At 63.6% G+C, this 56,781-nt stretch carries 53 protein-coding genes and 1 tRNA gene (2 of these 54 cut by a window edge); 26 read left to right on the forward strand and 28 right to left on the reverse strand.

Annotation, left to right across the window (positions count from 1 at the left end; genetic code table 11):
• From phnE (BLR13_RS08765) to phnC, 4 genes are all read right to left on the reverse strand, one after another.
• Positions 1–718: the 5' portion of a phosphonate ABC transporter, permease protein PhnE gene (gene phnE, locus BLR13_RS08765; RefSeq protein ID WP_074825429.1), read on the reverse strand. Its footprint begins 131 nt before the window's first position; 718 of the gene's 849 nt are visible here — the first part of the coding sequence; the start codon lies at positions 716–718; the stop codon falls past the left edge of the window.
• Entirely contained in the window at positions 715–1,599 is an 885-nt protein-coding gene (phnE, locus tag BLR13_RS08770; protein WP_074825427.1) for a phosphonate ABC transporter, permease protein PhnE, read from the reverse strand. The genes phnE (BLR13_RS08765) and phnE (BLR13_RS08770) overlap by 4 nt, the downstream gene beginning before the upstream one ends.
• A gap of 83 nt (positions 1,600–1,682) precedes the next feature.
• On the reverse strand, positions 1,683–2,615 hold the full coding sequence (gene phnD / locus BLR13_RS08775; RefSeq protein ID WP_074825425.1) for a phosphonate ABC transporter substrate-binding protein: 933 nt from the start codon (positions 2,613–2,615) through the stop codon (positions 1,683–1,685).
• Positions 2,616–2,689: 74 nt separating this feature from the next.
• Positions 2,690–3,505 (reverse strand): phosphonate ABC transporter ATP-binding protein, encoded by an 816-nt coding sequence (gene phnC, locus BLR13_RS08780; RefSeq protein WP_074825423.1) that lies wholly within the window; start codon positions 3,503–3,505, stop codon positions 2,690–2,692.
• Between the two features lie 240 nt (positions 3,506–3,745).
• Between phnC and BLR13_RS08785 the strand changes: the two genes are divergently transcribed.
• From BLR13_RS08785 to BLR13_RS08795, 3 genes are read left to right on the forward strand one after another with little or no spacing between them, the layout of a single operon-like run.
• On the forward strand, positions 3,746–4,414 hold the full coding sequence (locus tag BLR13_RS08785; RefSeq protein ID WP_074825421.1) for a DapH/DapD/GlmU-related protein: 669 nt from the start codon (positions 3,746–3,748) through the stop codon (positions 4,412–4,414).
• Entirely contained in the window at positions 4,411–5,601 is a 1,191-nt protein-coding gene (locus tag BLR13_RS08790) for an alpha-D-ribose 1-methylphosphonate 5-triphosphate diphosphatase (protein WP_074825419.1), read from the forward strand. The genes BLR13_RS08785 and BLR13_RS08790 overlap by 4 nt, the downstream gene beginning before the upstream one ends.
• 20 nt (positions 5,602–5,621) lie before the next feature.
• A complete protein-coding gene (locus BLR13_RS08795) occupies positions 5,622–6,317 on the forward strand; it encodes a DUF1045 domain-containing protein (RefSeq protein WP_074831745.1) in 696 nt (231 codons plus the stop codon).
• Between the two features lie 13 nt (positions 6,318–6,330).
• Here BLR13_RS08795 and BLR13_RS08800 read toward each other — a convergent pair whose 3' ends face one another.
• Genes BLR13_RS08800 through BLR13_RS08810 form a run of 3 tightly spaced genes read right to left on the reverse strand, consistent with a single transcriptional unit; the run spans position 6,331 to position 9,252 of the window.
• Positions 6,331–6,714 carry a cupin domain-containing protein gene (locus BLR13_RS08800; RefSeq protein WP_074825416.1) on the reverse strand — a complete coding sequence of 128 codons (384 nt, stop codon included), beginning with the start codon at positions 6,712–6,714 and terminating at the stop codon, positions 6,331–6,333.
• A 12-nt stretch (positions 6,715–6,726) separates the two neighbouring features.
• Positions 6,727–7,431: an SDR family oxidoreductase gene (locus tag BLR13_RS08805; protein WP_074825414.1), complete on the reverse strand. Its 705-nt coding sequence runs from the start codon at positions 7,429–7,431 to the stop codon at positions 6,727–6,729.
• A gap of 21 nt (positions 7,432–7,452) precedes the next feature.
• Positions 7,453–9,252: a thiamine pyrophosphate-binding protein gene (locus BLR13_RS08810; protein WP_074825412.1), complete on the reverse strand. Its 1,800-nt coding sequence runs from the start codon at positions 9,250–9,252 to the stop codon at positions 7,453–7,455.
• Positions 9,253–9,456: 204 nt separating this feature from the next.
• Between BLR13_RS08810 and BLR13_RS08815 the strand changes: the two genes are divergently transcribed.
• The 5 genes from BLR13_RS08815 to BLR13_RS08835 all read left to right on the forward strand — a co-directional run bounded on the left by BLR13_RS08815 (position 9,457) and on the right by BLR13_RS08835 (position 17,412).
• Positions 9,457–10,350 (forward strand): IclR family transcriptional regulator, encoded by an 894-nt coding sequence (locus BLR13_RS08815; protein WP_079586494.1) that lies wholly within the window; start codon positions 9,457–9,459, stop codon positions 10,348–10,350.
• Between the two features lie 183 nt (positions 10,351–10,533).
• Positions 10,534–11,772 carry an ABC transporter substrate-binding protein gene (locus tag BLR13_RS08820; protein WP_074825408.1) on the forward strand — a complete coding sequence of 413 codons (1,239 nt, stop codon included), beginning with the start codon at positions 10,534–10,536 and terminating at the stop codon, positions 11,770–11,772.
• Positions 11,773–11,861: 89 nt separating this feature from the next.
• A complete protein-coding gene (locus tag BLR13_RS08825) occupies positions 11,862–12,737 on the forward strand; it encodes a branched-chain amino acid ABC transporter permease (protein ID WP_074825405.1) in 876 nt (291 codons plus the stop codon).
• The gene (locus tag BLR13_RS08830; protein WP_074825402.1) at positions 12,734–15,274 is read left to right on the forward strand and encodes a branched-chain amino acid ABC transporter ATP-binding protein/permease; all 2,541 of its coding nucleotides are present in this window, start codon (positions 12,734–12,736) and stop codon (positions 15,272–15,274) included. Before BLR13_RS08825 ends, BLR13_RS08830 begins: the two co-directional genes overlap by 4 nt.
• 119 nt (positions 15,275–15,393) lie before the next feature.
• Entirely contained in the window at positions 15,394–17,412 is a 2,019-nt protein-coding gene (locus BLR13_RS08835) for a tripartite tricarboxylate transporter substrate-binding protein (protein WP_171944982.1), read from the forward strand.
• Positions 17,413–17,523: 111 nt separating this feature from the next.
• Here the strand turns inward: BLR13_RS08835 and hemC are convergent, their stop codons facing one another.
• The gene (hemC, locus tag BLR13_RS08840) at positions 17,524–18,513 is read right to left on the reverse strand and encodes a hydroxymethylbilane synthase (RefSeq protein WP_074825397.1); all 990 of its coding nucleotides are present in this window, start codon (positions 18,511–18,513) and stop codon (positions 17,524–17,526) included.
• A gap of 119 nt (positions 18,514–18,632) precedes the next feature.
• Positions 18,633–18,709 (reverse strand) — tRNA-Pro (locus tag BLR13_RS08845).
• Between the two features lie 69 nt (positions 18,710–18,778).
• Here BLR13_RS08845 and BLR13_RS08850 point away from each other — a divergent pair.
• Genes BLR13_RS08850 through BLR13_RS08860 form a run of 3 tightly spaced genes read left to right on the forward strand, consistent with a single transcriptional unit; the run spans position 18,779 to position 21,678 of the window.
• Complete coding sequence (locus BLR13_RS08850) at positions 18,779–19,771, forward strand: L-threonylcarbamoyladenylate synthase (RefSeq protein WP_074825395.1); 993 nt, start codon at positions 18,779–18,781, stop codon at positions 19,769–19,771.
• A 33-nt stretch (positions 19,772–19,804) separates the two neighbouring features.
• Positions 19,805–21,232, forward strand: a complete 1,428-nt coding sequence (locus tag BLR13_RS08855) for an FAD-binding oxidoreductase (RefSeq protein WP_074831744.1) — start codon at positions 19,805–19,807, stop codon at positions 21,230–21,232.
• Positions 21,229–21,678, forward strand: a complete 450-nt coding sequence (locus tag BLR13_RS08860; RefSeq protein WP_074825393.1) for a GNAT family acetyltransferase — start codon at positions 21,229–21,231, stop codon at positions 21,676–21,678. The genes BLR13_RS08855 and BLR13_RS08860 overlap by 4 nt, the downstream gene beginning before the upstream one ends.
• A 1-nt stretch (position 21,679) precedes the next feature.
• On the opposite strand, the gene BLR13_RS08865 is transcribed toward BLR13_RS08860, so the two are convergent.
• Positions 21,680–22,240, reverse strand: a complete 561-nt coding sequence (locus tag BLR13_RS08865; protein ID WP_074825390.1) for a TetR/AcrR family transcriptional regulator — start codon at positions 22,238–22,240, stop codon at positions 21,680–21,682.
• 154 nt (positions 22,241–22,394) lie between these two features.
• Between BLR13_RS08865 and BLR13_RS08870 the strand changes: the two genes are divergently transcribed.
• Positions 22,395–22,820: a Tautomerase enzyme gene (locus BLR13_RS08870; RefSeq protein WP_074831742.1), complete on the forward strand. Its 426-nt coding sequence runs from the start codon at positions 22,395–22,397 to the stop codon at positions 22,818–22,820.
• Between the two features lie 80 nt (positions 22,821–22,900).
• On the opposite strand, the gene BLR13_RS08875 is transcribed toward BLR13_RS08870, so the two are convergent.
• Positions 22,901–23,665: an SOS response-associated peptidase gene (locus tag BLR13_RS08875; RefSeq protein ID WP_074831740.1), complete on the reverse strand. Its 765-nt coding sequence runs from the start codon at positions 23,663–23,665 to the stop codon at positions 22,901–22,903.
• 62 nt (positions 23,666–23,727) lie between these two features.
• On the opposite strand from BLR13_RS08875, the gene BLR13_RS08880 reads away from it, so the two are divergent.
• The 5 genes from BLR13_RS08880 (at position 23,728) to BLR13_RS08900 (ending at position 28,022) form a co-directional block, all read left to right on the forward strand.
• Complete coding sequence (locus BLR13_RS08880) at positions 23,728–24,240, forward strand: hypothetical protein (RefSeq protein ID WP_074825389.1); 513 nt, start codon at positions 23,728–23,730, stop codon at positions 24,238–24,240.
• 129 nt (positions 24,241–24,369) lie between these two features.
• On the forward strand, positions 24,370–24,789 hold the full coding sequence (locus tag BLR13_RS08885) for an NUDIX hydrolase (protein WP_074825386.1): 420 nt from the start codon (positions 24,370–24,372) through the stop codon (positions 24,787–24,789).
• A 193-nt stretch (positions 24,790–24,982) separates the two neighbouring features.
• Positions 24,983–25,360 (forward strand): TIGR02301 family protein, encoded by a 378-nt coding sequence (locus BLR13_RS08890; protein ID WP_074825385.1) that lies wholly within the window; start codon positions 24,983–24,985, stop codon positions 25,358–25,360.
• 675 nt (positions 25,361–26,035) lie between these two features.
• Positions 26,036–26,998 (forward strand): IS110 family transposase, encoded by a 963-nt coding sequence (locus BLR13_RS08895; protein ID WP_091976312.1) that lies wholly within the window; start codon positions 26,036–26,038, stop codon positions 26,996–26,998.
• 322 nt (positions 26,999–27,320) lie between these two features.
• The gene (locus BLR13_RS08900) at positions 27,321–28,022 is read left to right on the forward strand and encodes an HAD family hydrolase (RefSeq protein ID WP_074825383.1); all 702 of its coding nucleotides are present in this window, start codon (positions 27,321–27,323) and stop codon (positions 28,020–28,022) included.
• Here the strand turns inward: BLR13_RS08900 and BLR13_RS08905 are convergent.
• The gene (locus tag BLR13_RS08905; protein ID WP_074825381.1) at positions 27,964–28,911 is read right to left on the reverse strand and encodes an IS110 family transposase; all 948 of its coding nucleotides are present in this window, start codon (positions 28,909–28,911) and stop codon (positions 27,964–27,966) included. The two genes, BLR13_RS08900 and BLR13_RS08905, sit on opposite strands and share 59 nt — an antisense overlap.
• Positions 28,912–29,352: 441 nt before the next feature.
• Here BLR13_RS08905 and BLR13_RS08910 point away from each other — a divergent pair, with 441 nt between their 5' ends.
• Complete coding sequence (locus BLR13_RS08910) at positions 29,353–29,619, forward strand: hypothetical protein (protein WP_074825379.1); 267 nt, start codon at positions 29,353–29,355, stop codon at positions 29,617–29,619.
• Positions 29,620–30,011: 392 nt separating this feature from the next.
• Here BLR13_RS08910 and BLR13_RS08915 read toward each other — a convergent pair whose 3' ends face one another.
• Positions 30,012–31,793: a caspase family protein gene (locus BLR13_RS08915; protein WP_074831739.1), complete on the reverse strand. Its 1,782-nt coding sequence runs from the start codon at positions 31,791–31,793 to the stop codon at positions 30,012–30,014.
• A gap of 498 nt (positions 31,794–32,291) precedes the next feature.
• On the opposite strand from BLR13_RS08915, the gene BLR13_RS08920 reads away from it, so the two are divergent.
• The 5 genes from BLR13_RS08920 (at position 32,292) to BLR13_RS08940 (ending at position 38,052) form a co-directional block, all read left to right on the forward strand.
• Entirely contained in the window at positions 32,292–33,173 is an 882-nt protein-coding gene (locus tag BLR13_RS08920; RefSeq protein WP_074825377.1) for a YgfZ/GcvT domain-containing protein, read from the forward strand.
• Between the two features lie 24 nt (positions 33,174–33,197).
• The gene (locus tag BLR13_RS08925) at positions 33,198–33,824 is read left to right on the forward strand and encodes a DNA-3-methyladenine glycosylase I (protein ID WP_074825375.1); all 627 of its coding nucleotides are present in this window, start codon (positions 33,198–33,200) and stop codon (positions 33,822–33,824) included.
• Positions 33,821–34,435 (forward strand): YfbR-like 5'-deoxynucleotidase, encoded by a 615-nt coding sequence (locus BLR13_RS08930; RefSeq protein WP_074825373.1) that lies wholly within the window; start codon positions 33,821–33,823, stop codon positions 34,433–34,435. Before BLR13_RS08925 ends, BLR13_RS08930 begins: the two co-directional genes overlap by 4 nt.
• A gap of 129 nt (positions 34,436–34,564) precedes the next feature.
• The gene (locus BLR13_RS08935) at positions 34,565–35,071 is read left to right on the forward strand and encodes a tyrosine phosphatase family protein (protein ID WP_074825371.1); all 507 of its coding nucleotides are present in this window, start codon (positions 34,565–34,567) and stop codon (positions 35,069–35,071) included.
• A gap of 287 nt (positions 35,072–35,358) precedes the next feature.
• Positions 35,359–38,052 (forward strand): DUF2339 domain-containing protein, encoded by a 2,694-nt coding sequence (locus BLR13_RS08940; protein ID WP_074825370.1) that lies wholly within the window; start codon positions 35,359–35,361, stop codon positions 38,050–38,052.
• Positions 38,053–38,057: 5 nt separating this feature from the next.
• Here the strand turns inward: BLR13_RS08940 and BLR13_RS08945 are convergent, their stop codons facing one another.
• The 7 genes from BLR13_RS08945 to BLR13_RS08975 form a co-directional block, all read right to left on the reverse strand.
• Positions 38,058–38,291, reverse strand: a complete 234-nt coding sequence (locus BLR13_RS08945; protein ID WP_074825367.1) for a DUF6894 family protein — start codon at positions 38,289–38,291, stop codon at positions 38,058–38,060.
• 157 nt (positions 38,292–38,448) lie between these two features.
• Positions 38,449–39,057: a hypothetical protein gene (locus BLR13_RS08950; RefSeq protein ID WP_074825366.1), complete on the reverse strand. Its 609-nt coding sequence runs from the start codon at positions 39,055–39,057 to the stop codon at positions 38,449–38,451.
• A gap of 117 nt (positions 39,058–39,174) precedes the next feature.
• Positions 39,175–40,161 (reverse strand): acrylyl-CoA reductase (NADPH), encoded by a 987-nt coding sequence (gene acuI, locus BLR13_RS08955; RefSeq protein WP_074825364.1) that lies wholly within the window; start codon positions 40,159–40,161, stop codon positions 39,175–39,177.
• 42 nt (positions 40,162–40,203) lie between these two features.
• Positions 40,204–41,445 carry an MFS transporter gene (locus tag BLR13_RS08960; protein WP_074825362.1) on the reverse strand — a complete coding sequence of 414 codons (1,242 nt, stop codon included), beginning with the start codon at positions 41,443–41,445 and terminating at the stop codon, positions 40,204–40,206.
• 282 nt (positions 41,446–41,727) lie between these two features.
• On the reverse strand, positions 41,728–43,188 hold the full coding sequence (locus BLR13_RS08965; protein WP_074825360.1) for a cell wall hydrolase: 1,461 nt from the start codon (positions 43,186–43,188) through the stop codon (positions 41,728–41,730).
• A gap of 523 nt (positions 43,189–43,711) precedes the next feature.
• Positions 43,712–46,582 (reverse strand): pyruvate, phosphate dikinase, encoded by a 2,871-nt coding sequence (ppdK, locus tag BLR13_RS08970; RefSeq protein ID WP_074825358.1) that lies wholly within the window; start codon positions 46,580–46,582, stop codon positions 43,712–43,714.
• 91 nt (positions 46,583–46,673) lie between these two features.
• Complete coding sequence (locus BLR13_RS08975; RefSeq protein WP_074825356.1) at positions 46,674–46,829, reverse strand: DUF3096 domain-containing protein; 156 nt, start codon at positions 46,827–46,829, stop codon at positions 46,674–46,676.
• A 244-nt stretch (positions 46,830–47,073) separates the two neighbouring features.
• Between BLR13_RS08975 and BLR13_RS08980 the strand changes: the two genes are divergently transcribed.
• Complete coding sequence (locus tag BLR13_RS08980) at positions 47,074–47,433, forward strand: DUF1236 domain-containing protein (RefSeq protein WP_074831737.1); 360 nt, start codon at positions 47,074–47,076, stop codon at positions 47,431–47,433.
• 236 nt (positions 47,434–47,669) lie between these two features.
• On the opposite strand, the gene BLR13_RS08985 is transcribed toward BLR13_RS08980, so the two are convergent.
• From BLR13_RS08985 to BLR13_RS09015, 7 genes are all read right to left on the reverse strand, one after another.
• The gene (locus tag BLR13_RS08985; RefSeq protein WP_074825354.1) at positions 47,670–48,272 is read right to left on the reverse strand and encodes a class I SAM-dependent methyltransferase; all 603 of its coding nucleotides are present in this window, start codon (positions 48,270–48,272) and stop codon (positions 47,670–47,672) included.
• A 3-nt stretch (positions 48,273–48,275) separates the two neighbouring features.
• Positions 48,276–50,504: a glycine--tRNA ligase subunit beta gene (glyS, locus tag BLR13_RS08990; protein WP_074825352.1), complete on the reverse strand. Its 2,229-nt coding sequence runs from the start codon at positions 50,502–50,504 to the stop codon at positions 48,276–48,278.
• A complete protein-coding gene (locus tag BLR13_RS08995) occupies positions 50,504–51,436 on the reverse strand; it encodes a glycine--tRNA ligase subunit alpha (RefSeq protein WP_074825350.1) in 933 nt (310 codons plus the stop codon). Before BLR13_RS08995 ends, glyS begins: the two co-directional genes overlap by 1 nt.
• A gap of 190 nt (positions 51,437–51,626) precedes the next feature.
• The gene (locus BLR13_RS09000; RefSeq protein ID WP_074831736.1) at positions 51,627–51,818 is read right to left on the reverse strand and encodes a hypothetical protein; all 192 of its coding nucleotides are present in this window, start codon (positions 51,816–51,818) and stop codon (positions 51,627–51,629) included.
• Between the two features lie 109 nt (positions 51,819–51,927).
• Entirely contained in the window at positions 51,928–52,836 is a 909-nt protein-coding gene (locus BLR13_RS09005) for a S49 family peptidase (protein ID WP_074825348.1), read from the reverse strand.
• 277 nt (positions 52,837–53,113) lie between these two features.
• Positions 53,114–53,872, reverse strand: a complete 759-nt coding sequence (locus BLR13_RS09010; RefSeq protein ID WP_433994275.1) for a tRNA1(Val) (adenine(37)-N6)-methyltransferase — start codon at positions 53,870–53,872, stop codon at positions 53,114–53,116.
• A gap of 102 nt (positions 53,873–53,974) precedes the next feature.
• Positions 53,975–54,202 carry a DUF2007 domain-containing protein gene (locus tag BLR13_RS09015; protein WP_074825346.1) on the reverse strand — a complete coding sequence of 76 codons (228 nt, stop codon included), beginning with the start codon at positions 54,200–54,202 and terminating at the stop codon, positions 53,975–53,977.
• A gap of 133 nt (positions 54,203–54,335) precedes the next feature.
• On the opposite strand from BLR13_RS09015, the gene BLR13_RS09020 reads away from it, so the two are divergent.
• Positions 54,336–55,343, forward strand: a complete 1,008-nt coding sequence (locus tag BLR13_RS09020; RefSeq protein WP_074831733.1) for a polyprenyl synthetase family protein — start codon at positions 54,336–54,338, stop codon at positions 55,341–55,343.
• 123 nt (positions 55,344–55,466) lie between these two features.
• Positions 55,467–56,096, forward strand: a complete 630-nt coding sequence (locus BLR13_RS09025; protein ID WP_074825344.1) for a LysE family translocator — start codon at positions 55,467–55,469, stop codon at positions 56,094–56,096.
• Position 56,097: 1 nt separating this feature from the next.
• Here BLR13_RS09025 and BLR13_RS09030 read toward each other — a convergent pair whose 3' ends face one another.
• Positions 56,098–56,781, reverse strand: partial view of a 4-(cytidine 5'-diphospho)-2-C-methyl-D-erythritol kinase gene (locus tag BLR13_RS09030; protein ID WP_074825342.1) — the 3' portion only. It continues 204 nt past the right edge of the window; only the last 684 of its 888 coding nucleotides appear in the window; the start codon falls outside the window, past its right edge — the gene reads right to left on this strand; the stop codon is at positions 56,098–56,100.

The raw sequence follows: 56,781 nt of genomic DNA on the forward strand, positions 1-56,781 counted from the left end.
CGGCCAGTTGCAGGCCGATGCCGCCGGCGCCGACGATGCCGATGATGGTGGCCGAGCGGGTGTTCGACTCGATGAAATACAGCACCTGCCCCGCGATCACGGGCAGCACCTGCGGCATCAGGCCGAAGCGTATCTCGTGCAGCGCGTTGCCGCCGGAGGCCCTGATGCCCTCGACCTGCTTTTTGTCCGCAGCCTCGATGGCTTCCGAGAACAATTTTCCGAACGCGCCGAAATCCGACACCGCAATCGCCAGCACGCCGGCGAACGGACCGAGACCGACGACGTTGATCCAGACCAGCGCCCAGATCAGCGTGTCGACGCCGCGGATCGAATCCAGAAACCGGCGTACCGGAAAGCGGATGAAACTGGAGGGAACGATGTTGCGCGCCGCCAGCAGGCTGACCGGCAATGCCATGATGGCGGCGAGCGTGGTTCCGAGCAGCGCGATCGACAGGGTTTCGCCCAACGCGGAAAGATAGAGCGGCAGCGACGATCCGGGATCGGGCGGGATCATCATCAGCGTGATCCAGCCGAGCTGATGCATTCCGTTGAACAGTTTCGACGGCGAGAAATCCAGATCGACCAGACCGAAAACGAAAATGGCGAAGGCGCCAACGATCATCGCCGGCATGGCAAGGCGCGCCGACGCCGGTCGTTCGAAAATGTCGGGATATTTCGCCCGCAACTGTTCCCGGTCCGGCTTCGGCAACTGGCTCATGACCTGATGTCCTTGCCGAACAGCCGGCCGCGCATCCACCCGGTGCCGATGTCGATGATGAAGACCGTGGCGATGATGGTCACCAGGATCGCGCTGACGTCGGAATAGTAAAATTTCCGGATCGCGACCACCAGTTCCTGCCCGATGCCGCCGGCGCCGACGAAACCCATCACCGATGCCTCGCGGACGTTGATCTCGAAGCGCAGCAGCGCATAGCTGGCGTAGCCCGCCGACACCTGCGGTAGCACGGCAAAGCGCATGCAGGACAGCCAGCTCGCGCCGGTCGAGCGCACGCCTTCGACCGGTTTCATGTCGGCGTTTTCGACGATCTCGGAGAACAGCTTCCCAAGCGCACCGGTCGAGTGGATCGCAATCGCCAGCACGCCGGCCATCGGGCCGAGGCCGAAGGCGATGACGAAGATCAATGCGAACACGATGCCGGGAACGGTGCGGGCGAATTCCAAGAGACGCCGCACGGTAAAGCGCAGCCACGGACCCGGCGAGGTGTTTTGCGCGGCGAAGAAGTTCAGCGCAAACGCCAGCACCGCACCCATCAGGGTGCCTACATAGCTGATCAGGATGGTTTCGCCGAGCAGCCAGAGCCATTTGCGCCAGCCCCAGAACCACTCACCGACGTTGGTCCAGACCCGGGTGCCGTCTTCCAGCGTGAAGATGCGGTCGAAATAGCTGAGAAAGTTTCCGAAGAACTTGAAGAACGTGCGCAGATTGACTTCGGCGCCGATGGCCGCGACGATCAGCGCTGCGAAAAATACCGCCGCCGCCAACGTCACCCGCAGCCGCTTGCGCGACACCGCCGCGCGATAGGCGTCGTTGAGGGCGGCCAGTTGTGGCTCTGGAAGAATGGATACGGCGGAGGTCATCGAGGTTAGCTATTCCGGTTGGAAATCAGGACGGAAAAAGGCCGGGTCGCTATGACCCGGCCTGTACTCGCTCCGCCAATCGATCAGGACGCCTTCTTGCGAAGGTTGTCCACGAACTTGATCAACTCGATGGTCTTGTCGTAGTCGGCGTTGCCAATCGGCGCCCACGGCAGGTTCTTGCCATCGGAGAGCTTTTTGAATGCTTCCTTGTCCTTCTCGGGGGCATCAAGGAACGCCTTCTTGATCGCGGCCTTCATATCGTCGGGCAAATCGCTGAGATAGGCGTAGGGCGAGTTGATGATGAGGTCGGACTTCACGATGACGCGGAAGTCTTCCTTCTTCAACGGCGTGCCGTCGCTCGACTTCACCATGTTCTTGGCGAGCATGCGCGTCAGGTTCGAATCGTCCTCCGCATTCCACCAGTTGGCGGCGACGTCCACGGTACCCTGCGCCAGAGCCAGCACGGCATTCTCATGGCTGCCGGTGAAGATCACCTTGGAGAAGTAGGTATCGGGGTCGACACCCAATTGGTTCATCTTGAAGCGCGGCATGTTGTTGCCGGAGGTGGAGTTCGGGTCGACCAGACCGAGATTCTTTCCCTTCAGGTCTTCCAGCTTCTGGTATGGGCTCTTCGCCAGCACATAGAACACCGAATAATAGCCCTTGGAACCGTCGGCGTTGACGTCGATCACGAAGGCGTCGGTCTTTACACCGGTGACGCGGGCGCGCGCGAACGACGCCGGACCGTAGTAACCGATCTGGATGTTGCCGGCGCGCTGTCCCTCGATCACCGCGGCGTAGTCATTGGCGACTCGCAGGTTGACCTTGATGCCGAGCTCTTTCGACAGATAGTTCACGAACGGCGTGAACCGCTCGGTAACGCCCGAACCGTTCTCCGCCGGAATCACCGCGAAGGTGATTTCCGGATATTTCGTCTTCCAATCCTCGGCGGATGCGCCGGAAGCGGAGAACGCCAGCGCGGCGGCGCCGGCCAGAACGATGCGACGATTGATCATGATATGCCCTCTTGTTGTGGATACGCCTATCGGCCGGTGCAGGTCTGCAACGACCGCCTGTACAGAAAGGAAACTCAGGCCGCGGCGGCGGTGCCGAGCGCGGGAACGCCTGAAACTACGGGAGCCTCGACCGGCGCACCGCCCATGACGTCATTGGCCTCGAGATCGTAGAGTTCGCGCGCGATCAGGTCGGTCAGAACAGCCGGCGCGCCGTCGAACACCACCCGGCCCGCGGACATGCCGATCAGGCGATCGCAGTAGTTTCGCGCCAGATCGAGCGAGTGCAGGTTGCAGATCACGGTGATGCCGAAATGCTTGTTGATGCGCAGCAGCGCATCCATCACGATCCGCGTATTGCGGGGATCAAGCGAGGCGATCGGCTCGTCGGCGAGAATGATGTCGGGCTCCTGCACCAGCGCGCGCGCGATCGCGACCCGCTGCTGCTGGCCGCCGGAGAGCTGGTCGGCGCGCTGCGCCGCGAGCGAGGCCATGTCGAATTGCTCCAGCGCCGACATTGCCAGCGCCCTGTCCTGTTCCGGCCAAGTTTGCGTCAGCGAACGCCAGGACGGGATGTCGGCAAGCCGCCCCATCAATACGTTGGTGAGTACATCGAGCCTGCCGACCAGATTGAACTGCTGAAAGATCATCGCCGAGCGCGCGCGCCACTGCCGCAGCTTCTTGCCCCGCAGCGCGGTCACGTCGACGCCTTCGAACAGGATGCGGCCTTCGGAAGGCTCGGCAAGACGATTGATCATCCGCAGCAGCGTCGACTTGCCGGCGCCGGAACGGCCGATCACGCCGACGAAGCTGCCGGGTGCGATTGAAAACGACGCATTATCCACCGCGGCTTTTGTGCCGAAACGGCACGTCAAACCTTCAACCACCAGCATGCAGGACTCCAGACGCCAAGGCTCAGATACGAAGGCTCAGATGCCAAGTCGTGAACCATCGCTATCGGCTGGATATTTCAGTTGTGTGACATCGGCGCTGCGCTGCGACGATCGTCCACACCCGAGAAGTCAGTCATGCAATCGTCATGACGTTGTCATGAAGTGTCTTGATGACGTGCGCACTACCCGCACCTCTGAGGTGCGCACTACCCGCACCTCGGACTGCCGAAGGGAATGCAGATGGCCGGCAAGACGCTTTCCACCGAACCGACAATCGATCCCACGGCGTCGGTACGCGAAAGCAAGCTCGGCGCCTATACCGAGGTCGGCGCGCGGACCATCCTGCTCGAAGTCGCGATGGACGACTATTCCTATGTCGTCAACGACGCCCAGATCACCTACACCACGATCGGAAAGTTCTGCTCGATCGCGGCGATGACGCGGATCAACCCGGGTAATCACCCGATGCACCGCGCCACGCAGGCGCACTTCACCTATCGCGCCAGCGCCTATTTTCCCGGCGAGCCTGACGACGCCGCGTTCTTTGCATGGCGGCGCGAGCACCACGTTCACATCGGCCACGACGTCTGGATCGGGCATGGCGCGGTGATCCTGCCGGGCCGCAGCATCGGGACCGGCGCCGTGGTCGCCGCCGGTGCGATCGTGACCAAGGACGTCCCGGCCTACAGCATTGTCGGCGGCAATCCGGCACGCGTCATCAAGCGGCGGTTTCCGGAACGGGTCGCCGACCGGCTGGCGGCACTCGCGTGGTGGCAATGGGACCATGAGACGCTGCGTCGAGCCCTGCCCGACTTCCGCAAGCTCGACATCGAAGGCTTTCTCGAAAAATACGAGGCGGAAGCCGTTACCGCCCGTGGACCCCTCAGACATCAAGGCGCCGCATCGTGACCGACATGTTGATTGAAGGCGGCCGGGTCTTGCTCGGCCAGGAAATTGTTGAAACCACGCTCCGGCTAGCAGGCCGCGAGATCGTTTCGGTTGGTTCAGATCACAGCCGCGGCTCGTCCGGCATCGATGCCGATGGTCTGCTGGTGCTGCCCGGAATCGTCGACCTCCATGGCGACGCCTTCGAGCGACAGATGATGCCCCGCCCCGGCGTCGACTTCCCCATCGACGTGGCGCTTGTCGACAGCGACCGCCAGGCGATCAGCAACGGCATCACCACCGTCTTTCACGCCACCACTTGGTCGTGGGAACCCGGCCTGCGCAGCGCTGACAACGCCGGGCGCCTGCTGGAAGCGATCGAGGCGATGCGGCCGCAACTTGCCGCCGACACCCGCTTCCATCTGCGCCACGAGACCTACAATCTCGATGCCGAGACCGAGATCATGGAATGGCTGGCCGAAGGGCGCGTCGACCTGTTCGCCTTCAACGACCATATGGATTCGACCGTCGCCAGCCTTGCCAAGCCGCAGAAGCGCAGCCGCATGATGGAACGCACCGGTCTTTCGGGCGAAGCCTTCGATTGCCTGGTGGAACGCGTGGTCGCCCGCGCCCATGACGTACCGGCCTCGATCGCCCGGCTGGCGCAGGCCGCGCGCGACGCCAATGTGCGGATGCTGTCACATGACGACGACAGCCCGGAGATGCGCAGGGCATTCCGGTCGCACGGCGTCGGCATCGCCGAATTTCCGGTTAACGAGGAAACCGCGCGCGAAGCGGCGAGTGCCGGCGACTTCATCGTATTCGGAGCTCCCAATGTCGTGCGCGGCGGCAGCCATACCGGCTGGACCAGGGCTTCCGACATGATCGCCAAGGGACTATGTTCGGTGCTGGCCTCCGACTATTACTATCCGGCGCCATTGCTGGCGGCATTTCGCCTCGCCGCCGATGGCGTGCTGCCTTTGGCCGAGGCCTGGCAATTGATCTCGTCCGCGCCGGCGCAAGCCGTCGGCCTGACCGATCGCGGCACGCTCGCCGCGGCGCAGCGCGCCGACATCCTGCTGGTCGACAACACGCTGCCGCTGCGGCCGCGAATCGTCGCGGTGATATCAGCCGGACGTCTGGTGCATCTGACCGAGGCCAACCGCCTCGCGCATGCGCCCGTCGCACGCAAGGCAGTTGCGGCCGCGTGACGCGGCTCTATTCTGGCACGATGGCAACTTACCCCCGTTACGCAATCTATTACGCCGACGCACCCGACAGCACGCTCGACCGCTTCGGCGCGTCGTTGCTCGGTTACGATGCCTATGGCGGCGAAGAGCTGCCGTTTCCCGACGGGGTCCCGCCGGACTGGCGCGAACTGACGCAGGATCCCCGCAAATACGGCTTTCACGCCACGCTGAAGGCCCCGATGACGCTGGCGCCAGGCCGAACCGAAGCCCAGCTTGTTGCAGCTTGCGAACTGTTTGCCGATGCGGCGCGGCCGGTCCCCCTGATCAGGCCGGTGGTCGGCTCCATCAGCGGTTTTATTGCCGTAATCCCGGCCGAACCGTCCCCCGAGCTCGAGCGATTGGCGGCCGATTGCACCCGCGCCTTCGACTTCTTCCGCGCACCGCTGACGCCGGAAGATCGTGCGCGGCGCAACCCGGCAAAGCTGACGGCGCGGCAATGTGGCTATCTGGACCGCTGGGGCTACCCTTATGTGATGGAAGAGTTTCGCTTTCACATGACGCTGACCGGGCGGCTGCCCGCCGAGCGGCGCGGCGCCGTGGTGGCGATGCTGCAAAGCCGTTTTGTCGCGATCGAGGTTGCGACGCTGGAGATCGACCGGATCGCCCTGTTCCGCCAGGACGACACAGCGTCCCGCTTTGGGATCATCGGCCACTGGCCGTTGCGCGCCAGCAGCTAAGACGCGCGGCGCGTCACACCGGCTTTTCGTCGTCCGTCACCGGCGAGGTGATCACCAGGAACACCAGATCGGTCAGCCCCGAATTCGAAATCGCGTGTTCGACGCCGGGCGGCAGGAAGATGAAGTCATGCTTGCGCACGACATGATTCTTGCCTGCAATCTCCATCAGCCCTTCGCCCTCGAGCACGTGATAGATCTGTTCCTGAACCTGATGCTTGTGGCGCGCGACATGCGCCATCGGCTGGTACATCGAGATGCGGTAATCAATGTAACGCGAGCCCGCCGTCTCCGGCATCACCAGCGGTTTCGACAGCGCGCCGCCGAAATGATTGGGGAATTCGCGCCACGGCACTTCGGCGATATTGCGAATGAAGGCGCCGTTGTTGTCTGAAGCCATGGTTGCCTCCCCTCAGATCACCAGCGCGCCGCCGTCGATATAGACGGTCGCTCCCGTCGCAAATCCGTTCGCCATGAAGCTCAGGATTTGACGCGCGATGTCCTCGCCGACACCGACGCGGCCGACCGGCAGGGACGCCGCGGTCTTGGCCAGCATGTCGCGCCGCGCTTCTTCCGGCATGGCGGCACGGATCGGCGTGTCGATGATCCCGGGCGAGACGCAATTGACGCGCACCGGCGCCAGTTCGAGCGCCAGCGCCCGCGACAGCGATTCCAGCGCGCCATTGGCGGCGCTGACGATCGCCGAATTCGGCCGCGGGCGAACACTGAGGAAACCGGAGACCAGGGTGAGCGATCCGCCGGCGCGGATTTCAGCATGCTTCGCGACCCGCCACGCGCCCCAGAATTTGCCTTCCATCGTGCCGCGCACATCCTCCATCGTCACCGTCTTGAACGGGCCGGTGCGAAGCTGCGCGGCCGTGACCACGACATGATCGACCGGACCGCTGCTGCGAAACAGGCTTGCGACGCTTTCGTCGCTGGTGACGTCGGCGGGGATAGCGATCGCGTTCAAGGCGTCGGCGGCCTTGTCGAGCCGATCGACGTTGCGGGACGCGATGATGACGTCGGCGCCCTCGCGCTTGGCCATTTCGGCGGTCGACAGCCCGATGCCGGAGGAGCCACCGACGACGACGACTTTCTTGCCTGCAAGCAACATGTGATTTCCCTTAAAGTACGATCAGACCGGCTCGTATCGTGTGCCGATCGCGGGCTTGCTTTGTCCAAGCCCGGGCAACTCCCAGATTCCGGCGCCGGCGGGATTGATATCGGCGGCAATATCGACATCGATCAGATAGGGCCTGTTGGCGGCGATGCCTCTACGGATAGCCTCGGCGAGATCAGCGGCGCGGTCGATGCGCACGCCATCGACGCCGCAGGAACGCGCCATCGCCGCGAAGTCCGGGTTGTAGCGTTGGCCGGTGATCGGATCATGGAAGTCGGTCGCGAGCTCGCGTCCGCCCATGTAGCCGCGCTGCAGCCCACGGATGGAAGCGTACGCATAGTTGTTCCATACCACCCATACGCACGGCAGGTTATATTCGACCGCGGTGCCGAGCACATTGGCTTGCATGAAAAAGGCTCCGTCGCCGCATACTGATACGCAGGGCCGGTCGGGCGCTGCGAATTTAGCGCCGAGCACGCCGGCGACACCGAAGCCCATGGAGCCGAATGCCATGCAGCCGATCATTGAATCCGGACGGCGCGGCTTGCAATAGCCGAGCAACCAGTTGTGGTGCACGCCGATGTCGCTGACCAGGATCGCGTCGTCGGGTAGTCCGCGCTGAATCTCGAATGCCGCGCGCTGTGGATTGATTGGCTGGGTGTCGTCGGTGAAGCCCGGCGCCACCAGCTTGTCCCACTCCTTGCGGTAACCTTCGATCTGAGCCAGCCATTTTTTGCGCGCTTCAGCCTTTTTGGTGAGGTCCTTGCGGCGATCGAGCTCAGCAAGGACTTGGCGCAGAAAGGTGCGGATGTCGGCCATCAGACCCAGCGCCACCGGATAGTTGCGGCCGATCTCATCCGGATCGATGTCAACGTGAATGAGCCGTGTCGGCGGGATGGTGAACGAGTAGCCCGGAATCCACGAGCTTGAAGTGCGATCGTCGAAACGCGCACCGAGCGACAGCAGCACGTCGGCTTGTCGCGTCGCGTGGTTCGCTTGATAGTGGCCACCACGCGCCACCATTCCCAGCGAGAGCGGATGCAACGTATCGATAGCGCCGAGTCCGCTCATCGAAGCCGCCACCGGAATCTGAAGACGTTCGGCAAGCTGGAGCAATTCGCCGGCCGCGCCGCCGTGGCGGATCGCCTGACCGACAAAGATAACTGGGCGTTCCGCGCCGAGCAGCATATCGACAGCCTTCACGACACTTTCTGGATCGGCACCGCAACGGCTGGAAATGTTGCCGTTCCACGCCTTCGCGTCCGGCGCTTCCTCGGCAGCCGATTCCATGAACACGTCATATGGGACATCCAGAACCACCGGTCCGGGACGGCCGGTCACCATGGTTTTCCACGCCTGCCTGACGGCAAGTGGCACCATCTCGCCACGCGTCGGCTGAAATACCCGCTTACAGATGCCGCGCACGGTCGATGGGAAATCGGCCTGGTTCTGCCGGTACATCTCCTGAAAGGCGCCGCGATTGAACTGGCTGGTCGGTACATTGCCGGTCACCGCCAGGAACGGCACCGAGTCAAGATAGGCGGTGGCGAGCGCGATCGGCAGCTGCGCCGAACCCGGACCGCAGGAGGTGAAGGTCGCAGTCACCTTGCCCGAAACGCGGTAATAGACGTCGGCCATGAAGCCGGCGACGCTTTCGTGGTGCGTCGATATTGTCTTGATGTCGGCCGAGCGCTCATAGAGCGCGTCGATGAACTGGATATTGCCGTGCCCGCACAGGCCGAACACCTGCGGCACCTTCTCCTGGATCAGGTAATCGACAATGACCTGGGCACCGTTGAGCGTATTACCCGACATCGACCACTCTCTCCCTGCTCAACGCCCCGGCCGTCGCGTCTTGAATGCGCGCGGGCGGCAATTGCTGCGACCCTATTTCCCATAATACTGTACGTCAATTGCTATTGTGGTATGCTCGTGCTGCCCGCCCGCGGCGGAACATCCCGCGGTTGATGAGCGGGGACGGTGTGAATAGAATTCGCGTCCATGGGGAGAGCTGATTCCGTGACATCGCGCACCAAGCTGAAGACCAGCGACAAGCCGGCCAGTCCACGCAAGACGTCGGTTGCGCGCCTGGTGCAATCGACCGAGCAAAACATCGACGACGATGCCGAGGACCGCGCGCGCAGCGGCGTGCAGTCGCTCGGGCGCGCGTTCGCGATCCTGGAAGAAGTCGCGCGTCACCGCGAGGGCATCGGGCTCGCCGAACTCAGCAAGCTGGTCGGCCTGCATAATTCCACCACCTTCCACCTCGCCAAGACGATGGTCTCGCTCGGCTATATGCGGCAGGAGCGCGATTCCAAGCGCTACCGCGTCGGCCGGCCGCTGTTTGCGCTCGCGGCGAGCGCGCTCGACGAGATCGAAATGGTCAATCTCGCAACGCCCGTTCTCGAGGATCTGTCGCGCGAAAGCGGCGAAAGCGGCCATTTTGCCGTGCGGATGGGCGATTCCGTGGTTGTCATCGCCCGCACCAGCGGGGCCGGCGCGTTTCAATTGACCGACCGTGTCGGCGTGGTGCGGCCGGCGCATTGCACCGCGCTTGGCAAGATCATCCTGGCCTCGCTTCGCCCCGATCAGCTAAAGCGTTTCCTCGAACGGGTCGAACTGAAGCCCTCGACCAAGAAGTCGATCACCGATCCGTCGGCGCTGCTGCGGGAAATCACCGAAATCCGGCGCGACGCGATCGCCTTTGACGACGGCGAGTTCAACGCGGAAGTGCGCTGCGTCGCGGTGCCGGTCTACAACTTCACCGGCGAGGTGATCGGCGCACTCGGCATTTCCGGCCCGATCTGGCGCATGACGGACCAGGTGCTGCAAAGCCGCGCCAAACTGGTGCAAACAGCGGCCAAACGGCTTTCCGCCGAGTTCGGCGCCAGGGACATCGCCAAATCTTCCTGAAGTCTGAAGTCCTCCTGAAGCCTGTCCAGACCATTTGACGTTCGCCTGCGACGGATTTGGCGTTGACAGGAGCCACTGCGTCCGGAAATATCCTCCAACAATAAAAAAACGTCTCTCACATTCTCGCATAAGCGGGAATCGGAGGCAGGACGTCGCGACGCGCCCCCGGGGAGGAGACCAGTCATGACCCGCTACAGCCGACGTATGTTGTTGAAAGCCAGTGCCGCCTTCGCCGGCGCGTCCGCGATCGGATTTCCCTCGATCGTCAGCGGCCAGACCGAGAAGATCAAGATCGGCCACCTGACGCCGCTGACCGGCTTTCTCGGCGCGCTCGGCGCCTATGCCCAGCTCGGCATCCGCATGGCCGAGGAAGAGATCAACGCCGCCGGCGGCGTCATGGGCCGGCAGCTCGACATCACCTCGGAAGATTCGGTCAATCCCGCCACCGCCGCGACCAAGGCCCAGCGCATGCTCGACCAGGACGGCGTTGCCGTGCTGATGGGCGAGATCAATTCGGCCTCGGCGCTGACCATCATGCAGGTCGCCGAGCGCAACAAGCGGCTGTTCATGCAGATCGGCGCGCGCTCCGACGCTTTGCGCGGCAAGAACTGCAACAAATACACCTTCCATGTCGACATCCCCTCCACCGTGATGGTGAACGCGGTCGGCAAGGCGCTGGTGCGCGACAACATGATGAAGGACAAGAAATTCTACACGCTGACCGCCGACTACATCTTCGGTCACGATCTGGCGCGTGCCGCCAAATCCTTCTTCGACGCCAACGGCGGCAAGCTGATCGGCGATGAGCTGGTCGCCACCGACGTCACCGACTTCAGCCCGTATCTGCTGAAGATCCGCCAGGCCAAGCCGGACGTGGTCTGCTCCAACCTCGCCGGCAACCAGGTCACCAACCTGATCAAGCAATATGCCGAGTTCGGCCTGCCCTACCCGATCGTCGGCTTCAATCTCAACACCGCCGATGCCTGGGCCGCCGGCGACGGCAATCTGAGCGGCACCTGGCCGACGGTCTGGTACCACACGTCGGACGTTCCGGCGTCGAAGACGTTCGTCGCCAACTTCATCAAGAAGAACGGCAAGCCGCCGGAAAACCATGCCTGGATCGAATATGTCTCGCTGAAGATGATGGCGCAGGCCATGAACGAGACCAAATCGACCGACACCGACAGGCTGATCGCCTACTTCGAGAAGGAAACCCAGTTCGACATCCTGAAGGGACGCAAGGCCTATTTCCGCTCGTGGGATCACCAGTTGATGCAGGAAGCCTATCCCTTCACGGTCAAGGCCAAGGGTCAGGCCAAGGACAAGTGGGACACGCTGGACCTTGGCGCCGCGATTCCCGGACCGAATGAATCGCTCGAGAGCATTGCCCTGACCAAGGAGCAGAATCCCTGCTCGATGTAAGCCTTCAAGTTCCAAACCTTCAAGTTCTAAGCCTCGAAGTTTACGTCTGATCGCCACCGCAGCCGAGGCCCGTGCCTCCGGGACAACGCATGCAATTCGGATTCCTGCTGGAACAGGTGGTCAATGGCCTCGTGCTCGGCGGCTATTATCTGCTGATCGCGCTCGGCCTGTCGCTGATCTTCAGCGTCGGCGGCATCGTCAATCTGGCGCACGGCGCGTTCTATGCGCTCGGCGCCTACGCTTCGATCGAGATCACCAGGTATCTCGGCTTCGGCCCGGCGATCGTGCTGTCGCCGGTCGCCGTCGCCCTGCTCGGCATCCTGTTTGAGCGGTTCATCCTGCGCCGGTTCTACAGCGCCGATCCGATCCTGAGCCTATTGGTGACGTTCGGTCTTGCCATGGTCACCGAACAGGCGATCCGGATTCTATGGGGCGCGGCACCGTTGCCGGCCTCGATTCCACCTGCGTTTCGCGGCTCGATCATCCTCGGCGACTTCCTGTTCTCGCGCTACCGCCTGCTCATTCTCGCCGTCGTCGCTTTGGTGCTGCTCGGTATCTGGCTGCTGCTGCACAAGACCTCGTTCGGCCGCGTGGTGCGCGCCGGGATCCAGCGGCCGGACATGGTCGCCGCATTGGGCATCCGGCTGCAGCCCTACATGACCGCCGTCGTCATGCTCGGCGTCGGCATGGCCGCACTTGGCGGCGCGTTCCAGGCGCCGATCACGAACGTGCATCCGGCGATGGGCGCGGAAATCATCACGGTCGCCTTTGTCGTCGTGGTGATCGGCGGCCTCGGCAGTTTCTGGGGCGTGGTGATATCGGCGCTGCTGGTCGGTGTGGTCAGGGGGATCACCATCCATTTCGAACCGGCCGCGGGCGAAGCATCGATCTATGTTCTGATGTTCCTGGTGCTGCTGGTACGTCCGCGCGGGCTATTGGGCGAGCGCATTGAGAAGTTCGAATGAACACCACCTCGCCGTCAGTCAAATATCGGCCGCTGTTGCTGGCAGCGCTCGCCGTCATCGCGCTGCCGTTCGGCCTGCATCTGCTTGGTCTGTCGCTCAACACCGGGACCATGGTGGTGGCGCTCGCGATTGCCGCCATGGGGCTCAACCTCTGCGTCGGCTATACCGGCCTGGTCTCGTTCGGCCACGGCACCTGGTTCGGTATCGGCGCCTATGCGGCCGGGCTGATCCAGCTGCACTGGTTTCGCGGCGAAATCTGGCTGCCGCTGCTGCTGTCGATGGCCGTGGTGGCGGTGGCGTCCACGCTGACAGGCATCATCATCCTGCGGCGCCGCGGCGTGTATTTCTCGTTGCTGACATTGGCGCTCGCAGCACTGACCTACACCACCGCGTTCCGCTGGAGCAACCTGACCGGCGGCGAAGACGGCCTCGGCGGCTTGAAGCGCGGCCATCTCGGACCGCTCAATCTCGACGATACGCTCAACTATTACATCGTGGTCTCCGTGCTCTGCCTCGGCGTGCTGTATCTGCTGCTGCGGCTGGTGCGCTCGCCGTTCGGCCACGTGCTGATGGCGATCCGCGAGAACCAGTTGCGCGCCACGTTCCAGGGCTATCCGGTCGACCGCTACAAGCTCGGCGTGTTCGTAATCTCGGCTGTCGTGACCGGCTTTGCCGGCGGACTGATCGGATTCCAGAACTATCTGGTCTCGGCCGAAGCGGTCTCGGTGCCGTTTTCGGGCGAGCTGCTGGCGATCGTCGTGATCGGCGGCATGCGCAGCATGCTCGGTCCGACGCTCGGCACGCTGTTCTTCGTCCTGTTCCGCGAACTGTTTTCGATCTGGACGCCGAACTGGCTGCTCTGGTTCGGGCTGATCTTCATCGCCTTCGTGATGTACTCGCCGGGCGGCCTCGTCGGCATCTGGGCAACGCTTGCCAGGCGCTGGTGGCCGGCGCCGGAAGAGACCGCCGCCATGAGCCGGCGCAAGATCTATGACGGACTGCCGCTGCCGGGCTTTCTGTTGCCCCAGGGACTCGCCGGTATTGTGCTGGAGGTCAGCGGCGTCTCGAAAACCTTCGGCGGCATCCGCGCCGTCACCAATGCCAGCCTCAAGATCGGTGCCGGTGAAATTCATGCGCTGATCGGCCCGAACGGCGCCGGCAAGACCACGCTGTTCAACCTGATCTCGGGCCTGTTTCCGACCGATAACGGCACCATCAAGCTCAACGGCCGCGAGATCCAGGGCGTGCCGTCGGACCTGATATGCCATCGGGGCCTGGCGCGCTCGTTCCAGATCACCAACCTGTTCAAGGGCCTGTCGATCTACGAGAACCTGCGGCTGTCGCTGCAGGCGCGCAGCGACATGCGGTTCAATCTCTGGCGCGACATCGATAGCTACGAGGGCATCCACGCCGAGACGGCGGAGCTTGTAAAATTCCTAGGGCTCGAAGGTATCGAGACCATCGAAGGCGGCGAGCTTTCCTATGGCGGCCAGCGGCTGGTCGATCTCGGCATCGCGCTCGGCTCCAAGCCGCAGGTGTTGCTGCTGGATGAACCGCTGGCGGGCCTCGCCGCCGCCGAGCGCGAACGCGTCTCGAACCTCGTCAGGAACATCGCCGCCAACATTCCGGTCCTGATCGTCGAGCACGACATCGACCGCGTGCTCGGCTTCTCGCACCAAGTCACCGTGATGAACCAGGGTGAAGTGCTGATGACCGGTACCCCTGACGCCGTGCGCGCCGACCGAAAGGTGCAGGAGATCTATACCGGCACCGGCGTGCCCGAAGTCGAACACAGCCGCGGCGAGGCGGCCCACGCAGGCGCCGCACCGGTACTCCGGTTCGAACGCGTCAATGCGTTCTACGGCAAGAGCCATATCCTGCACGACGCCACGCTGGATGTCCGCGAAGGCGAAATCGTCGCCTTGCTCGGTCGCAACGGCGCCGGCAAGTCGACGCTGCTGAAGACGCTCGCCGGCCTCGTGCCGCTGTCGTCGGGCGAAATCGAATATGCCGGTGCCGACATTTCCCGCCTGCCGGCGCCCGATATCGCGCGCGCCGGGATCGGCTATGTCCCGCAGGGCCGCGGCCTGTTCGCGGGCATGACGGTGCGGGAAAATCTCTCGCTCGGCCGCCTCGCCCGCAAGACCGACGGCAGCAACGGCGTGGTGTGGAACGAGGAGCAGGTTCTCAATTATTTCCCACGGCTGCGCGAGCGCATGGACGTCGCGGCGGACTACCTCTCCGGCGGCGAGCAGCAGATGGTGGCGGTGGCGCGCGCGATGTCGGGGAATGTCAAACTGCTGCTGCTGGACGAGCCCTTTGAAGGCCTGGCGCCGGCGGTGATTCTCGAACTGTTCAAAGTGTTCGACCAGCTACGGCAGCACATTTCCATCGTGATCGTCGAACACAATCTCGATCTGGTGCTGGCCCTCGCCGACCGCGTCTTCGCGCTCGAGCGCGGCGCGGTGTTTCATCAGGGGCCGGCGGGTCCGCTGCTGACCGATCTCGAATACCGCAAGAAGATCCTGTGGCTGTGATTCTCACCGTCATTGCGAGGAGCGAAGCGACGAAGCAATCCACTCTTTCTTTCTACTTGAAGAAAGATGGATTGCTTCGCTGCGCTCGCAATGACGGCCTATTATTCATGGAGGCAATCATGCGAATTTTAATGGCGGCAGTAATATCCGGCGTCATGATCCTGGGCGCCGCCAGCGCGCATGCAGCCGACGGCAACATGACCATCGCGGTGTTCACCAAGAACTTGACCAACCCGGCCTACGAAGCCTTCCGCATCGCCGCCGACCAGATCGCGCGCACCACCGGCGCGAAGGTCGTGCACTACGTACCGAAGCAGCCTGACAATGTCGCCGAGCAGAAAGCGATGGTGGATCAGGTGATCAAGGACCGGCCGGATGCCGTCATCTTCATTCCGGTCGACGACCTCGCCATGATCGATTCCGTGAAGAAGCTCAACGACGCCAAAATCCCGGTGGTGCTGGTTTCCAATCCGCTCCCCGGCAGCTTCGTCACCTATGTCGGCGCCGACGATTTCGAGATCGGCTATCGCGAGGCGCGCTATCTGTTCGACAACATGGGCGGCAAGGGCAAGATCGTCGTCATCGAGGGCACGCCGGCGGCACCGACCAACCGCGAGCGCGTCCGCGGCTACCAGCGCGCCTTCGCCGAATCTCCCGGCATCGAAGTGCTCGGCTCCGGCGTCGGCAACTACCAGCAGCCCGACGCCAGGCGCGTGATGGAGAAATTGCTGGCCGAACATCCGCAGATCGATGCCGTACTCTCAGCCAATGACAGCATGGCGCTGGGCGTGCTGGAAGCCCTGAAGGCCGCCAACCGCACCGCGATCGTGATCGGCATCAACGGTATCCTTCCGGCCGTGAAACAGATCGAGACCGGCGCAATCCTCGCCACCGTCGATTCAACATGTTCAAGATCGGCTGCACCGCGACGCGGGCGGCGGTGCGTTACCTCAAGCGCGAGCCGCTGCCGGACAAGGTGCTGCTGCCGGCCGAGGTCATCGACAAGACCAACTTCAAGGCGTGGCTGGTGCCGGTCGATCAGCGCGCCTGCCCGGAATGGAGCGAGGTCGCGCGCTGAAGATTCGCCGGCTCCAGTCGGGCTTCTATTGCGTACAGAGGTCCGATATCCTGCCTCTGAACAAGAAAAAGACTGGGAGGGGGACCAACTGATGAGCGCCTCAGGGATATGCCGTGCACTCCTTGTCGTCTGTCTGGCACTGGCAACGTCGCCGATGGCGCGCGCGGAGGAATATCCGACGCGCACGATCAAGATGATCGTGCCGACCGGCGCCGGCGGCATCACCGATATTCTGGCGCGGCTGGTCGGAAAGCATATCAGCGAGCAGCTTGGTCAGCCCGTCATCATCGACAACCGCACGGGCGCCGGCGGCACCATCGGAACCCGGGCCGTCGCCCAGGCCGAGCCCGACGGCTACACCTTGCTGATGGTGTTTCCGAGCCATGCGGCCAATCCGGCGCTCTATGCCAAGTTGCCCTACGACAGCGAGAAGGACTTTGCGCCGATTTCGATGGTGACGAGGGTCAGCGAAATCCTGCTGGTGCCGAACACATCGCCGGCGAAGTCGGTCAGGGAATTGGTCGAACTGGCGCGCAAGGAGCCGCTCAACTACGCTTCCGTCGGCGTCGGCAGCCTGGCGCATCTCGCCACCGAGCTTTTTCTCAGCAAGGCCGGCGTGAAGATGACGCATATCCCCTACCGCAGCGTACCCCAGGCGCAGCAGGCGGTGATGTCGGGTGAAGTCGCTGTATTCTTCGACACGCCGATCACGGCGCTGCCGCAGGCGCGGGCCGGAACGGTGCGGGCACTCGGCGTCAGCACCGCCAAACGTCTCGCCGCCGCGCCTGACATTCCGACGATCGCGGAGGCCGGCGTAGACGGCTACGAGGTCACAGGCTGGAACGGCGTGCTGGCGCCGGCCAACACGCCGCGGCCGATCATCGACAAGCTCAACAAGACCATCGTCGAAGCGCTGAAGACGCCCGAGATCGAAAAACTCCTGATGGAGCAAGGCATCGAGCCGGCCGGCAACAGCCCGGAGGAATTCGCGGCGCTGATGCACGCCGATATCGAGAAATGGATTCGCGTAACGCGCGAAGCCGGCATTCAGCCGCAATAGCGCTATTCGGAATAGAGATTGGTTCGCGGCGCCACGCGGTAGGAATCCATATGAGCCGCCGGGTGGCGGATAGCAATGAACGCGCCGGTGCGAAAGCAGGCTCTGCCGGCGCTAATGTTCGTCCGGCCGGGTGCGCGCGATGATCTCGGCGGCGCCCTTTTCCAGCAGGTCGAGGCCGACCGCGCGGCCGAGCTCGCGGGGGCGGCCTGCCGCACCACGACGCGACGTCTCGATGAATTTGTCGCCGGTCTCGTCCAGCACCGAAGCGGTCAGAATCATCTCGTCGCCATCAAGCGTGGCGTGGCCGGCAATCGGCGAGTTGCAATGGCCGTTCAATACCCACAGCACCTCGCGCTCGGCCTCGGCGCAGAGCCGCGACGGCATATTGTCGATCTTCGCCAGGTACCCGCGCGTGACCCAGTCCTGCTCGACGCATTCGACCGCGACGATGCCCTGGCCGACCGCCGGCAGCATTTCAGCGACCGAGAAATCATGCGCGATGCGCGATGTCATCCAGATGCGCTCGAGCCCGGATCGCGCCATCACAAGCGCATCCGCCGGCCCGACATCGCCGCCGCCGGGCAGCCGCTGCATGTCGCCGCGATCGAGTTTTGCGACGCGGGTATCCGCTGCGCCGCGGTAATGGATGACGGTGGCTTCCGGAAACAGCCGGCGCAGATAGGCCGCGCGCCGCACCGCGTTGGTGCCGATCTTGAAGCCCTTGCCGTGCTGAGCCCTGAACGTTTCCAGCGAGAGGCCGGGCCGCAGCACCAGCGAATCGTTGGCGGCATCGCGCGGCAGCGTCGCAGCGATGATCAGGCCGGGCGTCTCCTCGTTGCCGGGCACGTCCTTGAGCGAATGCATCGCCGCCTGCAATTCGCCGGCCCGCATGGCCTCGCGAATTTCAGCGACGAACGCACCGCCCTTGCCGCCATGTCGGAGCAGTTTGCTGGTCTGGTCCTGGTCGCCGCGGGTTTCGAATCGGACAATCTCGACGGCGAGCGCGGGATTGGCAGCGCGCAGCAGCCTGGCGACCTCGTCCGTCTGCGCCAATGCCATCACGCTCTTGCGCGTGCCGATCCGTAAACCTTGTTCTGACACCCGGTCTCCGTTCGAATGCGATCAGGCTGCGGGAAATGGCGAAAAGCTGAGGGTTTTCAGCGTCGAGATGATAGTTGACTCGCGTATCACCGGCGATCAGAACCAGATCTGACGGTGAATGGTCGGAGTGGCAGGATTCGAACCTGCGACCCCTGCGTCCCGAACGCAGTGCTCTACCGGGCTGAGCCACACTCCGACTAAGAACGCGGCTTATAGCCTTGGGTTTCGGCCACCGCAAGGCGCCGATTTGAGGAAATAAATCACAGTGAATGTCGGCCTGAAGACCCCCATTTTGCCCGCCGGCGAGCCTGCCGCGGCGGCAGCGGCGCATTCTCTCGGGGAAGGCGGACTGGTCGCGTTCCCGACCGAGACCGTTTACGGCCTCGGCGCCGATGCCACCAATCCGGCCGCGATCGCCCGCCTCTACCAGGCCAAGGGCCGGCCGGCCTTCAACCCGTTGATTGCCCATGTCGGGGATATCAGCGCCGCCCGGCAGATTGCCCGCTTTGACGACGCCGCGATGGCGCTGGCCGAAGCGTTCTGGCCGGGTCCACTGACGCTGGTATTGCCCAAGACAGAGGGCTGCGCGGTCGCGGAGCTTGCGACCGCGGGCCTCGACACCGTCGCGATCCGGATACCGGCCCACCCCGTCGCCCGCGATATCCTGCGCCTGTTCGGCCGTCCGGTGGCCGCACCGTCGGCCAACCTGTCGGGTCACGTCTCGCCGACCACGGCCGCCCATGTCGAAAGCGACCTTTCGGGGCGGATCGACCTGATCGTCGACGGCGGCGCGGTCGCGGTCGGCGTCGAATCGACCATTGTCGGCTGCTTCGACCAGCCGATGCTGCTGCGGCCCGGCGGCCTAGCGCGCACCGAGATCGAACGCGTGCTCGGCAGGGCGCTGCTGCAACCGCCTGTCGACGCCGACAGCGACAGCGGGCAACCCCTGGCGCCGGGCATGCTGGCCTCCCATTACGCACCCCGCGCCCGCGTCCGGCTTCATGCTGATAGGATCGAGCCCGGCGAGGCATTGCTCGCGTTCGGCCTCGGAGCAATTTCGGGAATTGACGCCGCTTCGGCAGTGATGAATCTGTCTGCACGCGGCGATCTCGCCGAGGCCGCCGCCAATCTGTTCGGTTTTCTTCGCGCGCTCGATGCCAAAGGCGTGCGCACCATCGCGGTCATGCCGATCCCGGACGAAGGACTGGGTGAAGCCATCAACGACCGGCTGCGCCGTGCCGCGGTCGGAAGGGAATAACGCCGCCGCAAGGCGGCAATGAAAGAAACGACGATGAACATCGCCCAAGCCGCCGTGCCGCCGCTGTCGCCCGAACTGATCGCGAAATTTCGCATGATCGTCGGCGACAAATATGCGGTGACCGACGCCGCCGATATCGCGCCCTATGTCACCGAGGAGCGCGATTTGTTTCACGGCCGCTCGGCGCTGGTGTTGCGGCCGGCAACGACCGCCGAAGTATCCGCGATCTGCAAGCTCGCGACCGAACACAAAATCGCGCTGGTGCCGCAGGGCGGCAATACCGGGCTGGTCGGCGGACAGACCCCGCATAATGGCGAGGTCGTGGTCTCGATGCGCCGGCTGGACAAGATCCGCGAGATCGATCCGGCGTCGAACACCATGACCTGCGAAGCCGGCGTCGTGCTGCAGATCGCGCAGAACGCGGCGCGCGACGTCGACCGGCTGTTTCCGTTGTCGCTCGGCGCCGAAGGGAGTTGCACCATCGGCGGCAATCTCTCCACCAATGCCGGCGGCACCGCCGCATTGGCCTATGGCGTGGCGCGCGAGATGGCGCTCGGGCTCGAAGTGGTGCTGGCCGACGGCCGGATCCTCAACGGCCTGTCGAAGCTGAAGAAGGACAATACCGGCTACGATCTGCGCAATCTCTTCATCGGCGCCGAAGGCACGCTCGGTTTCATTACGGCCGCGACGCTGAAGCTGTTTCCGAAGCCGCGCGCCGTGGAGACCGCCTATGTCGGGCTCAAATCGCCGGCTCAGGCGCTGAAGCTGCTGTCGATCTCGCAGAACGAGGCGGCGGGCAGCCTCACCAGTTTCGAATTGCTGGCCGATATCGCGGTCGATTTCAGCATCCGTCACGGCATCGACATCCGCGATCCCCTGACCGGCAAGCATCGCTGGTACGTGCTGATGGAACTGTCGTCCTCGCGCGACGACGCCCGCGCCGCGCTGGAAGCGATCCTCGCCAAAGGCATGGAAGAAGGCATCGTCGACGACGCCGTGATCGCGGCGAATCTGACCCAGCGCGCGGGCTTCTGGAAGCTGCGCGACGAGATGTCGGCGGCGCAGAAGCCGGAAGGCGGCTCGATCAAGCACGACATTTCCGTGCCGGTCGCAGCGGTTCCTGATTTCATCGCGGAAGCCAACGCCGCCGTCGTCAAGCTGATCCCGGGCTCGCGGCCGGTGCCGTTCGGTCACCTCGGCGACGGCAATATCCATTACAACGTCTCCCAGCCGGTCGGCGGCAACTCCGCCGATTTTCTGGCGCGCTGGCACGAGGTCAACGCGGTCGTGTTCGCGATCGTGCTGCGAATGGGCGGATCGATTTCGGCCGAGCACGGCATCGGCGTGCTCAAGCGCGACGAACTGCCCGACGTCAAGGACAAGGTCGCGATCGAACTGATGCGCGGCATCAAGGCAATGCTCGATCCGCACGGCATCATGAATCCGGGCAAGGTGTTGTGAGCAGCCCGGACAGCACGCTGAGCATCGCGCCGATTGAAGACCGGGATGTCGCCGGGGTCATCGCGCTCTGGCAGCGCTGTGGATCGACCCGCCCGTGGAACGATCCCGCCGCCGATATTGCGCTCGCACGGCGCGGCGACAATTCCACGGTGCTGATCGGCAGGGGTGACGGCGTGCTCGCGGCATCGGTCATGGTCGGCCATGACGGGCATCGCGGCTGGGTCTATTACGTCACGGTCGATCCCGATCGCCGCTACCTGAATTTTGGCCGCGCGATCATGAGCGCCGCGGAAGCCTGGCTGCGTGAGCGCGGTATCCTCAAGCTGCAGCTGATGGTCCGCAAGGACAATGCGCAGGTTCACGCGTTCTACCGGTCGATCGGTTACTACAATCAGGAGACGGTGACCTTCGCCAAATGGCTCGACGGCCGCGAGCCGACGCCGTGAACTAGACCGCCTTCGCCGCAATGCGCGCCGCGGCGAGTATCTCGCGCCTGATCTTTTGATCCTTCACGGCTCTTGCCATCGCCGCCGCGCCCGACAGCACGGCCAGGAACGACCAGGCCCGCTCGCTGGCATGCGCGCCACGAAATCCTGCGACCAGCACTTCGACGAGGCGTATCAGTTCCTCCTCATAGACCAGGCGTGTCGCATCGTCAGCGCGCGCCACATCCGGCGAGAAGCTCGGCAAGCCGCACGCTTCGTCGAGGCCGACGTCCATCCGGTCGCCGAGATAGAAATCGACGAACGGATCGCGCCAGCCGCGGCCGTGTTGTTCCTGAAACGCAGCGACGCCGTTGCGCAGCGTCGCGATCCCGTCCGAGACCACCAGCCGGAAGGCCTCGGCCTTGGAATCGAAATGCGCGTAGAACGCGCCGGAGGTGAGGCCCGCGCCTTTCGCCAGCGCATCGACGCCGGTCCCGCCAAATCCGCCGGCGCGGAAGCCGCGCCCGGCCGCCTCGACCAGACGCGCCCGCGCATCGCCCTCGTTTGCCTTCGACCGCGCCATCTGCGCCTCTCACGTCAAGTTGATAACGATCGTTATATTAGGGTTGGTCAAATAACGATCGTTATGTTTATTGGATAACGATCGTTATCTAGTGATGGCGACGTCCGCAGGCAACCGCGGGGCGCATCCGGTTGTGTCGTTCAAGGAGATAAAAATGCCGATCCAGATCATCGTTCCCGAGGGTGTCCTGACCGCGGAGGCGGAAGCCGAAGCCTTTCGCAAGCTCACCGACCTGCTGCTTCGCCTGCACGGCCTCACCGGCAACAAGTTCATGACGCCGAACGTGATCGGCGAAGTCACCGTGGTGCCCAAGGGCCGTACTTTCTCCGGTGGCAAACGGACCGACATCGCCGTGTTCGAACTCAAAGTGCCCTCCTTCGTGCTGCCGACGCAGGAACTGAAGGATGCCTGGATCGCGGAAGGCACCGCCATCATCGAGGAGGCCGCCAAGGGCCGCATCAAGCGCGAGCATATTTTCTCCAGCGTGAGCTACGCCGTGGAAGGCGCCTGGGGCATCGGCGGCATCGCCTACAGCAACGCCGATCTCGGATCTGCCGTCGCGGCGCAGGCCGCCGCGTAGCGGAACCGGAGGCGGCACTCGAGGGTGGGCACGGTGCTGACGCGCCTTTGCCCACCCTGCGGCGTTTGATGTCTGCGACCTCAAAACAACGATCCCTGTCCTTCGTCTTCCGGTGCTGGCGTGACCCTGCGCGGCGCGGCTTTCCTTACAGGCTTCGGCTCTTCGGCCGCCCTCTCCTCGTCGGTGATCGGCAGCACCAGTTGTTCGTCGTCATGGGCGACGCGATTGACGCGCGTCGAAACCTCGTGCCAGGCGAAGTCGCCGACCAAAGGTCCTCTCAACAGCGTCATGACGTCTTCGGCGTCATGGGTCCGGCCATCGAGCCAGCGCTCGAAATCATCGGGCGCGATGGTCACGGGCACCCGATGATGCAGGGCCGCGAGATCGGAGCTCGCCGGCGCGGTGACGATCGCGACACTGTCGAACTCCTCGCCGTTCGGCCCCATCCAGGTTTCCGCCAGTGCTGCAAAGCCGACCGGCTGGCCGTCGCGGCGATGGATGAAGAACGGACGCTTGCGGCCATCCTTGTCCTGCCATTCGTAATAGCCGTCCGCCGGAACCAGCACGCGCCGCCGCTTCATCGCGTTCTTGAAGGCGGGCTTCTCCAGCACCGTCTCGGCGCGCGCGTTGATCAGCAACGTGAACTTCCTGGCGTCCTTGACCCAGGCCGGCACCAGGCCCCAGCGCATCAAGCGGAAATGCCGGCCGCCATTTTCGAGCATGACCACCGGGATCGGCTGGGTTGGCGCAATATTGTGCCGCGGCGGAAAATTAGGCTGCTCGATGTAGCCAAAAATCTGCCTAAGTGCCGCTGGCGGCGAGGTAATTACAAAGCGTCCGCACATTTTCCAGGCCAAATAGGCGATCATTTAACGTCTGTTAATCCCAAACCTTAACACTGGCGCGGATGACCTCAATGGCCTCCACCCCGGCGCGCACCGATCGCCCAACATTGCTGCACGCGGGCCTCGACGAGAGCGCACGCGCGGCCCTGCTGCGCGCGGCCAACATCAACCCCCGCACCGGGTTGGCCACCGATTATCTGAATCATTTCAACGAAGCGATCATGCTGCTGGAAATGATTCCGGACATTCCCGAATGCGCCGAGGACTTCCTCGCCTGGACCCCGCTGTCCTATGCCGATCATTTCTGCGCCTCCAACTTCAAGGACCGCGATCTCGCGATCGAGGCCTACGAATCCACCGAGGCCCACGTCCGCGCCGAATTCGACCAACTCACCTCGAGCATGACCTCGATCCTGACCGCGGTGGGTTCGGCGATGCGCGAAGCCCGCCAGGACAAGACCCGCGCCATGCTGGCCGAACAGGCCACCGGCTGGGTCAAGCCGCTGGTGATGTTGACCGCCGGCGTCATCAACGGCGCCTCCGAGGCCAACGTCGAACAGATCATGGCGAACTGACCCCCTCACCGGACCAGCTGCGGTCGAATTAGACCTTGGCGCATCGTTCGGGCATGATCCGGCTTGTCCGCCGAAGCTCGAAGAGCGAAGGCGGAGCGCGTCCTTGTTCCCCATTTCGCGGATCACGCCTTGGTTTCCTCTCCTCAGCCGACCCGTCCACAGCTTGCCGTCAGCGGCGCGATCTTTCGCGACGGCAAGGTTTTGCTGGTTCGCCGTTCCCGCTCGCCCGGCAACGGCTTCTACTCGTTGCCCGGCGGCCGGGTCGAATTCGGCGAATCGCTGCATACCGCGCTGCATCGCGAGGTCGACGAGGAAACCGGGCTTCGAATCGAAATTCTGCAGCTGGCCGGATGGCGCGAGGTGCTGCCGACGGCCGACGGCGACGGGCACTATCTGATCATGTCGTTTGCGGCGCGCTGGATCGGCCGGGAGCCGGTCCTGAACGACGAACACGACGATTTCAAATGGCTGGCGCCGGACGCCATCGGCGATCTCAAGGTCACCGGCGGCCTTAAGGAGGTCATCGAGGCAGCCCGGAAGCTCGTCTAAAGCGTTTTCAAGCGAAGCATGCCCTCGGACTTGATCCGTGGGTGGATACCGGTTCGCGTGAAGAAAACGCGTCAAAATATGAATCCGGAGCCTGATCGCCCCTGCGATCGGGCTCCGGGCTGGAACTTGCCAGGGATTGCGCCTTGCCACGGGCGTATTGAGGGGGCATATCGGGCGGGTTCTGGACCCCCAAATGCTCAAGCAATTTCTGGCCTTTCTCATCCTCATCGCGGCCTGCAACCTCGTCCCCGCCCGGGCCCAGGATGCCGCCGCCCCGTTTGACGGCGACCTGCAGCGGCTCGCCGAAATTCTCGGCACGCTGCACTATCTGCGCGGCATCTGCGGCACCAATGAAGGGGCGAAATGGCGCAACGAGATGCAGGCGCTGGTCGACGCCGAAACCCCCTCCGGCGACCGCCGCGCCCGCATGATCGCCGGCTTCAACCGCGGCTATAACGGCTTTCAGCAGACCTACCGCACCTGCACGCCCGCAGCCTCGGTGGCGATCCGCCGCTACATCGAGGAAGGCTCGAAGATCTCGCGCGATCTCACGGCGCGCTACGCGAATTAGGGTCGCTCTGTCATTCCGGGGCGCGAAGCGAACCCGGAATCTCGAGATTCCGGGTCTGGTGCTAACGCACCATCCCGGAATGACAGACGATAAGCACATGCGCTCACATTCTCGCGGCGCAACGCGCCCGGAGTTTTGCAAGGAAACCTTACCCTCCCAAAAATTCAGAGGGCGCAGGGAAGACCGGGTGCGCGCTGCACCCGCGGTCTCGCGTGCAATAGATGCAACAAGATGCGCACACGAGCATACAGGTTCAGCGGAGAGCCTCCGGCCTTCCCTGCGCAATGGCTTTACGGCTTATACGAGTTCGTCCTGGTGACCGGCTCTCTTGCCACCATCGTCAGCTGGGCTTTCGCTTCCGCCAACTTGACGCCAGCACCGGGGCGTCGGACCCAAACGATTTCGCCGTACGCTACAGCTCGTTCGTCTCGCGTGCTGTCGCGTCCACCGCTCCCTGCCCCTCGTTTGCGACGATGGCCAACGCCCCTTGTGTCGGCAAAAACTGGCAGAATGTGCGAACGGGCGGTTGAAGCAGAACCGCCCGTTGCTGGAACTGAGCCCGTAACGCCCCAAAGCGGCAGAGCCTGTATGAGAGCGAGGGACAGCTCCGGTGTCTTCCTCAACCCGAACAGTTGCAAGGGCCGTTGAGCCCGTACCGAGCAAGGAAGGGAGTGGATGATGGCACAAAATGGTCTCGTTGTCGTCGGCATCGATGTAGCAAAGGACAAGGTCGATGCGTGCATTCGCGAGTTGGCGCTGCGGCAGACGTATCCGAGCACTGCCCAGGGTCATCGCAAGCTGGTTGCCTGGCTTCGCAAGCACAAGGTGAACAGGGCGGTGATGGAGGCCAGCGGCGGCTATGAGCGCGATTGGGGGAAGGTGCTCCGTCTGGCCGGCATCGCCGTACGGATCGTCGACCCCAAGCGAGTCCGCAGCTTTGCGCAGTCGGCCGGACGCCTGGCCAAGAACGATACGATTGATGCAGAGATGATCGCTTGGTTCGCAGAGACGTTCAGCGAGGCGCCGGGCCAAGTGCACGATGCCGCGCGCGAAGAGCTGCAGGCGCTGGTGAAAGCTCGTCTCAATCTGGTCGATCTCAAGATACGACTGGAAGCTCAAAACGAGCATGCTGCACCAGGACAGGCTCGGAAAGCGCGGACCCGTATCTTGAAGAGCTTGCTCGAGGAAATTGCCAAGCTCGAAGTCGCGATCTCGGCCCAGGTCAGGGCCACACCTCATCTTGCCGAACGCGCCGAGATCGTCGAGAGCGTGCCGGGCTTTGCCGAAACGAGCTCAGCGAACCTCATTGCTGGAATGCCGGAGCTTGGCCAAGTGAGCGACGAGATCGCCGCGGCGTTGTTAGGCGTTGCCCCTTATGACGATGATAGCGGAAAGCGCCGCGGCGAACGCCACATCAAGGGCGGCCGCCGTTGGGTCCGAAACGCCCTCTACATGCCGTGCCTCGGCGCGGCCACACAGAACAATCCTGTCTTCAAGGCCTACTATCAACGGCTACTTGCCAAGGGGAAGGAGCCGAAGGTTGCGCTCGTCGCCTGCATGCGAAAGCTGATCATCATCCTCAACACAATGATCGCACGCCGGCAGAAATGGGATCCCAGCCGTTACGCACTGAATTGAGCGAGCGCACTTCACCGCGCTCGGTCCTCGACCGAGCGCATGCCTAGCCAACAGACCGGGGAGCGGACGGCGTCAAGGCCGTAAGCCGCCGAAGGCGGGGGCGCGCCTCGCGCCAGCCTTGAGGCCAGCCGATCACCGGTCTACTTCAGCACAGTTGCTCTGGTGGGACAGGATGGCGGGAGTTGAACGACTGATTTGCCCGACGGCGCCAGCGATTTATTTTTTTGCGAAGGGCTGGACCCATATCCGGGGGTGATTTGCCCGTCGGGCAGTCTATAGGATGGGGTTGAGCCAACGCTTGCCGACGAGGTGAACGACAACCATGGACACGATTTTCTTCGACCTCGACGGCACGCTGACGGACCCCAAGCCCGGCATCACCCGCTCGATTCAATATGCGCTGCAAAAGCTGAATCATGCTGTGATTCCGAGCGAGGACGAACTGACCTGGTGCATCGGCCCGCCGCTGCGATCGAGTTTTGTCAAAATGCTCAGCGAAGACTCCGCCGACCGCGCCGTCGCGCTGTACCGCGAACGCTTTTCCGATATCGGACTGTACGAGAACCGGGTCTATGACGGCATCGCCGAGGTGCTGACAACGCTCAGGCAATCCGGCCATCGGCTGTTCGTCGCCACCAGCAAGGCCCACGTCTATGCCGATCGCATCATCGACCATTTCGGGCTGCGGCCGCATTTCAGCCACGTGTTCGGCGCGGAACTGGACGGCACCCGCGCCGACAAATCGCATCTGCTGACCTACGCGCTGAAGGAGACGGCGACCGATCCGGCCAAGAGCCTGATGATCGGCGATCGCAGCCACGACATGGTCGGCGCCGGGAACAACGGCATCAAGGGCATCGGGGTGCTCTACGGCTACGGCAGCCGGGACGAACTGATCGGCGCCGGCGCGCTGCATGTCTGTGCGACGCCCGCGGAGATATTGGGCTACGTAGCAACCATTAAAGCTAAGCGGCATTTTCAGTCCACGGGGTGCCGCGCTGGACGACGGTATTTGCGTAGATGAGGAGCTTTCGCGCGCAGGCGATTAGCGCTGCGTTGTGGGCCTTGCCCTTTGCAGTGAGGCGGGCATAGAGGGCGACCAGAGCCTTGTTCCATCGGAAGGCCGCCGGGAGGGCTGCGGCAAACAGTGAGCGCCGCAGCCGGCTGCGGCCTCCAGCGATTTTGCGCTGACCTCTGTGCTGTCCGCTATCGGCGGCGAACGGAGCCAGCCCGGCCAGGGCTGCGGCTTCTTCACGGCTGACGCAACCGAGCTCGGGCATGCGGATGACGATCGCCAGCGCTGTGCGTTCGCCGATACCTGGAATGCTCAGCACCAGCTTTAGCCGCTTGGCCAGATCGCCGTGGCCGCGAAGACGCTTGGCAATGTCGCGTATCTGCGCCGCCTTGCGTGCTTTCAGCCGGGCTATATCGCTGTTGACGATGCGCCGCAGCGCAGGCTCGTCAATGTGCTCGAGCCGGTTCTTGAACCGCTTGATGTCTTCCTCGATCTGCTCGAGGAAGGTCAGATAATCGGCCAATTCCGTCAACCGCGGATCCGGTGCGATCTCCGGTGGATCAACCGCTGCAGCGCAGGCTGCGATCAATATCGCGTCGAGTGCATCATTCTTGGCACGGCGCAAATGTACCCGGCCGAAGGCTTTGACCTGTAGCGGCTGCAGCAACAGCACGATAAAGCCTGCCGCCCGCAGATGCTCTACCACGCCGCGTTCATAGCCGCCCGTCGCTTCGATGCCGACCCGCGTCACGCCGGACTTGGCGAGGCTAGCCACATGGGACCGCCAGCCAGCTAAATCGTTGGTGACCTGCCAACGTTCGGCCCGGTCGTGAACCGCGATATCGAGTTTAGCTTTGGACGTATCGATTCCAGCCGTCGTTATGTTAGACTTTGTCATCTTCCTCGACCCTGCCTTGTGAAGCGAACCAAGTTGTTCCGGCAACCATCCGGGTCCGATGAAGGTGCTGACGCGATCAAGCTACGGGGCAGCCACAAACTGCTCTGGGTGGGTTCGATCCGATCGCCAGCGGCCTGCCGCGGGGTGCAAACCACGGCAGGCCATTCCTCACGGAACAAGCCGACGATAACTGATTGCGCTATTACAAGGGTGGGTTAGCCGAAGGCGTAACCCACCGCCCGGACCATCCGCGCCGCACGAAGTTGGTGGGTTACGCTGCGCTAACCCACCCTACGAAACCGTCTCCGGAACCGTGCCGCAAATTCGAGCACCGCCGTTAACCTTTCCTAAAGATGTGCCTCGCCCCAAGCCCGCCGCGTGCTACAGCTTACGGCGTTCGATGCGTTCCGCCCTGGATCGCGCACAGATTCGTTGAGTTTCATGAGCCATCCCGCGACCTTCTCGACCGCCCGCGATCCGCTTCCCGACCACGAACAGAAGCAGGCTGCGCTCAGCTACCTCAACGAGGCCTGGGCCGAGGCGCGGCACGACGGCGTCGACGGCGACTGCCTGGCGCAGGCGAGCCTGTTCACCGCACTCGCCGAACTGGTCTCGACCTATGGCGAGGACGCGGTGGCGAAATTCGTCGAAGGGCTTCCCGGGCGCGTTCGCAACGGCGAATTCTCGCTGTCGCTGGCGAAGCAGTAAGCGCGCCACAAGTTGCGCTGTCATTGCCCGGCTTGCCGCCTCCGCTCGTTATCGATCGAGAAGCTGCAACGCAGATCGCATGTCCGCTATTGAGCGCGTAACGGACTCAAGCGGGACATCACGCAATGTCCGCTTTGTGCCGATATTGTTGCAAAAGTCGGAAATCGGACAACCCCACAAATCTCGCGAAAGCTGATCTTTTGGACTTCTCTGCTGCTGCGTCGCTCTTCAACGCCGCTACGATGGTCCGGGATCGATTTTGGATGAAACGATATGGTCCCTCACATCGTCGCGCGTAAAGCGCATCAGTGGGTTAGGAATCTTCGGTCGCCTGCGCAAAAAAACTTTTCAACAATATCTGCCAACAAGCGACATATTCACAGGTTGGTTCCTCAATTGCACACTTCCTGCGGTGTTGACGTCCCCCGCCAAGTGCTGACAATCCCAAGTCTGCAGCCTTTTTGAACCGGACGGCAGCCGCCCGTTCCACAAACAACCTGTCCCGACGCCTGCGGCTTTGCCGGTGCAGTATCCGCCTTCGCTCTCTCTTGTCTTTCGCGCTTTGGTTCACCGCTGGCAGTCGGCTTCCTGACCTCGGTCTTTTCACAAGTGTTGTCGTCGCCAAGTTCGTAACCAGCCCGGCAAGTTATCTTTATGCAGCGGTCACCATCCGCTCTGAGCCCGTGATCGCATATCAAAGGGCATACACGCGCGGTCTTGCCTTTGACCGCGTCAAGCGCATCTGTGCTGGCAACCTTGACATCAAACTTTAATCCCGAGTGTTTGTTGAACAGATCAAGTGATTTTTGAGCAGCCGCATTCCAGTTTCCGTCTACCGCGCCGGTATTGCAGCCGACCCGGCGCAGCTCGGATTGCAGTGAACGAGGAAGATCTACCGTCGTTTGTTGGTCTGATTTGTCAGCCGGTGGCGTTAACGCGGCGACCTTTTCTTCCTTGGCCTTCTTGTCAGCGGCGGCTTTGGCTTCTGCGGCAATCTCTGCCTCTTCGGTAGCCTTGGTGCGTTCAGCTTCCTTTTCGGCGGCCTTGGCTAACGCTGCGACCTTCTCCTCTTGCGCTTTCTTGGCCAATTCTGAAGCCACGCGGGCACGTTCGGTCGCCTTAGCCTGCTCGGCGGCCTTGGCTTGTTCAGCGGCTTTCGCGCCTTCAACAGCGAGCCGCGTTTGTTCTTCCTGCGCGGCTTTCGCCTTGTTTGTCGCGTCAATCCGTGCCGCTTCCGCCGCCAGCTTGTCGCGGTGGGCTTTGGCAAGGGCGGTGAAGAAGCCAGACGGGTATTTTTCGATGAAGGCGTCCCATACCGGCTTCGTGCCGACTTGAAGCGCGAATTCGTAGTTCCGCTGCATCGTGGCATCGTTATGGGTCGGTGCGGCTGCTGCGGGTGTAGGCGCGGCTGGCACGAGCGTTACGTCGTTGCCGCCCAACGAACCATAAACAAATGGCTCTTGCGCGTTATTGGTCGCTTTCAAGACGTCGTCACGGACAAATCCGAACGCCTTGCGAAGATCGAGGCCGGGTTTGGTCAGGTGATTGACCAGCGCCGTCGCAAACGGGCTGTTCTTGCTGTCACCATCAGACGCCGTCGAACCCGCCTTGGCGGCAAACGCGATCATCGTGTTGGGACTGGAAGGCTCGACCTTGGCGAGGCCGCGCCCGATCGCGCGCGACGCAATCGTTCGCTTCATGTTTTTAGCGAACGGGTTGTCCCGGCAGGCATCGAGGATAACAAGCCGCAATTGCTTGGCCGGTTCAATCGCTACCAGGACGCGTTCCAGAGGCAGCGTCTCGTCCAGGACGTCTGTATCCGTCTCGAGCGTGGCATCGACCGGAATGAGATAATTCGTGCCATCAAGCTCGATGCCGTGCCCGGCATAGTAGACAACGGCGACATCCGCGTCCCGGCTCCTGTTGCCGAAGTCGCGCAGCGCCTTGCGCAATTCTCCCACGGTTAGGTTGAGCTTGGACTCGACCGTGTCGAAGCCTGCAGACTTGAACATCGCGGCAACCGCCGCTGCATCGTTCGCGGGATTACTGAGCTTGGCCACGTTCCGATAGGAAGAGTTGCCGATCACCAGGGCAACCCTCTTCTCCGCAAACGCAGGCTGAGTGAAAAGCCAAGTCGACCAGACCGCTACAACAATGGCCGCTATGGCTCGCATCAGATATTCCAAATCGGAAGTAAACCGACCTTATCATTCAACCAATTGTCGCAATAGCGCAAACCCGCGTCTGTGACGATGCTCACAGATGATCCTCGGAGTTGCCAGTTTCAAGCGCGATGTCCGTTCCGGGTCAAAGCTGCCCTGACGGACCTGAAATGCGACTTCCGTTCTGCCTCCGATAACGGACATCCCCGCGCGGCCTCGCCGTGTCCGTTCAGTGCCAATTTCGGAGGTTCGCAGATCTTACTAGATCACTCGTCGGCGCGGACGAGGAGTGTCGGAGGCGGGACAAGTGCGAGCGCTTTTGCAGCTTCCATGGCGGATCGCCTGCTCCAGAGCGCGATTGCGCACAAGGCGAGTGACGACGGCGATAGTTGGGGCAATTCTTATAAGCCCTGATGGGGCGCGCATTCGCGTGCCCTGCCTGCTCCCGGGCCTTGTCGTTTATGCCCCGGCGGCTTACGTTCCCGGCAACATGTCACACGGGATTTTTGCATGAAAGCAGCGTTCCTTCCGGACCGAGGCGTGATCAAGGTCGCGGGCGACGATGCCCGTAACTTCCTCAACGGGCTCGTCACCACGGATGTCACGCTGCTGCGGCCGGGCCTTGGCCGGTTCGGCGCGCTGCTGACGCCGCAAGGCAAGATCACGACCGATTTCCTGATCACCGAGGCCCCCTCAGGCCATGGCGGCGGCTTCCTGATCGATGTACCGCGCCCGCTGGCGGCCGGCCTCGCCACCAAGCTCGGCTTCTACAAGCTGCGCGCCAAGGTTGTGGTGGAGGATCTCACAGACAGCCTCGGCGTGCTGGCGGTCTGGGACGGCGAACCCGCCATGAAGCCCGATCTGGCGTTCGCCGATCCACGCCATGAAGGGCTGGGCTGGCGAATTCTGGTGCCGGAGGAACTGGCACCAAAAGTGGCCGATCTTGTCGGCGCCGACCTCGTCGACAGCGACGCCTATGAGGCGCATCGCATCAAGGCGGGCGTGCCGCGCGGCGGGCTCGATTTCATGTATGGCGACGCGTTCCCGCACGAGACCAACATGGACCGCCTGCACGGCGTCGATTTCGACAAGGGCTGCTATGTCGGCCAAGAGGTGGTGTCGCGGATGCAGCATCGCGGCACCGCACGCACCCGGATCGTGCGGATCGTTCTCGACGACTTCTCGCCGGAAGCCGGTGCGACCGTTCTCGCCGGCGAAAAATCGGTCGGCACCATGGGATCGACCGCCGGCGGCAACGGGCTGGCGCTGCTGCGGACCGATCGCGTCGCCGACGCGCTCGATGCCGGCGCGAGTTTGAGCGCGGGCGGCCTTGCGATCCACCTCGCCGATCCCAACGACATCCGTCCGGCGCCGAAACAGACCGTCGCATGAGACAATTCCCATGAGCCAGTACCAATGAGCAGATCCGCGCGCCTGCACGCCGACGGCAAGACCCGCTGTCCGTGGCCGGGCGAAGACCCGTTCTACATGGCCTATCACGACACCGAATGGGGCGTGCCCGAATATGACGACCGCGCACTGTATGAAAAACTGATCCTCGACGGCTTCCAGGCCGGGCTGTCGTGGATCACGATCCTGCGCAAGCGCGAGAATTTTCGCAACGCGTTCGATGACTTCCAGCCGGAGAAGATCGCGCGCTACAACGAGAAGAAGGTTCTCGCGCTGATGAACGATGCCGGCATCGTGCGCAACCGCGCCAAGATCGAAGGCGCCATCAACAGCGCCAAGGGCTATCTGAAGATTATGGAGGAAGGCCCGGGCTTTTCGAAATACCTGTGGGACTTTGTCGACGGCAAGCCTGTCGTGAACAAGTTCAAGACCACCGCCAGCGTGCCGGCCTCGACGCCAACATCGATCAAGATTTCAAAAGAGCTCGCCGCACGCGGCTTCAAGTTCGTCGGCCCGACCATCGTCTACGCCTTCATGCAGGCCACCGGCATGGTCAACGATCATCTGGTGACGTGCTTCTGTCACGAAACCTGCAGCGGCAAACTTCGCAAGCCGCGCCTCAAAATTAAATGACGGCCAAGAAACCGTTCGCGCCCGACATGACGCGGGCCTGGCAGCGGATGCTGTCGGGGCGGCGGCTCGATCTGCTCGACCCCTCGCCGCTCGATATCGAAATATCGGATATTGCCCATGGGCTGGCGCGTGTCGCGCGCTGGAACGGGCAGACCAGCGGCGCGCATATTTTCTCGGTGGCGCAGCACACGCTTTTGGTCGAACTCGTGTTGCGCGAGCAGATGCCGCGCGTGGACGTGCGCTTCCGGCTCGCGGCCTTGCTGCACGACGCGCCGGAATATGTCATCGGCGACATGATCTCGCCGTTCAAGGCAGTGCTCGGCGGCGACTACAAGGTGGTGGAAAAACGCCTGCTGGCGGCGATCCATATCCGCTTCGGCCTGCCCCGGGTGCTGGCTGACGATATCACGCAGGCGATCAAGGCCGCCGATCGCGGCGCCGCCTATCTCGAAGCGACCCATCTGGCCGGATTTTCGGTGGCCGAGGCCAAGCGCCTGTTCGGTCGCGATCCCGGCCTGCCCGAGGCAACGGAACGCGACTATCTGACGCCCTGGACCGCGGCCAGGGCGGAGAAGCAGTTTTTGGCACGATTTGGCCTGCTACTTGGCTAAACGGCCGTAGGGTGGGCAAAGCGAAGCGTGCCCACCACAATTGCGCGCGGAAACAAGATGGTGGGCACGCTTCGCTTTGCCCACCCTACGGACTATAATCGCGGCAACAAGAACCACCCAGGAAACGCCATGCTTCACGTCTGCTCGCTCGCCGCATTGCCCGAGACCGTCAAGGCGACCGGCGCCAGCCATGTGCTCACTGTGATGGCCAATGTCGACCAGGTGCAGCGGCCGGCTTCGGTGCTCGAGGCCAACCATCTGAAAGTGTCGATGGACGACATCACCGAGCAGATCGATGGCTTCGTAGCGCCGTCGGACCAGCATATCGAAAAGGTGCTGGCCTTCGTGCGCGGCTGGGATCGCCGCGCGCCGATGGTGGTGCACTGCTATGCCGGCATCAGCCGCTCGACCGCGAGCGCCTTTGCCGCCGCCTGCATGCTCAATCCGCACCGCGACGAAATCGAGATCGCCAAGCAGATCCGCGCCCGCTCGCCGATCGCCTCGCCGAACCGGCTGATCGTCAGCCTCGCCGACAAGGCGCTGGGACGCGACGGACGGATGCTGCGCGCGCTCGACGAAATGGGCCCGGGCAGCATGACCGTCGAAGGCAAGCCGTTCCGGCTCGATCTGGAATGATGCGACTTCGGCGCATGAGTTGAGGTCGTCATGCCCGGCCTTGTGCCGGGCATGACGACCTTGCAGACTATCAGCAAAAAAGACGTGGATGGCCGGGCATAGGCAAGCGGAAGCGACGCCGTCCTTGACGGCTACGCCCGGCCATGACGGAAATAAATGGATCAACCGCGTGCGACAATATCGCCCGCGGCCATTTGAACTTTTAGCGATCAAAACTGCACTCACTGGATGGCAACGGGCCGCTGATGTGACCGGTGCATCATTTAGTGCGCCCATCTGGAGGCCCAATGCTGGATAACCCGTTCGATTTCGCCGCGATTGTGATCGCGATTGTCGCCTTTATCTTTGCCCGCAAGGCGATGAACCAGGCGGCGGCGCTGCGCACGCGGCTGGACGCGATCGAGCGGGCGGGAATCACGCGATCCGTTCCGCCGCCATTGACGCAGGTGCAGGCCGCGGAGCCACGCATGACTCCAGCGACACCGGTGCCGCCGCCGGTCATTCCCGATGTGGAATCGATCGCCCCTGCCGCCACCTCCGAAACCGCGCCGGAAATCGCAAGTACGCCTCCAGCCGCACCGCCGCCGCTGCCGCAGCCCGATCGCGGGTTTGAGGAAACCGTCGGCACCCGCTGGGTGGTGTGGATCGGCGGCCTGACCCTGGCGCTCGGCGGATTCTTCATGGTCCGCTATTCGATCGATGCCGGCCTGCTCGGCCCCGGCGTGCGCACGATATTGGGCGGCCTGTTCGCGCTCGCTTTGCTCGCCGCCGGCGAATGGACCCGGCGCAAGGAAAGCATCTCCGCCATCGAAGCGCTGCCGGTCGCCAACATCCCGGCTATTCTCACCGCCGCCGGCACCGCCGTCGCCTTCGCCACCGTCTACGCGGCCTATGCACTGTACGGATTTTTGGTGCCCGCCACCGCCTTCGTCCTGCTCGGGCTGGTGGCGCTGGCCACGTTGGCCGCGGCGTTGCTGCACGGGCCGGCGCTCGCCGGGCTCGGCGTCGTCGGCGCCTTCGCGACGCCGGTTCTGGTGTCGTCGGACAAACCGGATTTCTGGGCGCTCTACGTCTATCTCGCCATCGTCACCGCGGCGTCATTCGGTCTGGCCCGCGTGCGGCTGTGGCGATGGCTCGCGGTGACCACGATCGCGTTCGCGCTGTTATGGACCCTGCCCTGCCTGCAATGCGGGCCGTCGATGGTGGCGCCGCATGCGTTCCACGTGCTGGCCGGATTTGTCCTCGCCGCCCTGCTGGTGGTGTGCGGCTTCCTGTTCGGCCCGCCGGCGAATGAAGGTGAGATCGAGCCGATATCTTCCGGCTCGCTGGCAGCCTATCTCGCCGGTGCGACCTTGATCGTACTGAACAGTTTTCATGCCGATGCCGCGATGATCGCATTCGGCCTGCTGGTCGCCGGCAGTCTCATCGTGGCCTGGCGCAACGATGCCGCCACCGGCGCGGTCGGTGCTGCCGCGGCGCTGGTCTTTGTCGTGTTCGCCGAATGGGCGATCCGTGCCAATCCGGACATGCTGGTGCTGCCCGGCGGTCCGTTGGCAGGCATCGGACCATCAGCCACCGACGGATCGGTCTCGCTGCATCTGATCTCGGCCGCGATCTTCGCCGTTGGATTCGGTGTCGCCGGCTTCCTGGCGCAGGGCCGCTCGGCCAACGCCATCATTCCCGTCATCTGGTCGGCCGCCTCGGTATTCGTACCGCTGGCGCTGCTGGTCGCGCTCTATGCCCGCATCGCGCATCTCGACCGCTCGATTCCGTTCGCCATTCTGGCGGTGCTGCTGGCCGCGGCCTATGCCGCCGCGACCGAAGAGCTCACCAAGCGCGAGGACCGTCCAGGCATGCAAGCCACTATCGCATTGTATGCGACCGGCGCGCTGGCGGCGCTGGCATTGGCACTGACGTTCGCACTGGAAAAAGGCTGGCTCACGATCGCGCTGGCGCTGATGTCGGCCGGCACCGCCTGGATTTCGCTGCAACGGCCGATCCCGTTCCTGCGTTCGCTTGCCGCTATTCTCGCCGGCATCGTGGTGCTGCGGATCGGCTACGAGCCGCGCATTGTCGGCGACGCCGTCGGCACCACGCCGATCTTCAACTGGCTGTTGTGGGGCTACGGCATTCCGGCGGCCTCGTTCTGGGCCGGCAGCATCTTCCTGCGCCGTAACGGCGACGATGCGCCGCTGCGGGCGGTGGAATCGGCCGCGATCCTGTTCACGGTATTGCTGGCGTTCATGGAGATCCGCCACGCGGTCAACGACGGCGATCCCTACTTCACCTCCGCCGGTCTCACCGAAGTGGCGCTGCAGGTCTGCGTCGCGCTGGCGATGGCGATCGGGCTGGAACGATTGCGCCTTCGCACCGGCAGCGTCATTCACAATGCCGGCGCCGTCCTGCTGACCGCGTTCGCCGGCCTGGCGACCGTCGGCGGGCTGCTGGTGCTGGAGCAGCCCCTGCTCTGGACCATCGACGTCGGCGGCCGCTTCATCAACCTGCTGCTGCTCGCCTACGCGCTGCCTGCCGTGCTCGCTCTGTTGCTGTCCTATGCGGTGGCAGGCCATCGCCCAGCCGCCTACGCCAATACGCTCGCCGCCGGCGCCCTGATCCTGGCGCTCACCTATGTCACCGCCGAAATCCGCCGTCTCTATCACGGCCCGATCATGGCGATCGGCCCGACCGGCGGTGCCGAGCAATACAGCTACTCGATCGCGTGGCTGGCGTTCGGCGTGATCCTGCTCGGCATCGGCATTCTCGCCAACTCGCAGCGCGCACGGCTGGCTTCCGCCGCGGTCATTGCGCTGACGATCCTGAAAGCCTTCCTGATCGACATGTCGACGCTGACAGGCGTCTACCGCGCGCTGTCGTTCATGTGCCTAGGCCTGGTGCTGGTGGCGATCGGCTGGCTGTACCAGCGGATCCTGTTCCGCCGGCAGGCCGCCGCAGCTTTCCCCGCTGCGCAGGGGGGAGGATAGCGTCATCAGCCGACGGATTCCGCGACCAGCCGAATCCTAAAAACCGGCTTCCTGGCTTCGTCGAGCAGTTCCATCTGCCATTCGGCATTCTGCTTCAGGCTGCGTGAAATGCTGCCGAGCAGATTGCCGCAGACCTTGGTCATTTCGGCCCACGCGGCCTCGCGGCTCTCGAATTCGGAGCCCTGATCGGATGCACCGGCGTAACGGCCATGGCTGATTCGAAAAAAATACAGCGGCATGATTGATCTCATGGTTCGGGCCGCCTCCCGGCCGCTTGACCACAACGTTGCAATGCGAGTTGCTACCGGGGCGTGAATTCCCCGGGCCGTAGGACTACGGAGCGAGTTCCCACAATCCCGCCGGGTGCGGAACCGCCGTCAAAGCATTCGGGAAAGATCAGTCCGTCGAGCGCCGCAGTTCCGGGGCGGTCTCGGCCTTCGCCGGTTCCGCCCGGGATTCCGCTTTGGGCTCGGACTTGACCGGCTCGAGCTTGGCGCGCTCGACCGCCGGCGTCTCGACGCGCGCGGAGACTTCGGCGCGGGCTTCGGCCGAACGGCTCGGCTCCGACCCATGCAGCGCGCGCGGCCGCGCCACGGCACGCGCCATCAGCATCGAGGCCCCACCCTGGTGGCGGAAATCGCAATAGGCAAAGCCCATGCCCGAGACCGAGCCACGGAACGTGCGGTCATCGCGCTTGTCGAGGTTGAAGCACGGCTCGAACGGAAGCCCCTTGATGGAAGCGCAGACAGCCTGGCCGCGGACTTGCAGCGTGTTGCCGGGCAGGCGCACATGGCGGATCGGACCAGAGCCCGAGAACTGGACCGAGCCGGCGGCGCCCATGTCGTCGAGGATACGGCCAGCACCGCGGGTACCGTCGAAACAGTTGAACGCGAAAACCTTGCCGGACACGAACTTGCGCGCCTCGTCGGCATTCATCATCCCAGCCAGCGCAGGCACAACCATCGCACCGGCCGTGACGGCCCCCAGAACCAAACGCGCAAGCATGCAGCTACTCCAACTTACCAAGAGTGCGGGCACCAGCCTTACGGCCTCTTTACCCGCTACTTACCATATCAACCGTGGCAACTTTGGAGCAGCTTGGTTGGTAAAGTCTGAACGTGGTTAGACAATTTTTACCACGATTCGACCGCGGACCTGGCCGGCGAGAATTTGGGCGCCGGCGGCGATCACCTGGTCCAAACTGATTTCCTGAGTAATATCAGTAAGTTTCTTGTGGTCCAGATCGCTGGCGAGGCGGCTCCAGGCGAGCTTGCGCTGCTCGATCGGGCACATCACCGAATCGATGCCGAGAAGGCACACCCCGCGCAAAATGAACGGCGCGACCGAGGACGGCAGGTCCATGCCGGCGGCAAGACCGCAGGCCGCGATGGCCCCGCCATACTTCGTCATCGACAGCAGGTTGGCGAGTGTGGTCGAGCCGACGCTGTCGATACCGCCCGCCCAGCGCTCCTTGGCGAGCGGCTTGGCCGGAGCTGACAGCTCGTTGCGATCGATCACCTCGGCGGCGCCGAGGCCCTTCAGGTAGTCGGCCTCCGACATCCGCCCGGTGGATGCGATGACGTGATAGCCGAGCTTCGACAGCACGGCGATCGCGACCGAACCGACGCCGCCGGCAGCACCCGTCACCACGACCGGACCGCTCTTGGGCGAGAGACCATGCTTCTCCAGCGCCAGCACCGACAGCATCGCGGTATAGCCGGCGGTGCCGATCGCCATGGCGTCGCGGGTCGAGATGTTCTGCGGCAGCCGCACCAGCCAGTCGCCCTTGACGCGGGCCTTTTCGGCATAGGCGCCGAGATGGGTCTCGCCCATGCCCCAGCCGTTGCAGACGACCTTGTCGCCGGCCTTCCACTGCGGATGCGAGGACTGTTCGACCGTGCCGGCGAAATCGATGCCGGCGATCATCGGGAAGCGCCGCACCACCGGCGCCTTGCCGGTGACGGCAAGGCCGTCCTTGTAGTTCAGCGTCGACCACTCGACGGCGACGGTGACGTCGCCTTCCATCAGTTCGGCTTCGTCGAACTGCGTCAGCGCCGCAGTGGTGCCTTTTTCCGCCTTGTCGATCCTGATGGCCTTGAACGTTCCCACGATAAACTCCCCGGACTTTTCATGTCCGCGGGTTTTACCGGATCAGGCGGGCTGCGCAACCGGGCGGGCCACCGGCTGTTCGACGATCGGCAGGTTGATCAGCGCCGACAGCACGCCGAACAGCACCGAGAGCCACCAGATCGGCGTGTAGGAGCCGAATTTCTCGAATACGACGCCGCCGAGCCAGACCCCGAGGAAGCCGCCGACCTGGTGGCTGACGAAGGCAAAGCCATACAGCGTCGCGAACCAGCGGGTGCCGAACATCAGCGCCACCAGCGCCGAGGTCGGCGGCACCGTCGACAGCCAGGTTAGCCCCGTCGCGGCGCCGAACACGATCGCCGAGAACGTCGTGATCGGAAACGAGATGAAGGCCACGATCGACAACGCCCGCGCCAGATAGATGATCGACAGGATGTAGCGCTTCGGAAACCTGTTCTGCAGCCAGCCGACACTCAAGGAGCCCACGATGTTGAACAGGCCGATGGCCGCAACCACCCAGCCGCCGGTCTGCGCCGAGACGCCGCGGTCGGACAGATAGGCCGGCAGATGCACGGTGATGAAGGCGAGCTGGAAGCCGCAGGTGAAGAAGCCGAGCACCAGCAGCACAAAGGAGCGATGGCCGAAGGCTTCGGCGAGCGCGGTCTTGAACGATTGCTGGTCCGCGACCGGCACGTTCGCCGACGTTGCCGGCGGCGTCGAAATCGCGAGTGCCAGCGGCACGATCAGCAGCATCAGCAACGCAAACACCATCAGCGCCGACTGCCAGCCGAAATTGTCGATCATCGCCACGCCGAACGGCGCGAACAGGAATTGCCCGAACGAACCCGCCGCGGTGCCGGCGCCGAGCGCCAGGCCGCGCTTCTCCAGCGGCAGCAGCTTTGAGAACGCCGACAGCACGAGATTGAACGAGCAGCCGGACAGGCCGAAGCCGATCATGACGCCGGCGCCGAGGTCGAGCGAGCCCGGCGTCGCCGCATAGCGCATCACCAGGAGGCCGCCGGCATAGAGCAGCGCGCCGACCACCATCACGCGCTGCAGGCCGAAGCGGTCGGCGATGGCGCCGGCGATCGGCTGGCCCAATCCCCACAACAGGTTCTGCAGAGCCAGCGCCAGGCCGAACACGTCGCGGCCCCAAGCAAATTCCCGGGTCATCGGCTGGATGAAGAAACCGAGGCTTGAGCGCGGCCCGAAACTCAACAGCGCGATCGCGCAGCCGCAGATGATGATGACGAGCGGCGTTCGCCAGGTCGACTCGGTGCGAAGATTGTCTGTCGTGACGGCCATCAAAATTCCCCCCGGAATCCGGTCTGTACAGAACGCTACGGGGAGTTAATGCATTCGCATGGAAATCCCAAGGGCGGCCGAGGAAATTTTTTCGTCGCAGGGCAGCCCTGCAAAATCGGCGAGAGCGATGAGGGGATCGGCGAGAACAATCCTATCCGTCGTCCCTGCGAACGCAGGGACCCATACGCCGCGGCAGTTGTTGTGCGAAAGGTCTCAGCCACCGCGCCTTATCGATAAATCACGCGGTATGGGTCCCTGCGTTCGCAGGGACGACAAAGAGACTTACCGCTTCAAGCTGGCCTGCTCGGCCGAGCTCTGCGCGGCTTCGGCGAGCTTGGCCGAGATCGCCGCGGTTTCGGCGGGGCTGCCCCAGCTCGGCGCGTCGCTGCCGTCGCCCCAGGCACGCGGGCGATAGAAGGTGTGGACGCCGAACTTGTACATCTTCTTCATTTCGCTGACCCAGGACGGGCGCACCCAATAGGCATGGTAGTGGGTCGACTTGTCGACTTCCGGCAGCCACAGCCGCCCATCCAGCATCGCCTTGGCAATCTTCTGCGCGCGGTCCCACATGTCGGGTTCGCGAATGACGTCGGCATTGTTGTCGCAGGCGAAGGTGAACTGGCACGCGAGATGGCGATGCTTATTCTGATAGACCACGCCGCACACCGTTTCCGGATATTTGCCGGAGAAGGCGCGGTTCAGCACCACCTGGGCGACTGCGATCTGGCCGCGCACGGCTTCGCCGCGGGCTTCGAAATAGACGGCTTCCGCCAGGCACTTTTCGGATTTGGCGCGCGCCTTGTCGTCGAACAGGCCGAGACGTTCGGCCGGCGTCTTGGCGTGCTGGTTGTTGGAATTGACTTCGCCTTTCGGCGCGATGCTCTCGCCCATCTCGCCGGCGCGGACCGGGCCGTCGGCATCGACCGGCAAGGAGGCCATCACCTTCATGTCGGGATCAGGAACCACGTTCGGAACCACGATGGTGGGTTCTTCGCCGGGCTGCCAGCGCTCGATGCTTTCGGGCGAGCCGAGCGACGAGCCGAAGAACAGGCTGGAAGTCTTGAACGAAAAATTGTCGCGCGGCGCTGCGGGCGCGAGCGCGACCGAAGGCAATGACGCCGGCGGCGGGCCCTTGAGGTCATCGAGCGGATTGGCTTCGAGCGACATCGACACGTCGTATTGCGCAAGCGGCGGCGCACTCAATGCGGCCTGCAGCTCCGGATCGAGCGGCGCGGGTTCAGCCGACGGGGTCCGCTCGACGGTCTTGGCGCCCTTCACCAATGCGTTCGAGGTTGCGGGATCCTGCAACGCCGGCGCACGTTCGGCCGGGTTGGCGGCTTCCGTCGGCTGCGGCGGCGTCACCACCAGCCGGTCACCCTTCGCCGTGCGGTCGACTTTGGGAAAATCGGCGGCCTGATAGCGCGGCGGCGGCGCAGCGAGCGGATTGCGCGTCACCGAACCGGTGATGTCGATGCCTTGATTATTGAGGCTCGCGAGCTGGTAGGTCGCGGTCTGCGGCGAGGAGGTTCCGATCGGCCGGCCGAACGAGAAGGTCGCGACCTGAATGGTGCCGACAGCGGAGAACACCCGCTTCTGCCAGCGCTCGGCGACACCGGGCTGCCGGGCCAATAGCGAAGCGATATCCTGATATCCGATCTCGGTCGGCATCAATGCGAAGACGCAAAGACCGAGTCCGAAGGACGCGAACCGCGCGCCCTTCGGATGGTTACGCAACACAAACATCGATACGCTCTACGCAACGCTTACAAAGACGCGATCGAACTTCAGTACATCCGTAAAATTCGACCTTTTTTGTTGGTATCGAATTTAGGTTGCCGGGGAGTTAATCCGCGTTGCGTGTATGTCACAGGCAATGCACCGCGCACTTTTTGGCATTCGCATCGAAAGTGTTGGTAAATGCCCGCTCGATGAAGGTGGTAAACATCCCGTCAACGGACAGGGTGAAGAAACTACGGGCGGGTGAATACGGGAACCTCACTCGTCATTCCGGGATGGTGCGTAGCACCAGACCTCAGGGGTGCAATTGCACCCCGGGGAATCTCGAGATTCCGGGTTCGATGCTTTCGCATCGCCCCGGAATGACAGCGCCTCATCGTCATTGCGAGCGCAAGCGAAGCAATCCATCTCACCGCGCAACGGATAGATGGATTGCTTCGTCGCTAACGCTCCTCGCAATGACGGCTGCGCCAGAAACGAAAATGGCCGGGAAAATCCCGGCCATTTCAATCTCGTCAGTTGCTGCGCGTTACGCCTGGCTTGCCACCGTCTTGCCGAGCGCGGCCTGCGCCGCGGCGAGGCGGGCGATCGGCACGCGGTAGGGCGAGCACGAGACATAGTTGAGCCCGATCTCGTGGCAGAACGCCACCGAAGCGGGATCGCCGCCGTGTTCGCCGCAGATGCCGACCTTGAGGTTCGGGCGGGTCTTGCGGCCGCGCGCGACGCCGATCTTCACCAGTTCGCCGACGCCGGCGCGGTCAACCGAGATGAACGGATCGATCTCGAGAATGCCCTTGGCGACATAGGTGCCGAGGAAACTCGCGGCGTCGTCGCGGCTGATGCCGTAGGTGGTCTGCGTCAGGTCGTTGGTGCCGAACGAGAAGAACTCCGCGGTCTGCGCGATGTCGCCGGCCATCAGGCAGGCGCGCGGCAACTCGATCATCGTACCAACCTGGTACGCGATCTTCTTGCCGGTCTCCTTCATCACCGCCTGCGCGGAAGCATCGATGCGCGCCTTGACCAGGTCGAACTCGGCCTTGGTCGCGATCAGCGGCACCATCACCTCAAGGCCGACCGCCTTGCCGGTGCGCTTTTCGGCCTCGACCGCGGCCTCGAAGATCGCGCGCGCCTGCATCTCGGCGATCTCCGGATAGGCGATCGCCAGACGGCAGCCGCGGAAACCGAGCATCGGATTGAACTCGGCGAGATCGCGGGCGCGATCGGCGAGCTTGCGCGGATCGGTGTTCATCGCGCGCGCGACTTCCTCGATCTCGGCTTGCGTATGCGGCAGGAACTCGTGCAGCGGCGGATCGAGCAGGCGGATCGTGACCGGCAGGCCCTTCATGATCTCGAACAGCTCGACGAAATCCGCGCGCTGCATCGGCAGCAGCTTCGACAGTGCCGCACGGCGCGACTGCTCGTCCTCGGACAAGATCATCTCGCGCACGGTGCGGATGCGGGTTTCCTCGAAGAACATGTGCTCGGTGCGGCACAGGCCGATGCCTTCGGCGCCGAACTTGATGGCGGTGCGCGCATCGTCAGGCGTGTCGCCGTTGACGCGGACGCCGAGCTTGCGGACCGAGTCGGCCCAGCCCATCAGCGTGCCGAATTCGCCCGACAGTTTCGGTTCGATCATCGGCATCCGCCCGGCCAGCACCTGGCCGAGCGAGCCATCAATCGTAATGACGTCGCCAGTCTTGAAGGAGCGCGAACCGATACTCATGGTGCCGCGGCCGTAATCGACGCGAATGGTGCCGCAGCCGGAGACGCAGGGCTTGCCCATGCCGCGCGCGACCACGGCGGCGTGCGAGGTCATGCCGCCGCGGGTGGTGAGAATGCCTTCGGCGGCGTGCATGCCGTGAATGTCTTCCGGTGAGGTCTCGATCCGCACCAGAATCACTTTTCGTCCGTCAGCCTGAAGCTTGGCGGCTTCATCGGACGAGAACACGATCTCGCCGGAGGCCGCACCGGGCGAAGCCGGCAAGCCGGTCGCGATGACGTCGCGCTTGGCCGCGGGATCGATGGTCGGATGCAGCAGCTGATCCAGCGAGGCCGGATCGATCCGCATCACTGCGTCCTTTTTCGAGATCAGGCCTTCATTGGCGAGCTCGACCGCGATGCGGAGCGCCGCCTTCGCCGTGCGCTTGCCGCCGCGGGTCTGCAGCATCCACAACTTGCCCTGCTCGACCGTGAACTCCATGTCCTGCATGTCGCGGTAGTGCTTTTCGAGCATCGTGTAGATCCGCGTCAGTTCCTTGAACGCGTCCGGCATCGCCACTTCCATCGACGCCTTGTCGGAGCCGGATTCCTTGCGCGCATATTCGGTGATGTCCTGCGGCGTGCGGATGCCCGCCACCACGTCCTCGCCCTGCGCGTTGATCAGGAATTCGCCGTACAGCTTGCTCTCGCCGGTCGACGGGTTGCGCGTGAAGGCCACGCCGGTCGCCGACGTTTCGCCCATGTTGCCGAACACCATGGCCTGAATGTTCACGGCCGTGCCCCATGACTCCGGGATATCGTGCAGGCGGCGATAGGTCACCGCGCGCGCGTTCATCCAGGACGAGAACACGGCGCCGATCGCGCCCCACAACTGCTCGTGCGGATCCTGCGGGAAATCCTTGCCGGTTTCGCGCGCCACCGCTTCCTTGTAGCGGCCGACCAGTTCGACCCAGTCGTCGCCGGTGAGGTCGGTGTCGAGCGTGTAGCCCTGGCCGTCCTTGAAGGTGTCGAGGATGTCCTCGAAATGATGATGCTCGAAGCCGAGCACCACGTCCGAATACATGGTGATGAAGCGGCGATAGCTGTCATAGGCGAAGCGGCGATCGCCGGAGAGTTCAGCAAGCGCCTCGACCGTCTTGTCGTTGAGGCCGAGATTGAGCACGGTGTCCATCATGCCCGGCATCGAGGCGCGGCCGCCGGAGCGGACCGAAACCAACAGCGGATTCCTGGAATCGCCGAACGCCTTGCCGGCGAGTTTGCCGACGTGATCGAGCGCCTTCTCGACCTGCGTCTTCAGCGCCGGCGGATAGGATTTGTCATGGGCGTAAAAGTACGTGCAGACCGAGGTCGGAATCGTGAAGCCGGGGGGCACCGGCAGGCCGAGATTGGCCATTTCGGCGAGGTTGGCGCCCTTGCCGCCCAAGAGGTCGCGCAGCCCGGCTTTGCCCTCGGCCTTGCCGTCGCCGAAGGTATAGACCCACTTGCCGGATTTTACCGTTCCGGCCGCGGGCTTCTTCACCGCAGCCTTTTTCACCGTCGCCTTGACCGCAGGCTTTGCGGCAGGCTTGGCCGGAAGCTTCTTCAACGCCTTGCGGGCGGACGGCGGCGGCGCCACCTTGGCCCGCACGGATGGCTTTGATTTCGCTACGGTTTTTTTGGACTTCGCGACGGCTTTGGCCATGGATTCCAACTATCCGAAAATGGGGGAATGATGCGCGCCTTACACCACTTTGAAGGGTTCCGCGCAAGCCGCGAAACCCGGCTTTCCAGCGCTAGAGATGAAACATCTTGAACACGCCGAGGCCGACCAGGCCGACGAAGATCAGGTAGATCGCCACGATGAAATTGAGCAACCGCGGCATCAGCAGGATCAGAATTCCTGCAATCAAGGCCACGATGGCGGGAACGTGCGCGGCGGTGATGGTCATTTGAAATGTCTCCGGCTGATTTGATGGAATATCGAATCGAGATCGAGGACGGCAATCTACCCGCTGGCGCGGTTCCGCAACAGAAGACGTCCAGCCACCTCAACGGGTTCCAGTCCCCCACAACAATTCCCCGGAAATGCCGCGTATAAGACCACCCATTTTCCGGAACAATGCCGCGCGCGATGAATTGGCCCGCCTGATGCGCCGGCGATTGCCGGTGCCTTTCTCGCAAAAGGAGTTCGTCATGCGAAACAGGATATTGGCTATTGCCGCGGTTGCGGGCGCGTTGACGGCGCCGGTCGCAGCACAGGCGCAGAGCGACACCGTCGGCGTCGTCCGCAGTGGCACCGTCGTCGTCGAAGACAACGAGGGTATCGCGGTCGACCAGCGGCCGGCGTTCCGCGAATATATCGTGCGCGAGCGGGTCCCGAATTACACGATTCCCGACCGCGTGATCGTCGGCGGCGTGCTGCCGGAAGCCGGCGTCACCTATTACGACGTGCCGCAGACCTATGGCGCCACGCCCTATCGCTACACCGTCGTGAACGGCCGCACCGTGCTGGTCGAGCCGCGCTCGCGTCGCATCGTTCAGGTGGTCGAATAGTCCCGCGCACCTGAACGGGTCCGGGCGCCGCGCGAGCGGATATGCGCGAGATACGACCGGACGACAAAGCCCCGCCTGGGTCCCCCTCCAGGCGGGGCTTTTTGTTTGCTCCCGTGTCCCGGACGCGGTGCAGCGTGCAACGCTGCTCCGCACCTATGTTCGCTTCAGAAAGGTAGGCCCCGGATCAGCAGCGCATCACTTCGTGACGCGCCGCATCCGGGGCACGAGATCGTGTCTCACTCGCGAATTTCGAGGCCCGGCTTCTTCACCACGAGGCGGTGAATCTTCTTGCCGGAGGACTCGCTGACGACTTCTTCGTCAAGCAGCACCGTCGTCTCCTTCAACTCCGCCAGCACCAAAGCGGCATCGAAGGCGCAGTAGAGCCGGCCATGGGTGTCGCGAAGGTCGGCGTCGTCGGTGACGCGCCAGCTCAGGTAGAGAATGCCGCTTGGCTTGACGACCTCGAGCAAACGGCGGACCGAGGCCGCGATCTGCTTGCGGTCGAGATGCATGATGACGGTTTCGCACAGCACGTTGTCGAACGTGCCGACGCCGCGCAGCTCGGGCAATTCCGCGTGGTTGAACTTGAGACCGGGATAGCGCCGGCAGGCTTCCTTGAGCAGGCCTTCCGAGGCGTCGAAACCGGTGGCGGAAAATCCGTTGGCATTGAGCCAGGCCACCTCGCGGCCGCTGCCGCAGCCGATATCGGCCGAGGTGCCACCGCGGACGAAAAACCGTTCGACGACTTCCTGCAGGTCAACCGGGGCCGGCTGATCGTGCCAGTCCTTCGCGAACGACGCCGCTTCCTGGTCGTAAGCGGCGAGCGTTTTGCGATCCATGTGTTAGCCTTCGATCTTGGAAAAATCTGCCACCGCGCGCGTCGCCGCGCGGATTTCGTTCAAGAGCTTTAGTCGGTTCTCGCGCACCTTTGGTTCATCGTCATTGACCTTGACCTTGTCAAAGAACGCATCGACCGCCGGACGCAGTTTTGCCATCGCGCTCATCGCGGCGGCGAAATCTTCCTTGGCCACGGCCGCTCCCGCCTCGCTCTTGACCTGGTCGATCGCCTTCGCCAGCGCTTTCTCCTCGTCGAGCCTGTAGAGCGAGGGGTCCGGCGCGCCGTCGAACGCGCGCTTGTCCTTTTTCTCTTCGATCGAAAGGATGTTGCTGGCGCGCTTGGTGCCGGCCAGCAGGTTCTTGCCGTCGTCGGTCTCGAGGAATCTGCCGAGCGCCTCGACGCGGCGGACCACCATCAAGAGGTCGTCCTGGCCGCCGAGCGAGAACACGGCATCGACCAGATCGTGCCGCGCGCCCTGATCGCGGAGCTGGACCTTTAAGCGATCGGCGAAGAAGGACAGGAGATTGCGTGTGTCCTTCTCGATCGCAGGAACCGCAAAAGGCTGCTCCAACATGTATTTCGCAAGCAGTTCCTTCGCATGAGTCATCTTGGGATCAATATCCAGCCCACTAAACCAACGCTGCTCTAGTTCGTAACTAAAATTGCGTTCCATTATCAGCCAAGCCACTAGCTTCGAGAGATGCGCTGAAAATATTGGGACTAGCGAGATGCGCAGCGTATTCTCAACGATCAGCCTGATGACGCCCAACGCCGCCCGGCGCAGAGCATACGGATCCTTGCTTCCCGTCGGCTTTTCATCGATCGCCCAGAAACCGACCAGCGTGTCGATCTTGTCAGCCAGCGCCACCGCGACACTCACCGGATCGGTCGGCACGCGATCGGCGGGACCCTGCGGCTTGTAATGCTCTTCGCTCGCGGCAGCGACGGCGGCGTCCTCGCCCTGTGCCAGCGCGTAGTATTTGCCCATCAAGCCTTGCAGCTCCGGGAATTCGCCGACCACTTCGGTCAGCAGATCGGCCTTCGCCAGATGCGCGGCGCGTTTGGTCTTTTCGACGTCGGCGCCGACCAGCGGCGCGATCTCGGCCGCCAGCCGCTCGATGCGCTTGATGCGTTCGCCCTGCGTGCCCAGCTTCTCGTGGAACACGATCTGCTCGAATTTCGGCAGCCGGGCTTCCAGCTTGGTCTTCAGATCGGTCTCGTAGAAGAACTTTGCGTCGGACAGCCGCGCGCGGATCACGCGTTCGTTGCCGCCGATGATGGTTTTGCCGCCGTCGCTGGCCTCGATATTGGCGGTGAGGATGAACTTGTTGGTCAGCTTCCCCGTCTTGGGATCGCTGACGACAAAGCATTTCTGGTTGTTGCGGATGGTGGCGCGGATCACCTCGCCAGGGATCGACAGAAACTCCTTGTCGAACGATCCCATCAGGGCGACAGGCCATTCGACCAGGCCCGAAACCTCGTCGAGCAGCACCTGATCCTCGACCAGTTCAAAGCCCTGCGCCTGCGCCAGGGTCTTGGCGTCGGCGAGAATGACGTCCTTGCGGCGCTCGGGGTCGAGCACGACCTTGGCGTCCAGGAGCTTCGCCACGTAATCCTCGAAGCGGCGCACCGGGATCGAGCTAGGGGCCATGAAGCGATGACCGCGGGTGGTCTGCCCGGCCTCGATGCCGTCGATGGAAAATTTGACGACATCGGGCTCTTCGGTCTCGATCCCGAAGGTCGCGATGATCGAATGCAGCGGCCGCACCCAGGTCAGCGCGCCCGATCTGGCCGAACGCTCGCCCCAGCGCATCGATTTCGGCCACGGGAAGGTTCTGATGATCACCGGCAGCATCTCGGCCAGCACGTCCAGGGTCGGACGGCCCGGCTTCTCGATCAGCGCGATGTAGAAATCGCCCTTCTTCGGATCGGTCTGGATTTTTGCCTGATCGAGCGAGGTAAGGCCGGTCGCTTTCAGAAAGCCCTGCACCGCCGCATCGGGGCCGCCGACCCGCGGGCCGCGGCGCTCTTCCTTCAGATCCGATTGCCGCGCCGGAATGCCGTGGACCGTCAGCGTCAACCGCCGCGGCGTCGCAAACGCTTTCGCGCCTTCGTAGACGAGCCCCTCGGCAACCAGCTTGTCGGTCACCATGCGGCGCAGATCTTCCGCCGCCTTTGCCTGCATGCGCGCGGGGATTTCTTCGGAAAACAGTTCAAACAGAAGATCAGGCATCAGACCGCCCTGCCCGCTTCGGTGTGGACCCAGGCTTCGCCGCAGGCCTTGGCCAGTTCGCGCACGCGCATGATGTAGCTTTGCCGTTCGGTTACAGAGATCACGCCGCGGGCATCCAGCAGGTTGAAGACATGGCTCGCCTTGATGCACTGGTCATAAGCCGGCAGCGCCATCAGATGCGCCTCGCACTTGCCGTCTTTCCATCCCGCATCGAGATATTTTTTGCAGGCCTCTTCCGCCATCGCGAACTGCTTGAACAGCATCTCGGCATCGGAGTGCTCGAAATTGTGCCGGGAATATTCCTGCTCGGCCTGCAGGTAGACGTCGCCATAGGTGACGCGCTCGTCGCCGTCGCGGCCGTTGAAGTTGAGGTCGTAGACGCGGTCGACGCCCTGCACATACATCGCAAGACGCTCCAGCCCGTAAGTAAGCTCGCCGGCGACGGGCGCGCATTCGACGCCCGCGACCTGCTGGAAATAGGTGAACTGGCTGACCTCCATGCCGTCGCACCAGCACTCCCAGCCGAGCCCCCAGGCGCCGAGCGTCGGGCTTTCCCAGTCGTCCTCGACGAAGCGGATGTCGTGCAGGGCCGAATCGATCCCGATCGCGGCCAGCGACTTCAGATAGAGGTCCTGCAGGTTCGGCGGCGACGGCTTCATGATCACCTGGAACTGGTAATAATGCTGCAGCCGGTTAGGGTTCTCGCCGTAGCGGCCGTCCTTGGGCCGCCGCGAGGGCTGCACATAGGCCGCATTCCAGCGCTTCGGCCCGAGCGCCCGCAGCGTCGTCGCCGGATGAAAGGTGCCGGCCCCCATTTCCATGTCGTAGGGCTGCAGAATGACGCAGCCTTGCTCGGCCCAGAACCGCTGCAGGGCGAGAATGAAGCCCTGGAACGAACGTTCCGGGCGCATGTGGGCAGGCAAGTCGTCCATCGGCAGAATCGGTCTCGCGAGGGGGTTTTGAGCGCGCGGGACCGTATCGGCGGCAGCGAGGGGAATCAAGGCGAAGGCGGGGCTGCTAAGATTGGCCGTCATTCCGGGATGGTCCGCAGGACCAGACCTCAGGGGTGCAATTGCACCCCTGAGGTTCGATGCTGCGCATCGCCCCGGAATGACGACGAAGTTAACCCGGCCGATACGCCCCGGTCACAGGGTCACGCCGCAGTGTCGGGATATCACCCGTGCGGGCAGCCTCGGCGACGCGCGCCAGGCGTGCCTCTTCGAGTTCCTGATTGATGCGGACGGCGGTTCTATAGGCCCAGCGGACCACGGCCAGCCCGCCCAGGGCGCCAGCGAATGCGATCAACGGCGGCATCGGTCGATCCTTGTCGTTCACGTGTCAGCCCCCAATGCCGGTATTCTCCTCCAAGCCGGTCCGCGCCGCAATTGCACTTTTGGGATTAAATGGCGCGGCTGGATGGCCTCTAAAACCCGAATTTGGCCCAAATTGCCCGCGTCTCCAGCGCCGAAATCAGCCCGTCGGGCAATCCCTGAATACCATCGAGCGACGCCGTCCCCGCGCCGGCCGATCTGCGCCCCAACAGCCCGGACAGCATGCCGGTCGCGGGCGCGATGACAGGCGTCAGCACCTTGTCGCCGTAGCGGGCGCGCAAGGTCGAGCGGAGATCGCCGATCGCATCGGCGAGGCCCAGCGACACGGATTTTTCACCCGCCCAGTATTCGCCGGTGAACAGCAAATCGTCAGCGCCCTTGAGGCGGGCGCCGCGGCTGCCCTTGACCAGCGCGATGAAGATGGCGTGGATTTCGCGCTGAAGCTGTTTCAGCCGCCCCACGTCTTCAGGGTTTTCCGGCAGGAACGGATCCAGCGTCGCCTTGTGCTCACCCGCCGTATAAAGCCTGCGCTCGACGCCGATCTTCCTGATCAGGTCCACAAATCCAAAGCTGCCGCCGACCACGCCGATCGAACCGAGGATCGAGGACGGATCGCAAAAAATCTCGTCGCCCGCGCAGGCAATCATGTAGCCGCCGGATGCCGCGACATCCTCGACGAACACAAGCACCGGCAATTTCTTTTCCGCAGCAAGCTGCCTGATGCGCAGATAGATCTGGCGCGATTGCACCGGCGAGCCGCCGGGCGAATTGATCACCAGCGCCACCGCCTTGGCATTCTTGGTGGCGAAGGCGCGTTCGAGCGTTTTGGCGACGCCGGCCAGCGACATCCCCGGCCGCAGCGGGGTCACCGCGCCGATCACGCCGGACAATCGCACCACCGGCACCACCACACCCCCGGGCCGGAATTTCGCCGGAACCAGTCGCTTCAGCCGGTCGACCAGGTCCGGCAATCCCACGCGATCACTTATTTGTTCACTCATGCCATTACCTCGAATTAACCATTTTTTATCGCGCCACTGTCATTGAAAGGCAGCGACCCAACTGGGCTGGAACGCCTTTTGCATTGTGGCTGTGATGGCTGCAATGGCGCAGCGGAGAGTGACATGAAAATCTATCTGCTGATAATGCTCATCGGCGCGCTTTTGACCGCGGTTCACTTCACTTCCGCCCCGAAACGGCAGTCGGAAACACTCCCGCAATAGCCCGTTGCATACATAGCTCAACGCTTGGCTCAAGGCTTGAGCAATCGGGCGAACCTCAACGGTTCGCCAGCGGCAGTATTGCCTTCCCGGCCAGAATCTCCTGCACCCTTTTATTGGGCAGGCCTGACTCATCATTGAGCATCAAGGCGGGATGAATCTGGGTCGGCGCCCGTCCGCCCTTGATGGCGCGAACCAGAATTCGATTCGCAGGCACCCTCACGTCACCGTGAACCGGCAGGATTTCCACGCTGCCGAAACCGTGATCGAGCGCCGACAACACCTCGGCCAATCCGTCCGCGCGCCAGATCAGTGTCAGCACGCCCTTCGATTTCAGGATGCGCCGGGCGGCGTGAATCCAGCTCGCCAGCGTGGTCTCCGTCGCCACATGCGCCATCCCGCGCGCGCCGTCCGGCGAACGCCGGTGCCGCGCCGGATCGTTGAACGGCGGATTCATCAACACAATATCGATGCTGTCGGGTGCGAGGGCACATGCCGCGAAGGCTGCGGCGTCAGCTTCGACGTCGAGCACGATCACCTCGGCCGCAATGCCATTCGCCGCCGCATTGCCGCGCGCGAGATCCGAAAGCGTCGGATCGATCTCGACCAGAACGAGATCGATGCCGGCCACACGGCTGGCGACCGCGAGGCCCGCGACACCGACACCCGCGCCGAGATCGGCGACGCGATCGCCCGGACGCGCCGGCGTCGCCGCCGCCAGCAACACGGCATCGTGACCGGCGCGGTGCCCCGACTTCGGTTGCCGCAACCGCAACTGGCCGCCGAGAAACGCGTCCTCCGACACATCGAGAGCCAGAGCCTTATCGGTTCTGATTTCATCAGAACCGGGCTCGGGACTGTTATTTTGACGCGTTTTCTTCACGCGAACCGGTCCCCACTTCGCTCGAAAACGCTCTGCTCAGACATCGGCCCGCAATTCGTGGGCGAGGCCCGCATCGGTCAGGAGCTGGCGCGCCTCGCGATTGTCGTCCTCATGGACCAGAATCCGGCGCGGCAGCATGCCGAGCGACCCCTCGATAACGCTCATGTTCTGGTCCAGCACCAGATGATGGATATTGGCGCCGTCGAGCAGCGCCCCCACCGCGGAAACCAGCACGATATCGTTGGTTCGAACCAATTCCCGCAATTTGCGTTCTCCTGATTGCCCGGTTGCGCGGGCTGTGCCGCGCCTGTCAACCGCATCGTGCCCTTGCCGCCTCAGCCGGCACTTTCTATTGTAGGCCAAGAATAGTGCGTATTGAGCAAAAGTGGAGACCTGCGTGGCGGTTATTGTACCCTTCGAAAGCCCGAACGCCTCGATCGATGCGCTGGTAGGCCTCGTCGCCGCCGACATGGAGCGGGTCAACGCCACGATCCTGTCGCGGACGGGTTCGGAAGTCACCATGATTCCCGAGGTCGCCAATCACCTGATCTCCTCAGGCGGCAAGCGGCTGCGCCCGATGCTGACGCTGGCGATGGCGAGCCTCACCGGCTATTCCGGCGACGGCCATATCAAGCTCGCCGCCGCCGTCGAGTTCATGCACACCGCGACCCTGCTGCATGACGACGTCGTCGACGAAAGCGAGCTGCGGCGCGGCAAGCTGTCGGCGCGGATGCTGTGGGGCAACGAGGCCAGCGTGCTGGTCGGCGACTTCCTGCTCGGCCAGGCCTTTCGCATGATGGTCGAAGTCGGCTCGCTGCGCGCGCTCGACATCCTCTCGTCCGCCGCCGCCACCATCGCCGAAGGCGAGGTGATGCAGCTCGCGGCCGCCAAGAACACCGCCACCACCGAGGACGAATATCTCGCCGTCATCCGCGGCAAGACCGCCGAGCTGTTTGCCGCCGCCTGCGAGGTCGGCCCTGTGATCGCCAACCGGCCGAAGGCCGAGCAGACCGCCTGCCGCTCGGTCGGGATGAATCTCGGCATCGCCTTCCAGCTCGTCGACGACGTGCTGGACTATGGCGGCAAGGCCGCCAAGCTCGGCAAGAACATCGGCGACGATTTCCGCGAAGGCAAGATCACGCTGCCGGTGGTGCTGGCGTTCCGCCGCGGCAATGACAGCGAGCGCGCGTTCTGGATCAAGGCGCTGGAGCGCGGCGAGATCGGCGACGGCGATCTCGATCACGCCATCGGCCTGATGACCAAGCATCGCGCGCTGGAAGACACCATCAGCCGTGCCCAGCATTACGGCGCCATGGCCGTCGACGCGCTGGCGCTGTTCCCGGCCTCGCCGATGAAATCGGCGCTGGAGCAGGTGGTGGCGTTCTGCCTGGCAAGGTCGCACTGAGCGTAGTCGCGCCGTAGGGTGGGCAAAGGCGCACTGGCGCCGTGCCCACCAACTTCGCCTGGTCTACGGAATATTTTGGTGGGCACGCTTTCGCTTTGCCCACCCTACAAGGCATCGAACTGAATGACCGGCACCAACTTCACGCTATTCCTTCTTGCCGCGCTGATTATCGCCGCCATCCCCGGTCCCGGAATCTTCTACGTCGCGGCGCGAACGCTGTCGGGCGGCAGCAAGGCCGGTATCGCATCGACACTCGGAACGGCGCTGGGCGGGCTGGTGCATGTGATCGCGGGCGCGCTTGGCGTCTCGGCGATCATTCTTGCCAGCGCCGAGCTGTTTACGGCGGTCAAATTCGCCGGCGCGCTCTATCTGATCTGGCTCGGCATCGCGACATTTTACGATGCCCGCAACCCCCTGGCGCAGCAGGACGCCCCTGCCGGAGCAACCCGGGCGTTCCGGGACGGCGTGCTGGTGGAAGCCTTAAACCCCAAGACCGCGGCGTTCTTTCTGGCCTTCATTCCGCAGTTTCTGGACCCGGCCGGCGGCGCCCCGGCGCTCCAGTTCGTTGCGCTGGGCCTGATCTCGGTGACGCTCAACACAACGGTTGATCTCATGGTGGTGATGATCGCCGCAAGGGCGCGCGCGGGCCTGTCGCGCCGGCCAGGTCTGCTTCAGCACCTGAGGCAGGGTTCGGGGCTGTTCATCGCCGGGCTCGGGATTTCGCTGGCGTTGGCGCGGCGGCCGGCGAGTTAATTTAGCTCAGCGTCCCCGCATGCACCCACCAGCCCGGGTGATCGGCCCTGATCTTCTCCGCCGCGCGCTGGGCTTCGGCGGTATTCTCGAAGATCGCAAAACAGGTGGCACCGGATCCCGACATCCGCGTCAGCCAGGCGCCGTTGGTGGCGCTCAGCGCCGCGATAACGTCGCCGATGACGGACTGGATGCGCATCGCCGGCGCTTCGAGGTCGTTGGAACTGGCAGCCAGCGCTTCGACCCAGTCTTCGAGTGACGCGCCTTCGTCGGGCCACTCGCGGTCCTGCAGCAGCACGTCGGTGGCACCGACCAGCAATTCGCCATTGCGCAGGCCGAGCGCGCCGAACACGTCCTTGGTGGCGACGGGCACGCAGGGGTTGACCATCACGCAAGGCATCTTCGGCAGATTCAACGGCTGCAGGGTCTCGCCGACGCCGGTCATGACGCAGGCGAGCGACCTGACGCAGACCGGCACGTCGGCGCCGGTCAGTTGCGCGACCTCGATGATGCGGGGATCGTCGGGCTTCAGCCCGTTCAACTGCGCCAGCAACCGCAGCGCCGCCGCGGCGTCGGCCGAACCGCCGCCGATGCCGGCCGCGACCGGCAATACCTTGTCGAGGGTGAAGCTTCCGGCCTTCATGCCGGGCACGCGTTCGCCCAGCAGGCGCGCGGCCTTCAGCACCAG

Origin of the sequence: Bradyrhizobium ottawaense, from assembly GCF_900099825.1 — a bacterium.
Lineage (GTDB): Bacteria > Pseudomonadota > Alphaproteobacteria > Rhizobiales > Xanthobacteraceae > Bradyrhizobium > Bradyrhizobium ottawaense_A.

Excerpts from the sequence above, each read along its gene's own strand:
- phnE (WP_074825427.1), bottom strand. The coding sequence starts at position 1,599 with ATGACCTCCGCCGTATCCATTCTTCCAGAGCCACAACTGGCCGCCCTC.
- phnD (WP_074825425.1), bottom strand. The coding sequence starts at position 2,615 with ATGATCAATCGTCGCATCGTTCTGGCCGGCGCCGCCGCGCTGGCGTTC.
- phnC (WP_074825423.1), bottom strand. The coding sequence starts at position 3,505 with ATGCTGGTGGTTGAAGGTTTGACGTGCCGTTTCGGCACAAAAGCCGCG.
- BLR13_RS08785 (WP_074825421.1), top strand. The coding sequence starts at position 3,746 with ATGGCCGGCAAGACGCTTTCCACCGAACCGACAATCGATCCCACGGCG.
- BLR13_RS08795 (WP_074831745.1), top strand. The coding sequence starts at position 5,622 with ATGGCAACTTACCCCCGTTACGCAATCTATTACGCCGACGCACCCGAC.
- BLR13_RS08800 (WP_074825416.1), bottom strand. The coding sequence starts at position 6,714 with ATGGCTTCAGACAACAACGGCGCCTTCATTCGCAATATCGCCGAAGTG.
- BLR13_RS08805 (WP_074825414.1), bottom strand. The coding sequence starts at position 7,431 with ATGTTGCTTGCAGGCAAGAAAGTCGTCGTCGTCGGTGGCTCCTCCGGC.
- BLR13_RS08810 (WP_074825412.1), bottom strand. The coding sequence starts at position 9,252 with ATGTCGGGTAATACGCTCAACGGTGCCCAGGTCATTGTCGATTACCTG.
- BLR13_RS08820 (WP_074825408.1), top strand. The coding sequence starts at position 10,534 with ATGACCCGCTACAGCCGACGTATGTTGTTGAAAGCCAGTGCCGCCTTC.
- BLR13_RS08825 (WP_074825405.1), top strand. The coding sequence starts at position 11,862 with ATGCAATTCGGATTCCTGCTGGAACAGGTGGTCAATGGCCTCGTGCTC.
- BLR13_RS08830 (WP_074825402.1), top strand. The coding sequence starts at position 12,734 with ATGAACACCACCTCGCCGTCAGTCAAATATCGGCCGCTGTTGCTGGCA.
- BLR13_RS08835 (WP_171944982.1), top strand. The coding sequence starts at position 15,394 with ATGCGAATTTTAATGGCGGCAGTAATATCCGGCGTCATGATCCTGGGC.
- BLR13_RS08855 (WP_074831744.1), top strand. The coding sequence starts at position 19,805 with ATGAACATCGCCCAAGCCGCCGTGCCGCCGCTGTCGCCCGAACTGATC.
- BLR13_RS08865 (WP_074825390.1), bottom strand. The coding sequence starts at position 22,240 with ATGGCGCGGTCGAAGGCAAACGAGGGCGATGCGCGGGCGCGTCTGGTC.
- BLR13_RS08870 (WP_074831742.1), top strand. The coding sequence starts at position 22,395 with ATGCCGATCCAGATCATCGTTCCCGAGGGTGTCCTGACCGCGGAGGCG.
- BLR13_RS08875 (WP_074831740.1), bottom strand. The coding sequence starts at position 23,665 with ATGTGCGGACGCTTTGTAATTACCTCGCCGCCAGCGGCACTTAGGCAG.
- BLR13_RS08880 (WP_074825389.1), top strand. The coding sequence starts at position 23,728 with ATGACCTCAATGGCCTCCACCCCGGCGCGCACCGATCGCCCAACATTG.
- BLR13_RS08890 (WP_074825385.1), top strand. The coding sequence starts at position 24,983 with ATGCTCAAGCAATTTCTGGCCTTTCTCATCCTCATCGCGGCCTGCAAC.
- BLR13_RS08895 (WP_091976312.1), top strand. The coding sequence starts at position 26,036 with ATGATGGCACAAAATGGTCTCGTTGTCGTCGGCATCGATGTAGCAAAG.
- BLR13_RS08900 (WP_074825383.1), top strand. The coding sequence starts at position 27,321 with ATGGACACGATTTTCTTCGACCTCGACGGCACGCTGACGGACCCCAAG.
- BLR13_RS08905 (WP_074825381.1), bottom strand. The coding sequence starts at position 28,911 with ATGACAAAGTCTAACATAACGACGGCTGGAATCGATACGTCCAAAGCT.
- BLR13_RS08910 (WP_074825379.1), top strand. The coding sequence starts at position 29,353 with ATGAGCCATCCCGCGACCTTCTCGACCGCCCGCGATCCGCTTCCCGAC.
- BLR13_RS08915 (WP_074831739.1), bottom strand. The coding sequence starts at position 31,793 with ATGCGAGCCATAGCGGCCATTGTTGTAGCGGTCTGGTCGACTTGGCTT.
- BLR13_RS08920 (WP_074825377.1), top strand. The coding sequence starts at position 32,292 with ATGAAAGCAGCGTTCCTTCCGGACCGAGGCGTGATCAAGGTCGCGGGC.
- BLR13_RS08925 (WP_074825375.1), top strand. The coding sequence starts at position 33,198 with ATGAGCAGATCCGCGCGCCTGCACGCCGACGGCAAGACCCGCTGTCCG.
- BLR13_RS08930 (WP_074825373.1), top strand. The coding sequence starts at position 33,821 with ATGACGGCCAAGAAACCGTTCGCGCCCGACATGACGCGGGCCTGGCAG.
- BLR13_RS08935 (WP_074825371.1), top strand. The coding sequence starts at position 34,565 with ATGCTTCACGTCTGCTCGCTCGCCGCATTGCCCGAGACCGTCAAGGCG.
- BLR13_RS08940 (WP_074825370.1), top strand. The coding sequence starts at position 35,359 with ATGCTGGATAACCCGTTCGATTTCGCCGCGATTGTGATCGCGATTGTC.
- BLR13_RS08945 (WP_074825367.1), bottom strand. The coding sequence starts at position 38,291 with ATGCCGCTGTATTTTTTTCGAATCAGCCATGGCCGTTACGCCGGTGCA.
- BLR13_RS08950 (WP_074825366.1), bottom strand. The coding sequence starts at position 39,057 with ATGCTTGCGCGTTTGGTTCTGGGGGCCGTCACGGCCGGTGCGATGGTT.
- BLR13_RS08960 (WP_074825362.1), bottom strand. The coding sequence starts at position 41,445 with ATGGCCGTCACGACAGACAATCTTCGCACCGAGTCGACCTGGCGAACG.
- BLR13_RS08965 (WP_074825360.1), bottom strand. The coding sequence starts at position 43,188 with ATGTTTGTGTTGCGTAACCATCCGAAGGGCGCGCGGTTCGCGTCCTTC.
- ppdK (WP_074825358.1), bottom strand. The coding sequence starts at position 46,582 with ATGGCCAAAGCCGTCGCGAAGTCCAAAAAAACCGTAGCGAAATCAAAG.
- BLR13_RS08975 (WP_074825356.1), bottom strand. The coding sequence starts at position 46,829 with ATGACCATCACCGCCGCGCACGTTCCCGCCATCGTGGCCTTGATTGCA.
- BLR13_RS08980 (WP_074831737.1), top strand. The coding sequence starts at position 47,074 with ATGCGAAACAGGATATTGGCTATTGCCGCGGTTGCGGGCGCGTTGACG.
- BLR13_RS08985 (WP_074825354.1), bottom strand. The coding sequence starts at position 48,272 with ATGGATCGCAAAACGCTCGCCGCTTACGACCAGGAAGCGGCGTCGTTC.
- glyS (WP_074825352.1), bottom strand. The coding sequence starts at position 50,504 with ATGCCTGATCTTCTGTTTGAACTGTTTTCCGAAGAAATCCCCGCGCGC.
- BLR13_RS08995 (WP_074825350.1), bottom strand. The coding sequence starts at position 51,436 with ATGGACGACTTGCCTGCCCACATGCGCCCGGAACGTTCGTTCCAGGGC.
- BLR13_RS09000 (WP_074831736.1), bottom strand. The coding sequence starts at position 51,818 with ATGCCGCCGTTGATCGCATTCGCTGGCGCCCTGGGCGGGCTGGCCGTG.
- BLR13_RS09005 (WP_074825348.1), bottom strand. The coding sequence starts at position 52,836 with ATGAGTGAACAAATAAGTGATCGCGTGGGATTGCCGGACCTGGTCGAC.
- BLR13_RS09025 (WP_074825344.1), top strand. The coding sequence starts at position 55,467 with ATGACCGGCACCAACTTCACGCTATTCCTTCTTGCCGCGCTGATTATC.